Below are 56,378 nucleotides of genomic sequence, written 5' to 3'. Positions count from 1 at the left end.
GTGCTGCAGGGGGACGACGACATCTCCGGGTGAGCCCGGCCGTGTCTCTTCGCGTCGTCATATCCCTTCCTGCCGGTTTTCTACCGGTTTATCGCGCTGAGGTTTGCCTTCATGTCCGACATTTACGTCGTCTGCTCCCACGTGTCCTTTTCCTGGCTGGACGACACCCCCGTCTTCCACGACCTCTCGTTCAGCGTGCCCTCCGGCCGTACGGGATTGGTCGCCGCCAACGGCAGCGGGAAAAGCACCCTGCTCAAGCTCATCGCCGGCGCGGTGAAGCCGCTCGACGGCTCGATCACGGTGACCGGCACGCTCGGTTATCTGCCGCAGGACCTGCCGCTGTCGTCGTCGCTGAGCGTGGCCGAGGTGCTCGGCGTCGACGCACAGCTGCGCGCGCTGCACGCGATCGAGGCCGGCGAGACCGGCGAGGACCACTTCACGATCATCGGCAACGACTGGGACGTCGAGGAGCGCAGCCGCGCCCAGCTCGACCGGCTCGGCCTCGCCGACGTGACCCTCGACCGCCCGCTCGGCACGCTCAGCGGCGGCCAGATCGTCTCGCTCGGGCTCGCCGCCCAGTTGCTCAAGCGCCCCGACGTGCTGCTGCTCGACGAGCCCACCAACAACCTTGACGGGGACGCGCGCGCCCGGCTCTACGACGTGCTCGACGACTTCGCCGGCTGCCTGCTCGTGGTCAGCCACGACCGCACGCTGCTCGACCGGATGGACCGGATCGCGTCGCTCGACCGCGGTTCACTTTCGCTGTTCGGTGGCAACTTTTCCGCGTACGAGGAGTCGGTCGCGGCCGCGCAGGAGGTGGCCGAGAAGAACGTCCGCAGCGCCGAGCAGGAGGTCAAGCGCGAGAAGCGCGAGCTCCAGCAGGCCCGCGAGCGGGCGGCCCGGCGCGCGTCGACGGCGAGCCGCAACCTCAAGAACGCCGGCCTCCCGAAAATTTTCGCCGGCACCATGAAGCGCGGCGCCGAGGTGGCGGCCGGCAAGGCTGCCGACACGCACGCCTCGCGGGTGGCGGATGCGCGGGCCCGGCTGGAAGAGGCCGAGCGGGCGCTCCGCGAGGACGACCGCATCGTGATCGACCTGCCCGGCACGGCCGTTCCCGCCGGCCGGACCCTGTTCGAGGGCTCGGAGCTCGGGGTTCGTGATCTCTTCACGGGCCTGGACCTTACGATCCGCGGGCCCGAGCGGATCGCGCTGAGCGGGCCGAACGGCTCCGGCAAGTCCACGCTGCTGCGTCTGATCGCCGGCGACCTTTCCCCCGATGCGGGCGCGGTCCGGCACGCGGACGGCCGGGTCGCGTACCTCTCGCAGCGCCTGGATCTCCTCGACCCGGACCGCACGGTCGCCGAGAACATGGCGGCGTTCGCCCCGACGCTGCCGGACGCCGAGCGGATGAACCGGCTGGCCCGCTTCCTCTTCCGGGGCGGGCGGGCCCACCTGCCGGTCCGGGTCCTCTCCGGGGGCGAGCGGCTGCGTGCCACGCTCGCCTGCGTGCTGTGCGCCGAGCCGGCGCCGCAGCTGTTGCTGCTGGACGAGCCGACCAACAACCTGGACCTGGTCAGCGTGGGCCAGCTGGAGAGCGCGCTGAACTCGTACCGGGGAGCGTTCGTCGTGGTGTCGCACGACGGGCGCTTCCTCGACGAGATCGGCATCGACCGGCGCATGCGCCTGGCCGACGGGCGGCTGCTCCCGGTGTGAGTGGGCGCTTGCCCACTTTAAGTGGGCGCTTGCCCACTTTAAGTGGGCGCTTGCCCACTTTAAGTGGGCGCTTGCCCACTTCGAGTGGGCGCTTGCCCACTCGAGCGTTCGGGGCAGGATGGGACGAGTCGCTTCTCGGGGAGGTCTTTCACCATGGTTGAGTACCGGCCGTTCGGGCGCACCGGCGTGCAGATCAGCAACCTCACGCTCGGCGCCATGAACTTCGGCAAATCCGGGAACCCCGATCACGAGGACGGGATCCGGATCATCCACCGCGCCTTGGACGAGGGGATCACCGCGATCGACACCGCGGACGTCTACTCGCAGGGGGAGAGCGAGGAGGTCGTCGGGAAGGCCCTCGAAGGGCGGCGCGACGACGTCTTCCTCGCCAGCAAGTTCCACGGGCAGATGGGGGACGGCCTCAACACCAAGGGAAACTCGCGGCGGTGGATCGTCGCCGAGGTGGAGAACAGCCTGCGGCGGCTCCGTACCGACTGGATCGACCTGTACCAGGTGCACCGGCCCGAGCCGGAGACGGACTTCGACGAGACGCTGGGGGCGCTGTCCGACCTCGTACGCCAAGGAAAGATCCGTTATATCGGGACGTCCACCTTCGAGCCGTCCGCGATCGTCGAGGGACAGTGGATCGCGGAACGGCGCGGGCGGGAACGGGTGGTGAGCGAGCAGCCGCCGTACTCGATCCTGGTGCGCGGCATCGAACGTGAGATGCTCCCGGTGGCCTCCCGCTACGGCCTCGCCGTTCTTCCGTGGAGCCCGCTCGGCGGCGGGTACCTCTCCGGCCGCTATCACTCGGGAATGACGTCGCCGCTCTCGCTGCGCGTGTCGCGGCTTCCCGAGCGGTACGACCCGACGCGGCCGTCCAATGCGGCGAAACTTCAAGCCGTCGACGAGCTCACGAAGCTGGCGGCCGGGGTGGGGATGTCGCTGATCCACCTCGCGCTGGGGTTCGTGCTCGCGCACCCGGCGATCACCTCGGCGATCATCGGGCCGCGGACGATGGAGCACCTCGAGTCGCAGCTGGGCGCGCCCTCGCTCACGGCGGACCTGCTCGACCGGATCGACGAGATCGTGCCGCCGGGGACGAACCTCAACCCGGTCGACGCGGGGTACACGCCGCCGTCGCTGACCGACCGGAGCCTGCGTCGCCGAACCTCGTAGGGTGGCGGGGTGCCGCCACGCCGTACCCGTCAGGGACCACCGCGCCCGCCTTCCGTGCCCATCGAGATCCAGCCGGCCTCCGGGGTTCAGCTGGATCTCGAGTACGAGCAGACCGTGACGTCGGCGCTTTACCGCGACGCCGATCTCTCGGGCACGGTGGCGGGGGCGGTGGAGTTTCTGCAGTGCCGTTTCGAGAAGGCTTCGCTCGCCGGTTCGCATTTGGCTCAGGTTCGATTCATCGATTGTGTGGCTGATGTCGCGGACTTCTCGAATTTGCGCGGTGAGCGGGGCGTGCTCGAGCGGGTCGGGGTGACCGGGTCGCGGATGACGGGGCTGGCCTGGAACGACGGGCTGCTCAGCGACGTCACCTTCGCCGACTGCAAGGTGGATCTGACGAACTGGCGGTTCGCCCGGTTCGACGTGGTGACCTTCACCGATTGCAACCTGGCGGGCGCCGACTTCACTCACGCCGACTTGCGCGGGGCCAGCTTCACGCGGTGCGATCTGTCCCGGGCGCAGTTCCACAACGCGACCATGGAAGGGGCGCGGTTCCGCAGCTGCGAGCTGCAAGGGATCGGCGGCCTGACCAGCTGGGCGGGCGCGATCGTGCATCCCGACGACCTGCTGGCGCTCTCGTACGCCCTCGCCGGCGCGCTCGGCATCACGGTTTCCGACAAGGATCGCTGAGCCGTCTCGCCTCAGGTCTTCTGCCGTGCCGGGTCGCTCGGTAGGGGCGGTGCGTTTCGCACGGCGGGACTCGCGGTGGCGGCGACAGCGGTCGCGAGCATCACGGCGGCCAGCACCCCGATGGCGCCCTTCGCGGTGAGCGTGGTCAGCAGATAGCCGGCGAGCAGCGAAGCCAGCGGCATGACGCCCCAGGTGACGGTCATCGCGGCGCTCATCACCCGGCCGAGGAGCTCGTTCGGCACCAGGACGGCGGCGTACGTCATCAGCACGACGTTCCACAGTGGGCCGACGAAGGCGCAGGCGGCGCCGACCAGGCCGAGCTGCAGCGGGGTGGCGGCCACCGTGAAAAGAGGAAGCAGCGCCGCCCACACCCTGTTGACGCCGACGATGACGCGGGGCGCGGTGAGGTGGCGGTGCAGCCGTGTCGCGGCGAGGGCGCCGGCCAGGCCGCCCGCGCTGTAGACGCCGAGCATCAGGCCGACCTCGGTGGCGCCGCGATCGTGGGCCAGCACGATGAGGATCAGGACGAGGGCCTGGAAGACCAGGTTGCTGACGGCGAGCAGGGCGATCGCCGTACGGATCAGTGGTTGTCGCCAGACCCAGCGCAAGCCTTCGACGGCCGCTCGCCACAACGGCTCGGTGGGGGTTTCGTCGCTCCCGCGCAGATCTTTGCGGACGAGCAGCAGGGCCAGCGCGGAGAGCAGGTAGGAGACGGCGTCCACCAGGAACGGCACCGCCCGGCCGGCGGCGAAGAGCAGCCCGCCCAACGGCGGCCCGATCAGGCCGGCGCCGCGGGCACGGGCCTCGTTCCGGGCCATCGCGGCGGGCAGGTGCACGGCCGGGACGATCAGCGGGAGAGCCGCCCGCTCGGCGAGCCCGAAGAAGACCGCGCACAGGCCCTGGACGAAGGCGACCGCGGCCAGGAACGCGACCGTGGGCGTTCCCCGCCACAGGACGACCGGCACGCTCGCCACCGCGGCGGCCGCCACGAGCTCGCTGACCAGCAGGATCGAACGCCGGTTCCAGCGGTCGACGAGCGGGCCGGCGGGCAGGTTGGCGACCAGGTACGGCAGCGTGCCGGCCGCGGCGACCAGGCCCGCGTCGGCCGGGGAGCCGCGGGTCGCGAGCACGAGCAGCGGCATCGCGGTGCCGCCGATCTGCGCGCCCAGCGCCGAGACGACCTGTCCGCTCCAGAGCGCGGCGAAATCCCGGTTCCGCCGCAGCGGGGTGGTCGTCTCGGCGCTGGGGATCGCGGCGCGGCTGGTCTTGGCGCGTCCGGCGCTGCTGGTCACGGCGCGTCCGGGGCTGCTGGTCACCGCGCGTCCGCCGTCGGGAACGCGTGGAAGATGACGGCGATGTGCCGGGCGCCGGGGGTGGCGTGTCCGGGCTCGCGGTGCCATCGGGAGAGCAGGGCGATGTACTCCTCGCCGAACTGGGCCAGTTCCCCGGCGGTCAGGCTGGTGCTGCCGTAGGAGTGCTGGGCGGCGTCGGTGAACTCGCCGTAGGAGTCACGGTCGAGGAGGTAGGTGCGCAGCTCGCGGCCCGACTGCTCGAACCATTGCCGGCCCACCTCGTCGGCCGCCGCCGCGACCTCGGGATCGTCGGAGGAGCGCGGCAGCCGGATGTCCTGCGGGATGGCCCGCCAGTAGCGCCGCCGCCCCTTCGAGCGGGCGGTGTCCTCCTCGATGAAGCCGAACCGCTCCAGCTGCCGTAGGTGATAGCTGGTCGCGCCGCGGTCGACGGCGAACTCGGCGGCCAGGTCGGCCGAGGTGGCCGGCCCGCGCCGCTGGAGCCGGGTGAGCAAATGCTGCCGCAGCGGGTGGGCGAGCGCCTTGAGCGCATCGACATCGGTGAGAACTCGCATGATGAGAAGATATCTATGCAAAGACTTCTTCTCAAGCCCATCGGCGATCTCGCGGAGGACGGGCTGGGCGGCAATGCGCCGCGGAACGTTGATGAGTTCCTGCGCGCGGCGCGCGGCAGATCATCGAGATCGCGCCCGGGTGGGGCTGGGCGGTGGCGCGCTGCTGGAGGTTGATGGGTTGCTGCGCGTGGTGCGCGGCAGATCATCGAGATCTTGGGTGGGGCGGCGGGGCCAGAAGCGGCGTCGGCGGGGGCGTGGGGGCCGGTGAGGGGCGTCGGGCAAGGCCGACTGGCTGCTGCGGCGGGCCGCTTCCACGGCGAAGATCCACGCTCCGAAGTCCATGACGTCTCCTCACGGGCGAGCCGTTAACGGTCACGTGACCGTTAACGGCATTGTCGCGAGGCGGCCCTGGATGGTCAACCCATTACGATGCGGTGATCGTGGAAGACAGACAGGACAAGCGGCCCACGCTGCGGGACGTGGCGCGGCTTGCGGGCGTCTCGCACCAGACCGTGTCGCGGGCGATCAACGACAAGGGCGAGATCGACCCGGAGACCCGCCGGCGGGTGCTCGACGCCGCGCGGCAGCTGCGGTACCGGCCGTCGCGGTTCGCGCGCGGGCTGGTGCGGCCGGGGGCGGTCACGCTGGGGCTGATCGTTCCGGACGTGGTCAACCCGTTCTTCCCGGAGCTGATCGCCGGGGTGATCGACGCGGCCGAGCAGGCCGGCTGGCAGGTGCTGATCAGCACGAGCCAGGACGATCCGGCGCGGGAGCCGGAGCTGCTGCGGGCGCTGGCCGGGCAGGTGGACGCCATGATCTGCTACCTCTTCCAGCCCGAGGACGTGATCGCCGACGCGGTCGAGGGCGTGCCGCTGGTCGTGATGAGCCGCAGCCCGCAAGACCCGGCGTTCGGGGCCGTCGACATCGACTCGGGGATCGGCGTACGGGCGCTCGTGCGCCACCTGGCCGAGCGCGGTCACCGGCGGATCGGCATGATCGACTGTCCGGCCGCCGCCGACGCGGGGCGGCGGGTGGCGTTCCTGGCCGGGGCGGCCGAGCTGGGCCTGGAGGTGCCGCCGGGCGCGATCGTCCCCGTCGAGCAGTCGATGGCCGGCGGGGAGGCGGGCTTCGTCCGGTTGCGCCGGGAGCGGCCCGATCTGACGGCGATCTTCGCCTTCAACGACCTGGTCGCCCTCGGCGCGCATCGCGAGGCCCGCCGCCGGGGCGTGCACATCCCGGGCGATGTGGCCCTGGCCGGCTTCGACGGCCTGACCGTGGGCGAGTTGATCGACCCGCCGCTGACCACTGTCTACCTGAACAAGCGCCGCATGGGCGAGCTGGCGGTGGCCCAGGCACAGCGCCTGCTCGCGGGCGACCGCCCCGCCCCGGCCGTCCTCGAGACCGAGCTGGTGATCCGCGGCTCGGCTTAGCGGCTCCCGAGGGTGTCCGAAACGCACGGGCCGGCCCGGCTCGAGGTACGCCGCGTGGGAAAGTCGGTGGCGGGTGACGCCTACCGTGAAGGCTGTGACGAAGTTCGATCAAGGCTGGCCCGAGCCGTCTCCGGTGCCCGATGATCCCGCGCCGGGCTTGCAGCAGCCGCTACCGGGCCGGCAGCGGCCGCGGTGGGGATGGTGGCTGATCGCGGCGATCGCCGTCGTGGTGGTGGCGGGGATCGGGGCCGGGCTGATGTCGAGGCCGGCGCCGGACCGGGCGGCCGACGGGCCGGAGGCCCGGCGCGAGGCGATCGGGGCCGCCCCCGCCCAGATCGTGACCACGACGGTCGTCTACGAGGTGTCGAGCGGCGGCGCCGGCGATGTCGGCAGCATCGAATACACCGATCCGGACGGCGACATCATCAGGCGGGGCGGCGTGCCGTTGCCGTGGCGCACGACGTTCACGGTGACCGGCGAGAAGCCGCCGCTGGTGCTGATCGCGCAGCGCAAGAAGGGCGGCGCCGGGGCGGTGACCTGCTCCATCACGTACGGCGAGAAGGTGCTGACCACCGTCACGCAGACGGGCCGCTACGCCGCGCCGCAGTGTTCCGCATGACGAAAGACGGCCGCCCGAGGGCGGCCGTCTCAAGAAGCTGACTACTTCGCGAACTTCGCGTACTTGGCGCGGAACTTCTCGATCCGGCCCGCGGTGTCGAGCACGCGGCTGCGGCCGGTCCAGAACGGGTGGCTCGCGGCCGAGATCTGCACGTCCACCACCGGGTACGTCTTCCCGTCCGTCCACTCGACGGTCTTCTCGCTCTTCTCCGTCGAGCGGGTGAGGAACGCGTAGTCGGCGTTCCGGTCGCGGTACACGACGGGGTGGTAGTCGGGGTGGATTCCGTTCTTCATGTCTCAGCCCTCCAGGGAGATGCATCCATGTAACGGACCTGCCCACCCCGGTATTTCGGCCGGGTATGTGTCGTGCGAGACACCGGATCAGAGCTTCACATCGGCCGCCAGGGGAGTGGTCGGCGTCTTCGATCCGCCGGGTGGCTCGACGGAAACGCCCACGTCGGAGGCCTCGGACATGCCGTTGACGACTTGGACCGAAGTGGTCTGGCCGGGCGCCAGGGCGCCCTCGTTCACCGGCTGCTGGGAGCGGATCGTCCAGAGCTGGTAGACCTTGCCGTCCGCGGGGGCGGCGTCGGCGGCCAGCATGATGACGCCGGCGTCGTGCAGCTTGGACGTCGCGACCGTCACCCGGCCGCCGCCGGCCACGGGCTCCTCGCGTACGACGAGATCCGGAGCGGCGAGCAGGGCGCGAACCCGGGCCTCGGCCGCCTGAGCCGCCTCGGCGCGATCGTGCTCACGGCGTACGCGATCGTTTTGAATCACGGACGCTACGGTCGCCGCGCCGGCGACCGCGACCACGACGGCGGCCGCGGCGGTGATCATCCGGAGGCGGCGGCGCGGCGCGGTGATGTGTACCGGCGCCGGGGAGACGGGCGCGATCTGGCGGACCGAGGTGATCGCGGAGAGGACGTTGTCGCGCAGCGCGGGCGGGGGAACCGACCAGGCGCCGTCGGCCAGGCGAGCCGACGTCTCGTTGAGCTCGTCGACCTCGGCGCGGCAGGCGTCGCACTCGCGCAGGTGGCGATCGAAGGCGGCGCGCTCCAGGTCGTCGACCGCATCCAGGACGTACGGGCCGATCAGGCTGTGGATCTCAGCGGTGTTCATGCCATCGCCCCCGCTCCGAGGCAGTCGCGCAGGCGGATGAGGCCGTCGCGCATGCGGGTCTTGACCGTCGGCAGCGGCGCTCCCAGAAGCTCGGCCACCTGCGGATAGGTATGACCCTGGTAGTAGGCGAGGGTCACGGCCTGGCGTTGCAGCTCGGTGAGGTCGCTGAGGCAGCGGCGGACCTGCTGGCGCTCGAGGCGGCCGGAGACCTCGTCGGCGACGCTGTCGTAGGGGATGTCGACCTGGGCGCGGCCGACAAAGGCCAGGCGCTCGGCCGCGGACTGCTCGGAGCGCACCCGGTCGACGGCCCGGCGGTGCGCGATCGTGCAGATCCACGACGTCGCCGAGCCGCGGGCCGGGTCGAAGCGGGCGGCCGTGCGCCACACCTCGACCAGCACCTCCTGGGCCACCTCCTCGGACTGCGCCGGATCGCGTAGCACCCGCCGGATCAGGCCGTAGACACGCGGGGCGACCAGGTCGTAGAGGCGGGCGAACGCCTTCTCGTCGCCACGGGCCACGGCGCGTAGAAGATCGCCGGGCTCCGAGGCGGGCCCGGAACCGGGGTCGGGCACCGCCGACAGGTGGTCGGGCCGGCGGCTGGTGCCGCGCTCCGCCATGGGTGTCCGCCCTTCGCCGTGAACTGAGTCTCGCGACCGACATTCGTCGGCGAAGGGCGAACGGATGGGTCGGATCTGAAGAAAATCAGATCGCCCGGGCCAGCGACACCGCGAACAGCCCGTCGCGGTCGGTCCACCAGTGGTCGAGCGCGAAGCCGGCCTCGCCCAGCTCGCCCTCGACGCCCTCGCGGCGGAACTTCGCGGACACCTCGGTGCGGACCTCCTCGCCGGCCGCGAAGTCGACCTGCAGGCCCACGCCCGGGATGGTCACCCGCATCGGCCAGCGGGCGCGCAGGCGCATCTCGATCCACTCCTGGGCGGGATTCCACAGAGCGACGTGGGCGAAGCCGTCCAGGTCGAAATCGGCGCCGAGGCTGCCGTTGAGCACCCGCAACACGTTGCGGTTGAACTCGGCGGTCACGCCCTGCGCGTCGTCGTAGGCGGGCACCACCACGCTCGGGCTCTTGACCAGGTCGGTGCCGAGCAGCAGGTGCTCGCCCGGCTCGAGCACCGAGCGCACGTCGGTGAAGAACGCGGCGCGCTCGGCGGGGATCAGGTTGCCGATCGTGCCGCCGAGGAACGCGACCAGCCGGTTGCCCTCGGCGGGCAGGTGCTTGAGGTGGCGGGTGAGGTCGCCGACGATGTTGTGCACGCGCAGTCCGGGATAGTCCGCGCTGATCCGCGACCCGGCCGCCGACAGCGCCGAGGGCGAGACATCCATCGGCACGTACGACGACAGGGTGCCCGAAGCGGTGAGCGCGTCGAGCAGCAGCCGGGTCTTGGTCGAATAGCCCGAGCCCAGCTCGAGCAGCGCCGTGGCCCGGGTGTGCCGGGCGATATCGGGCGCCCGGTCGGTGAGGATCTGGCGCTCGGCGCGGGTCGGGTAGTACTCGGGCAGTTCGGTGATGAGCTCGAACAGCTCACTGCCCCGGGCGTCGTAGAACCACTTGGGCGGCAGCCACTTCGGGTCGTCGGTCAGGCCGGCGGTCACATCGGCCTTGAGGGCGCGGGCGAGATCGTCGGCGTCGAGATGAACCTCGAGCTCGTTCATGCTTCTCCCAAAGGAGTGAGAGTCAGGTCGGTGGCGGTGGCGGCGAGCAGCGTCCGGTCGGGGACGGGCCGCCAGGCGGGACGGTCGTCGAGCGGCTCCGAGGCCACGACGACCGCTTCCGGCAGGTCGAGAACGGACAGGGAATGACCGACGGCGGTCGCCACCAGCGACTCGCCGTCGGTGAGCAGCAGGTTGAGCCGGGATCCGGGCGCGGCCCGCCGGACGTCGGCCACGACCTCGGCGACCGCCTGAGCGGGCGGCGCGCCGGACCGCAGCCGATCGCGGACCAGGACCCAGAGCAGCGCCGCATCGGTCGGCGCGTCCAGCGTCAACAAATCGGCCGGCGGCAGTGTTCCGGCGAGCTTGGTCACCGCGTCGGGCCACCCGGCGACGACCCCGTTGTGGCTGAACAGCCAGGGCCCGTCCCCGAACGGCGCGGCCGCGGCCTCGGTCACCGGCATGCCGGCGGTCGCGCTGCGCACCGCCGCGAGCACCGCGGCCGACGCCACCGAGGCCGCGAGCCCCGGCAGCGTCGTGTCGCTCCAGATCGGGGTGTGCCGCCGGTACCGCACGACACCGGCCGGCGTGTGCCACCCGACGCCGAAGCCGTCCGCGTTGATCGTCCCGCCACCCCGCATGTCGCGTGGCGCCCAGGACTGATGAACCAGCGAATGCGGCGGATCGAGAAGCAGCTCGCTCAGCGGAACCGGCGGGCCGAGATAGGCCAGGTGCCGGCACATCAGGCGTCCCGTGCGCAGCGGAACCCGCTGAAGATCTGCCGCCGGATCGGATAGTCCCAATTCCGGAACGTCCCCCGGCAGGCCGATCTGTCGGTTCCGAACGATCCGCCGCGCAGCACCTTGTACTCCGTGCCGAAGAACACCTCGGAGTACTCCCGATAGGGAAACGCCACGAACCCCGGATAGCCCGTGAAGTCGGTCGACACCCATTCCCACACGTCACCGATGAGCTGGTGGACACCCAAGGGCGAGACACCCATCGGGTACGCCCCGACGGAGGCGGGACGCAAGTGACGTTGTCCCAGGTTCGCGTGTTCCGCCGTCGGCGTCTCGTCGCCCCACGGGAAGCGCCTCGACCGCCCGGTCGACGGGTCGAACCGGGCCGCCTTCTCCCACTCGGCCTCGGTGGGCAGCCTCTTTCCCGCCCAGGCGGCGTAGGCCTCGGCCTCGTAGAAGCACACGTGCACCACCGGCTCGTCGGGAACGATCCGCTGGGTGCGGCCGAACCGGGTGTACGACCAGCCGTCGCCGTCGCGGGCCCAGTGCAGCGGCGCGGCCAGCCCGGCCGACTGGCGGTGATCCCACCCGGCCGGACTCCACCAGCGCGGGTCGTCGTAGCCGCCGTCGTCGATGAACGCCGCGTATTCCGCGTTGGTGACCGGGGCGCGGTCGATGTGGAAGGCCGGCACGACGACCTGGTGCGCCGGGCGCTCGTTGTCGAGGGCCCAGGCCTCGGTGCTGGTTCCCATCGTGAAGGGCCCGCCCGGGACCAGCACCTCACCCTGAACCGGGCCGGCCGGGGCGGGCGGGGGCGGGGCGTCGAGCACCGCCGGGCCGCCGCGCAGCTGGTGGGTGGCGAGCATGGTCTCGTCGTGCTGTTGTTCGTGCTGCACGATCATGCCGAACGCGAAGCCCTGGTCGACCAGGCGGGTGCCGTCCAGCCGGCTGCCGGAGAGCACGTCGAGGGCCTTGTCGCGCACGGTCGCGACGTATCTGCGGGCCTCGGCCGGGGTGAGCAGCGGCAGCTGGGGGCGGTCGCGGCGCGGGTGCTTGAACGCGTCGTACAGCTCGTCGATGTCGCGGCGCACCGGCTCGCGGCCGCCGACGTCGCGGACCAGCCAGAGCTCCTCCTGGTTGCCGACGTGGGCGAGGTCCCACACCAGGGGAGACATCAGCGGCGAGTGCTGCCGGATCAGGTCGCCCTCGTCGACGGCCTCGGTCAGCACGGTGGTGCGGTCGCGGGCGCGGCCGAGCTCGGCGGCGACCAGGTCGCGCAGGCGATCGGTCCCGGCTGCGGCGGCCGGGTCGAGCGGGGCAGTGGGGCCGGCCGGAGCGGCCGGGTCAGCGGGGAAAAGCTCGGTCATGACGCCTCCTTGGCGGCGACGGCGGCGCGCAGGCGCCGGTCGACGGTGTCGATGACGTGGGTGCGGACGGAGGCGGGCAGGCCGGCGTCGAGCCGGTCGAAGGCCAGCTCGGCGAGGGCCGAGGCGGCGCGGCGCAGCGCCGGGTCGGCGAGGCCGCTCGTGTACGCCGTGTGCCAGCGCCCCGCGACCGGAAGCGCCAGCTCGAGCGCGGCCTCGGTGGACGCGCGGTCGCCGAGCAGCGCGGTGAGCACCGCGACCGGCGCGATCCATTCCTCGCCCGGCTGGCTGTCGAGGTAGCGCACCTCGAGGTAGCCCCGCGGCCGTACCGGCGGGAACAGCGTGGACAGGTGGTAGTCGACGTCGCTCACGGTCAGCGGGTCGGGCAGCGCCCCGGCCACCCAGTCGGCCAGGGTCACGCCGGGCGGCGGGTCCCAGCAGCCGTGGTCGCGGCGCACGCAGATCAGGGGAGCGGCGAGGGCGTACCGGACCCAGCCGGCCGCCGGGTCGCCGGGCGGGCCCACCGGCGGGTGGGTCAGCCGCGGGTCCATGCCCCACCAGGCCGCCATGCGGGCCGAGGCCAGCCCGGTGTCGCGCCCGGCGTGGCGCGCGGAGTTGGCGAACAGGGCGAGCAGCGGCGGGCCGAGCGCGAGCACGGCACGCCATCGGGTCGGCAGCTCGGCGTCCGTCCCGGCGTCGAGGCAGACCTGCAGGCCCGCGGTGCTGTTCATCATGATCCGCCCGTGCCGGCCGCGGGCGTCGAAGAACCGCTCCATCGCCGCGTAGCGCGGGGTGTCGAGCAGGCGGCGTGGCGCCCGGTGGGGGTCGATGCCGTGCTCGCCCAGGCGCAGGCCCGCGTCGTCGAGCAGGGTGGTGAGGTGGGCGAGATCGGCGGTGACGGCCGCATGCAGGGCGGCGGTCGAGCGGGCCGGCGCCGAGGAGATCTCGAGCTGGCCGCCGGGCTCGACGGTGAGAGAGCCGCCGGCGGGCAGGACGCCCGGTGAGTTGCCGGACAGGAGGGTGGCCGGCGTGTGCCGGCCGAGGGCTTGCCGCAGAGTCTCGCGGTCGAGTGGCGCGCGGGGCGCCGCGGTGTGGTGCACGGTCCATTCGAGCTCGGCGCCGATGAGCGCCGGCGGGCCGGTCTTGAAGCAGATGGCGCGTATGCGCGCCTCCACTTCCTCCTGATTACGCAGGCGGCGGCTGGTGGCCGCGGCCGCGTCATGGTCGAGCGTCGTCATCGGACGGCTCCCTCGTCACGAACCGTAGGGTTCCGGTTACCTCGACGGACATTACGATGGGGGTGCGACAAACTCCGGGGAACCGGAACGTCCGAGGAGGACTGCTCCACGCCCCTTCCTGCGGATTCGTCCCGATAGTGAGCTGCGTCACGCGGCGAACCGGCCCGCGGGCCGGGATCACGCTCGGTGGCGGGCTCATCGGCGGTTCATCTCGCCGACACCGGGAGGTCGCAGAGAGTTCCCCCGTTAGGGGGCGGTCATTGCTGCTCTTTTCGGGCACCCTCGGCAGGTCCCCGTTGCCGCTAGGATCTGGTGTCATGCTGCGTCGCGCGATTTGTACCCACTCGACCGGATTCAGTCAGAGACAGTGGTGACCCCGAGACTCAGCATCGTCGTCCCGTTCTACAACGTCGAGCGCTACATCGCCGACTGCCTCGATTCCCTCGCGCGGCAGACGTTCGGCGACTTCGAGGCGATCCTCGTCGACGACGGTTCGAAGGATGCCAGTGCGGAGGCCGCGCGCGAGTTCAGCGCGCGCGACGGGCGGTTCCGCGTCGTCACGCAGGAAAATCAGGGCCTGGGCCCGGCCCGCAACACCGGCGTCCAGCACGCCCAGGGCGATTACCTCACGTTCGTGGACAGCGATGATCTGGTGCCGCGCCACGCGTACGAATTGATGGTCCGCTCCCTCGACGACACCTCCTCGTCGCTGGCGGCGGGCAACGCCCGCCGTTTCAACAACACCTACGGCGTGCGCCAGTCATATGTGCATCGCATTCCGTTCGCGGCGAACAAGCCCGCGACCCACGTCTTCGATCACCCGTCCCTCGCCACCGACCGCATGGTGTGGAACAAGGTGTACCGGCGCACCTTCTGGGATCAATACAAATTCGAATTCCCCGCCATTCGGTACGAGGATTATCCGGTGACCCTCCGCGGTCACCTCGAGGCGATCACGGTCGACTGCCTCGCGGCCCCGGTCTACTACTGGCGTGAGCGCGAGTCCGGCGAGTCGATCACCCAGCTCAAGTTCCAGTACGGCAACCTCGCCGATCGGGTGAAGTCGGCCGAGATGGTGCTCGACCTGCTCGACCAGCGGGCGCACGAGCTGCGCGGCCTGGTGCACCGGCATTTCGCCGAGATGGACCTGGCCACCATCGTGCAGGCGTTCGCGACCGCGGACGACGACGATCTCGACCCGCTGGTCGCGCTCGGCCGCCGGCTCAGCTCCCGGCTGTTGCCCGACGTCCTCGCCGAGGCCGCGACGTTCCAGCGGCTGGAGTACGAGGCGCTCGAGGCCGGCGACACCGGCCTGCTGCGCCGGCTGGCCCGGTTCCGCGCCGAGAACCATCGCCGGGTCGAGGCGGTGCGCCACCCCACGGCGCCGTGGCGCTACGAGAGCCAGTACCCGGGCCTGCGCGACTCGCGGCTGCCGCCCTCGTACTACCGGCTGCCCCGCGCCGAGCTCGCGGTGCGCACCGCGGTGACCGCGCTCGACTGGACCGCCGACGCGATCGTCATCCAGGGCACCGCCGAGATCGCCCACCTGCCGGTCGACACCACCGACACCATGCTGCGCCTCGCGCTGGTCTGCGGCCGCCGCCAGCAGCGCCTGCCGGTCACGATCACCGACCCGCCGGGGCCGGAGGAGCCGCTGGCCTTCGAGACCCGCATCCCGCGCAGCATGATCGCCGGACTGCCCGGCTGGGCGAGCTCCGCCTGGATCGCGGTCGACATCCGCTCCCACTGGGTGCGCCGCCGCGACGCGCTCACCCCGGGCGGCGGTCTCCAGTACCCGCTCGGCGACTGGGTCGGCGGCACCTGGGTCCAGCCCGTGCGCACCCCCGACGGCCGGCTGACCATCCAGCTGCGCTCCGGATCGGCCGAGCTCACCGCGGCCGGCGCCGACGGTGACGATCTGGTGCTGACCGGCCGCATCCCGTCCCGGCTGAACAGGCCGGAGCTGCGGCTGACCCGCTCGGCCGGCGACATCACCGTCCCGCTGCGCCGCGAGCGCGGCGCCGTCGAGCCCGGGCAGCGCGCTGTTCCGATGGATGACTTCACCGCCCGGGTCGCGCTCGACGACCTGATCGACTCGGTCAACCCGGACGACCCGTTCCTCGACCGTACGGTGCTGGTGCCGCGCATCCACGACGGCGACGACCGGACGCTGCTGCTGATCACCGGCCTGCGCGAGGGCATCACGGCGCTGCGCGGCGGCCGGGTGATCACCGTGTCCCGCTCGCCCGGGCAGTACCTCAACCTCATCGAGGGCCCGGCGCGGGTCACCGCCGACCGGATCGAGCGGTCGGACGACACCCTGCGCCTGACCGTCTCGGGGCCACGCTGGCCCGGCGTCTGCTACGACCGGATCACCTGGCGGCGGTTCCTGCCGAACTCGGACGACGCCGTGGACGCGCCCTGCGAGATCGCCCTCGACGACGAACGCTGGTCGGCCACGGTTGACGCCGGCGCCCTGACCAGCGACGACGACGCGCCCAACTGGACGCTGTTCGCCGACCCGGGCGACGCCACCCCGTACGCTGTCCGGACCGACACCTTCCTGCTGGCGCGCCTGCCGCTGCGGGCAGGGCCGTTCACGCTGCGACCGCGCTCCGGCATCCTGCACCTGGAAACGGACTGATCGGCCATGCATCACCACAACTTCTACTACGGCCAGCAGCACATCCTGGCCCGGTACTGCGGGCTGGACGACGAGTTCCCGCCCCGGATCCCGGGCTATCTCCAGCACGGCTGGAATGTCGGGTGCGGCTGGAATCCCGTACACGAGTTCTTCGACGGCGCCTGGCGCTTCGTCTGGAGTGACGCGCCCCGCCGGCGCGGCCACTCCCTCGGCCGGCGCAACTACGCCGTGACCGGCGCGCCGATGCTGTACCTGATGGACCTGGAACCCGATCTCGGCCGGGTGCCCGACGCCGAGCGCAAGGGCACGCTGTGGTTCCTCTTCCACGGGTGGGACGCGCCCGGCATGGGCGCCAAGATCCACGGTGACCACCAGCGGCTGATCGACGAGATCAAGGAGACCGAGTCCGAGCCGGTCACGATCAGCCTGTACTACACCGAGTACGAGCGGCCCGAGGTGCGGCGCGTCTACGAGGACGCGGGCTTCGACGTGATCTGCTTCGGCAAGCGCGGCTGGAACTACGAGGGCACCGACCGGCAGTTCCTGTACAAACAGCTCAAGGCGTTCCGCGGGTTCAAGCGGGTGGCCTCCAACCGGCTCGCCACGGCGATCTTCTACGGCGTGGCGGCGGGCTGCACGCCGGCCGTGTACGGCGACGCGATGGAGCTCGAGGGCGACAACCCGCTCTTCGGCGGCCAGACCCGCATCGCCCGGCTCTGGGGCGACCTGCTCGGCAAGGACATCGACCTGGCCACCGCCCGGGCCATCACCGACGACGAGCTCGGCCGCGCCTGGGTGATGCCGCCGGCCGAGTTGCGGATGCTCTTCGATTGGAACCAGCGTGACTGACAGCGTCCAGACCCCCGCCGTCGAGATCGTCCGCGGCGAGATCCAGCCGTGGACGGACTACACCGGCCACCGCGCCCCGGCCGGCGGCCCGGCGCTGCTGGCCCTGCTCGACGACCTTCTGCCCGCGGCCGTCGGCCGGGCATTGATCGCCGGCCCGCACACCACCGAGCTGATCTCGCTGGTCGCCTCGCGCGCGGCGGCGCTCACCGTGATCGTCCGCTCGGTCAGCGACGCCCAGGAGCTGCGGGCGGCGATCCCGTCCACGTCGGTCACCGTGATCACCGGCGCGCTCGACGGGCTCGCCGGCGTCCCGCCCTTCGACGTGGTCGTCGCCGCCGACGGGCTCGACCGGGTGCTCGGCGCCGACTCGCCGGCGCTCAACTGGCCGCAGCGGCTCGGCGAGCTGCGCCGTCTCGCATCGGCCGAGGCGCTGGCCGTGGTCGCGGTCGAGAACGAGTTCGCGCTGACCGGGCTCTACGACCGGCGTCCGCTCGACGCCCGGCACGGCGACGACGAGTGGCGGCCCCTGCACGACGATCCCGAGCGGCCCACGTCGCCGGCGCAGCTCTCCTCTTCTTTCGGCGACCGGCTCACCCGGCTCTACGCGGCCTTCGACGAGGCCGGCACGATCCACACCCTGCTCGACGCCTCCGTCGCGGCCTCGGCCCGGCCGGGCCGGCCCGGGGCCCGCCTGGCCGTCGCGGGGCTGGCCGCCGCGGCCGCGCACACGCCGCTGCTCGCCTCGGTCGACGACGGCGCCGAGGCCGCCGCCCGGGCGGGGCTGCTCGGGGCCGTCGCGCCCGGATGGCTCGCGGTGCTGGGCGACGGGGGAGCGACCCACGCGGCCTACGCGCCGTCGGGCGACGGCGTGCTGCTGGCCGACCTCGACGAGGCCGAGTGGACGCTGAGCCTGCGCGGCGCCGCGATTCCGACGGCCACCCGCCTGCCCGACACCGAGTCGGTGGAGACGCTGCTGTTCCGGCTGGCCGCGGCCGAGGACGTGCCCGGCTTCCGCGCCTACGCCGCCCGGCTCGGCGCCTGGGCCGGCGCGGCCGAGGGGCTGATCCTTCTCGACGACCTCTTTCCCGACGGCGACGGCTTCACCCGGGGCGTACGCGGACTTCGCGGCTCCGGCGGCGACGGAACGGCCGAGCTGCTGGCCGCGGCCTACCACCGCCTGCGCGACCGGCTGATCCGCGCCCACCGCCGCCACCCGTGGCCGCCGTGGACGGTCGAGAGCGACGATCTGGTGTCCACGTGGCTGGGCATGTCCGGCGTCGACTCGTCGGCCGTCGTCCTGAAGCGCGGCCGCGAGATCGCCGACCGGCTCGCCGAGCCCCCGGCCGACGAGCCCGACCTGCGCACCGTGCTCGCCGACGCCGAGACCGACCGGGTGCGGGCCGTCGAGCTGGCCGGCAAGGTCTTCGGCCTCGAGCGCACGATGCGCTTTCGCGACCAGAGCCTGCGCACCCGCGAACAGCAGATCCGCACGACCCGCGACGACCTGCGCACGCTGCGCAACTCGCCGGTCATGCGCCTGCACGAGGTCACCCGCAAGGTCGCGAAGGTCCGTCACCCCCGCCAGTTCGCCCGCGCCCTCAAGCGCAGGCTGCGCAAGGGCTAACGGGGCTCGAGGACGAAGACCGTCGTCGGCGTGGTGCGCAAGCCGGCGTACCCGTCGAGCTCCTTGTCGAAGTGGCGCCAGCGATCCCACAGCCGGGAGTGCTCGTCGCCCTCGGCCAGGCGGGCCCGCACCTGGTGCGGGCGGCCCGCCACCTCGGCGGTCGCCTCCGGCGCGGCACGCAGGTTGCGCGACCAGGCCGGCTCGCCCTCGCCCCAGCCGTTCATCGACAGCAGCACGAGGTTCGGGCCGTCCTCGAAGTACGCGAGGATCACGCTGCGCCGCTTGCCGCTGCGCCGGCCGACCGTGGTGAGGCGCAGCGCGCCCCATCGGGTTCCCTTCGGGCGCCACAGCCCGACCCGGCCGGCGGTGACGCGGTACAGGCCACGATGCACCACCCAGGCGGTGCGGACGATCCAGCGCGCCGGCACGCGCGGTGGTCGCTTGTCCGGCATGGATACCTCCCCGGCCCGGAATGTCCTCAGGATGAATGTGTCCGTCAAGCCAACCGGCGCCGGGAGCTGGCCAGGCGGCCGACCGTGTCGGAATGCGGACGCGATCGCGATGGCCCTGGGGTGCGACGATGAAGAAGTCTGCTGGGGGGCGACCATGAAGGTCAGGGTCTATCACAACGGCGATGACGTCTTCATCGCCTGGAAGCCGGACGGGCTCATCACCGACTGCCGCGGGTTCGGCCTGCTGCGGCGCCGCAACGGCGTCGAAGAGGTGGTCAGCACCTGGGTCGGGTTCGAAGGCGAGCAGGCCGCCGACGGCGAGCGCCGCGCCTCGACGAACTGGCCGATCCAGAAGTACCAGTGGACCGACTACATGGCCGAGCCGGGCGACGAGCTCGCGTACCGCGTGCTCCCGATGGTCGGCCCCGGCAAGGACAATCTGCGTCCCGACCCGGCGAACGCGAGCGACTGGACCGAGCCGATCGTGCTGTCGCACGCGGTCTCCCCGGGCGTCGAGGTGCTGTTCAACCGGGGCATCGTGGCGTCGCAGTGGGTGTCGCGGCGGCTCGGCGTCACCGGCCACGACCTGCAGAACGAGTACCTCGACCGGATGATCGCCACGCCCGGCGACAAGCTCCGCGACTATCTCGCGGGACCCCTGGGCGACCGGCTGTTCGCCTTGCTCGCCGAGGCCGCCGCGCAAGAGCGTGACGTGTACGGGGCGCTGTACGAGCTGGACGACCCACAGCTGACCGAGGCGCTGCTGAAGATCGGCGAGCGCGCCCACGTGGTCCTCGCGAACGGCAGCGTCGAGAAGAAGGGCCAGGACCAGAACGCCGAGGCGCGGGCCGCGCTCGTGGCCGGCCACGTCGACGTGCACGACCGGATGAGCGCGCCGCGTGCGCTGGGCCACAACAAGTTCCTGGTGATCGGCGACGACGACGGCACGCCGCGCTGGGTGTGGACCGGCAGTCAGAACTGGACGATGACCGGGCTGTGCACGCAGGCGAACAACTCGGTGCTGATCGACGACCCGCGCCTGGCCGCGGAGTACCGCGCCCAGTGGGACCTGTTGCGCGAGGCGGGCGCCGCCTCGCCGGCGTCGCTGAAGCAGGCCAACACGACGCCGCGCGACCAGCAGGTGGGCAAGGCCGGCCTACGCCTCTGGTTCACCCCCACCGTCGAGCACGCCGACCTCGTCGACGCCCGCAAGATCGTCGCCGGGGCGAAGCAGGCCGTGCTGTTCCTGATGTTCAACCCCGGCCCGCGCGAGTCGCTGCTCAACGCGATCCTCGACCTGGCGCGCTCGCAGCGCGACGGCAAACGGCTGTACTTCCGCGGCGTCCTCAACCAGGACCCGAGCACCAAGCCCAATCCGGTCGGCCTGTTCGACCAGCGCAACCGGGAGTTCGCCGACTACGACGTGGTGCTGCCGGCGGCTATCGACGAGGCGACCGAGTTCTTCCGGGCCGAGCTGAAGAAGCTCGACCGGGCGTTCGCGATGGTGCACAGCAAGGTGATCGTCGTCGACCCGTTCGGCGACCGGCCGGCCGTGATCACCGGCTCGCACAACCTCGGGCCGAAGGCGAGCGGCACGAACGACGAGAACCTGCTGGTGATCCGGGACGCGCCCGGGGTGTCCGGGGCGTACGCGACGAACATCATGAGCGTCTACAACCAGTACCGGTGGCGGTTCCGGCGGCAGATCCAGCCCGCGGCGAAGCGGTGGAAGGGTTTGGTCGACCGGGACAGCTGGCAGAAGTGGTACCTGAAGGAGGGCAGCCCGGCCCTCCGCGAGATCGACTTCTGGGTCGGCGACTAGCTCTTCGAAAGGCCGACCGCGCGGTCGGCCTTTTTCGCGCGTCCGATCGCCGACACCCCCGGCGGCGGCGGATTCGCGCAATGACCTACTTCTGGGCGATCTCCGCTCGTGGACGGCCCCACCATCGGACTCGACCCACGAGGAGGAACGATGGAGCAGCCGACCACCGAGACGCGGCGCCCACCGGCGTCGCCCGACCAGATCCCTCCGGACCAGCAGGCCGTGCTTGTCCTGGTGACCACGACCGCGCCCGGCGCGGACCGGCTCCGCCTCGCCTCGCTCCCGCCGGCCGAGGCGCGGCGCCTGCTCGACGCCCTGCTGAACGGGGGCGCCCGGGGGACGCGCCGGGCCCGGGCCCGGAGCAGCCCGGTCGACTGGGGACTGCTCACCGACCGCGAGCGGGAGATCGCCGAGCTGGCCGGGCAGGCTCTGACGAACCGGCAGATCGCCACCCGCGTCGGCCGGTCGCCGCACACCGTGAACTACCACCTGCGTCAGATCTTCCGGAAGCTCGGCCTCGCCTCCCGGGTCGAGCTCGCCGCCCTGCTACGCGACGAGGCGCGGTCTCAGCCCCGGCCGGGACGGCCGCCGCAGAGCCGGCCTCAGACCCGGACGGGGCTGCCGTAGAGCCAGTCGAGGGCCTCCGGCCGGGCGGCCGTCATCGCCCGGTCGCGGCGCCGCTGCTCGGTACCGTCGGGCAGGTGGTAGGCGCGCAGGCCGGCGTGCGAGGCCTCGGCCACGCGCCGTACCCGGGGAAGCCTCTCCGCCGCGAACCGCCCCGGACCGTCCGGGCGGTGCAGGCAGCCGGCGAGCGCCACCGCGTCCTCGATCGCCTGGGCCGCCCCCTGGGCGAGGAACGGCAGCATGGGGTGCGCGGCGTCGCCGATGAGCGCCACCCGGCCGCGCCACGGCGCCGGCGCGGGCGCGCGGTCGTACAACGGCCACCGGCCCAGCTGCCGGGCCAGGCCGATCAGGCCGCGGACCGCGGGGTGCCATCCCCGGTACTCGCCGAGGAGCGAGGCGGCGCTGACCACAGTGCTCGCCGCGGTGGGCTGATCGGCGGGCGTGGTCACCACCAGATTGAGATACCGGCCGCCGTCGATCGGATACGCGACGCAATGCCGGTCGGGGCCGAGCCACACCACCACCCGGTCCGGCTCGGCCAGTCCGCGCGCCGCCTCCATCGGCAGCACCGCCCGGCAGGCGACGTGCCCGCTGTACCGCGGCGGATCCGGGCGGAAGGCGCCGCCCACCGCCGAGCGCAGCCCATCGGCGCCGATCACCAGGTCGGCGGTGGTCACCGTGCCGTCCTCGAAGCCCACGAGCACGTGATCCCCCTCGTCCCGCACCCCGATGCAGCGGCGGCCGAACCGGACCGCGTCCGGCCCCTGCTCCCGGCGGACGGCGTCGAGCAGGGCCCGGACCAGGGCGGCCCGTCGCATCGTGAAGTAGGGGACCTCGTGCCGGGTCAGGTCGGTGCGGCCCAGGACCGTGTCGTCGCGCCACCGGCGGATCTCCCGGCCGGCCGGGCGGACGGCGGTGGCGAAGGCGGCCTCGAGACCCAGCCCGTACAGCCCGGCGGCGGCGTTGGGCGAGATCTGGATGCCCGTGCCGTCCTCCGGGATCCCGCGATGCCGTTCGAAGACCACGCAGCGGGCGCCGCGGCGCGCGAGCCCGACGGCCGCGGTCAGACCGCCGATCCCCGCGCCGACAACGGCAATTCTCCGGTACGTCATGAGCTCCGTTCCCTCAGTAGTAGCGCAGCGCGCGGTCCCAGTCCTCGTCCCCGGCGAACAGGCCGCGGGGCTTGAGGACGTCGGTCATCGCGGTGAGCAACTGCTCCGGCACCAGCGAGCCGGGCGGCAGCGCCTCGACCCGGGCCCGCACGCCGAACGCCTCCTCGACCCCGGCCGCGAGCCGGCGGACCGCCGACTCCTGGTGCGGCGCCGCCACCTCGATCTGGATCCGCACCCCGTACGAGGTGGTGCGGGCTCGCCAGAACAGCACGCCGAACTCCGCGGGCAACCGGAACACGACCTCCTCCAGACCGGCCTGGGTGAGCCCGTCATCGGTGCCGAACCGCCCGAGGACCCGGACGGTCGGCAACGCCCAGCCGCACGGGCAGTCCCGGTTGGACACCTCGACGAGGTCGCCGATGTGGTAGCGCAGCAGCGGCATCGCAGTCCGGAACAGCGGAGTGACCACGAGCTCGCCGGCGCCCTCGGCGCTGGTCCGGCCGGCTGCCGGGTCGTACACCTCGAAGATCGCGCGATCGGCCCACAGGTGCAGGCGGCCGTGCGGACACTCGCCCGCCAGCCCGCCGGTCTCGCTCGCGCCGTACTCCTCCACGACCGGCACTCCCCAGATCCGCGAGATCCGTTCGCGCCGGGCCGGGCTCAGCGGCTCGCCGGCGACCAGCAGCGCCCGCAGCGCGGGGAAATCGCGGTCGGGGCGCAGCCCGGCGAGGCGGGCGGCGGCCGCCCAGAGCAGGGTGTCGGTCGGCAGCGACCAGGTGAGCGTGACGTCCAGGTCGTGCAGGAGGCGGACCACCTTCGCGTACGGCGTGGCCAGCGACCGGTTGTCGGCCGGCACGACGGTCGCGCCACGGGAGAGGGCGGCCGCGTGCGCCACGTGCCCGGTGAGCATCAGGGCGTACGGCGTGCGGACCATGAACGTGTCGGAGGGCTGGATGCCGACGCGGACCCGGCAGTACCGGTCGATCAGATCGGCCCAGTCGTCCCGGCTGTAGTACGAGGCCGTCGGCGTCCCGCTGCTGCCGCTCGACTCGTGATATGTGGCCAGCTCGGACCGGTCGACGGCGAGCAGCCCGAAGGGGTACGCGTCGCGCAGGTCGGCCTTGGTCGTGAGGGGGTAGCGCGACAGCTCGGCCCGGGTGGCCGGGACGCCGTCGCGGCGGGTCCGGTAGAAGGGCGAGGTGGCCGCGGCCGCCAGGGCGCCCGGCAGCGCCTCGTCCTGCACCCGGGTCAGCCCGGCGAAGTCCGCCCAGTCGCCGATGCGCGGCAGCCTTCTCGGCGCGGTGATGGTGTCCATGTCGTCTCCTCGTTCAGCACTCGGCAGGCGTTGCCCCAGAACATGGCGTGCAGATCGGCGTCGGAGAGGCCGAGCGAGCGGGCCTTGAGCAGCTCGACGCCCGGCTCCTGAAGGGGGTACTCGGTGCCGAACAGCACCCGCTGCGGCCCGAGCAGGGCGACCGCCCGCCGGGCCGTCGCCGTCAGGCACCCCGAGGTCTCGGCGAGGATCCGGGGCTCGCCGGCGATCTGCCCGAGCCCCACGAGGTCGAGTCCGGTGTGGCCGCAGTGCCCCCAGACGAAGGTGGCCTCCGGCACGGCGCGGGCCAGCCGCACGAGATCCGCCGTGCGCGCGCCCGGCCGTGCCAGGCAGGCCACGTACACCGGGTGCCCGGCCGCGGCGCCGATCGCGACCAGCTCGGCCACGGCCGGGTCGTCCAGCCGGAACCCGTGCACCGCCGGGGAGATCTCCAGCCCGCGGAACTCCCCGGCCGCCGCCCGGTACGCGGCGACGTCGCGTACCGGGTCGGCGAAGTAGAACGGCACCAGCCGGCCACCGGAGCCGGCGCACCACGCGGCGAGCCGGTCGTTGTCGGCCCGCACCTCGGCGCGGCCGCCCTCGGCGATCTGCCGGGACAGCCGGACCGGCTCGAGCAGCCCTCCGCAGGACACCGCCGCCCGGTCGATGCCGCGATCGTCCATGATCCGCAGCAGGGCCTCGGCGGCGCCGGGACCGCCGCCGAGGCGGGCGTGGAAGTCGAAGACCGTCACAGCTCGTGGCAGAGCTCGTCGATGGGATAGCCGACATGCCGTTCGCGGCCGGGCAGGTAGCCGAGCACCTCGTCGCCCGGCTTCAGCTCGGTCGAGTTGAGCACGACGCCGCCCGGCCCGAGCACCCGCACGTGCCAGTCGTCCTGGAGGATGAGGTTGAGCTCCTCGCCGGACGGCGCCACGGCGTCCACCGCGAGCAGCGGACGCGTCTCGATCTTCACCCGGCCGACGGTGACCGGCCGGGTCCGGCCGTCCGCGCGCACGGCGAGCACGGTCGACCCGGCCTTCAGCTCGCACAGGTACCGGGTGCGCTCGGCGCTGCCCAGCGTGTACGACATGATCGCCCCGGCGTTGACCCGGAACGGCCGCATCGGCATGTACGGCAACGGATGCGTCTCGCTGACACAGAGCATCAGCCCACGGGACCGGGAGCCCACCAGGATCCCCTCGTCCGGGCCCAGGTGCGAGCAGGTGTCGACGCAGGCCCGCTCCCCGGAGCCGACGTGCCGCACCCCGGTCACGGTGAGCGTGACCAGGCTCAGGTCGGGGGAGTGGCGGCGCAGCACCTCGGTGAGCTTGGTGGCGTCGCCCGGCCCGCCCGGCCGCAGCAGCACCCCGTCCGGCCCGCGCTCCAGCACCGAGACGTGCACCGAAGCCTCCTGGACACCGTCCACCTCGGTCACCACGCGACCCGGCGCGCCGTCCGCGGCGGCGAGCACGATCTCCAGCGGGATGTGGGTGGGGTCGTGGAACCGGATCACCGTGTAGTCGTCGCGGCGGACGCGCTCGCACGCCAGCTCCAGGCTCTCGGCGTCGGTGACGTCCACCCGGCTGCCGAACCGCACCCCCGGCCGGCTCCCGGCGAGCGCCGCCGGGTCGCCGTGCCGCCGCGGGTCCACCAGCACCAGGTCGGCGCCGCTCAGGTCGTCCGGAAGGGTGTCTCCGGCGACGCTGAGCACCCGGGTCACGGTGGGCGGCAGGTCGGCGAGGTCGGCCGGGTCGTCCGCGACCAGCGCATCGAACCGCAGGTGCACCGCCTCCTCGCTGACCGCGCGCCGCCACGGGCCCGCCTGCCGCAGGTCCAGCCAGCACTGCCGGCCGGTCGTCGCGGCGCTCATCGGACGGTCACCGCGGCCCGGTCGTGCACGACGGCCGCAAGCCTGCGCACCATCGCGCCCGGGTCGTCGGCCGTGAACACGAGGCGTCCCACGGCCACACCGGCCGCGCCGGCCCGCATCGCGGCTGCCATCCGGCCGAGCACCTCCTCCGGCCCGGCGCCGGGCTCGCCCCCGGCCGCGAGTACCGGCACCGAGGCGCCGGCGATGATCCGGGCGGTCGCCTCGGCGTCCTCCGGCAGCGCGGTCTTGACCAGGTCGGCGCCCAGCTCGGCGGCGATCGCGACGGCGTGCGCGACCAGGCCGGGGTCCCGGTCGTCGCGGACCGAGGGACCACGGACGTACATCATCGCGAGCAGCGGGACGCTCCAGCGTTCGCACGCCTCGGACACCGCGGCCAGGTGGGCGATCTGCGCGCCCTCGGTGAACGAGGCGGCGTTGACGTGCACGCTGACCGCGTGCGCGCCGAGCCGCAGCGCCTCCTCGACAGTGGCCACCGGGTACTTCGCGTCCGGGTCGGCGGCCATCCGGGTGCTCGCGTTGAGCTGGACCACCAGGGACAGATCGCGGAACCGGGACGGGCGGATCCGGCGGACCGCGCCCTTGTGCAGCACCACCGCGTCGGCGCCGTGCTCGGCCAGCTGTGCGGCCAGGGCATCCAGGTCGCCGTCGCGGCGGAGCGGACCGGCGCCGACGGCGTGGTCGAGCGGCACCATGAGCAGACCGGAACCGCCGCGCCGGCCGATGTGACTCATGCGCAGCCGTCGCCCGAAGGACTCGTTCGGGTACATCGCAACACCTCCTTGTGGGTAGTTCCCAGCGACTCCGACGCTAGGGAGGCGCGCCGCCGCGGCCCACTACTCATGCGGGTAGCCCGGCCGTGACCGGCGCCGCCAGGCAGGACGACGACGCAGCTCATCGCCCGGCCGGGTGACGGACGGAGGTGATCGGACGGGTAGTGCGCGCCTGCGGCGCAGTGGCGCCGTGTGATACACATGCGCTCTACCGCACCGCGCCGCCACGGGGGACACCATTGACGTCCGACGCCGGCGATGGGGGCCGCATTGCACGATCACCCCGGAACGGAGGGGCGGGGCCGTCCCGAGCGACGGCCGCGACCGAACGGCCCGAGCAGGACCCTGCTCGGCCGCGAGGAGGAGCTCGCACGGCTGACCCGCGTCCTGGACGACACGATGGACGGCGCCGGTAGCCGGCATGTGCTGGTCGGCGCCGCCGGTATCGGCAAGTCGCAGCTGCTGCGCGCCGTCGCCGGGCTCGCCGGCGCGCGGGGGCTCGCGGTGGCCGCCCGCGAGGCGTTCCGCCTCGACCAGGCGGCCCCGCTGGTGACGCTGGCGGTGGCGTTGCGCGACTGCCGGCCCGCGACCCCGGCGTTCGCCTGGCTCACCCGGCAGTCCGAGCGCGCCGACACGTTCGCCACCCTGCATCGGTTGCGCGCCTCCATGGAGCAGGCGGCGCTCGAGCGACCGCTGGTCGTCATCATCGACGATGCACAGTGGATGGACGAGTTGAGCGCGTTGGCCGTGCGCGAGCTGGTGCCCGCCCTGGCCTCCTCCCCGGTCTGCTGGCTGATCGCCGCCCGGCCGCCGTCGCCGGACGACCGGGACGGCCCGGGACAGCAGCTGGTCCGCTGGCTGCTGCGCGACGGCACCCCGCAGATCCGGGTGCCGGCGCTGGACGAGGAGGCGGTCACCCGGCTCTGCGCCGAGGTGGTAGGGGCCCGGGTGGACAGCACGGTGGTGGCGCTTGCCGCCTCCTGCGCGGGCAACCCGTTGCGAACCGAGCAGCTGCTCAAGGCGCTGGTGGCGACCGGGCAGCTGCTGGTGGCCGGCGGGGTGGGCTCGGTGGTCGGCGACGAGCTGCCGTCCACCTTCGTCGACTCGGTACGGGACCTGCTGGAGACGCTGAGCGACGCCGCCGGGCAGCTGCTGCGGGCGGTGTCGGTGTTCGGCCGCCCGTTCACCGTCGAGGGGGCGGCCCGCCTGGCCCGGCGCGAGCCGGTCGACCTGTTGCCGCTGGTGCAGGAGGCGATGACCGACTTCCTGACCGAGGACGCGGACGGCGGGCTGGTCTTCGCCCACGACCTGGTCCGCCAGGCGGTCTACGGCATGCTGCCCCGGGGGATGCGCGAGCACCTGCACCGGGAGGTGGCCGCGATCACCCGCGACGCCGGCCGTCCACCGCTCGAGGTCGCCGACCATCAGCTGCGCGGTGGCCGCGACGGCGCGGCCGACGCGGCCCGCCTGGTCCGTTCCATGCCGGCCGAGATGGCCCGGGTGGCGCCGTCGGCGGCGGCCGACATCATGCTCCGTGCCCTGTCCGGCTCCGCGCCGGACGCGCCGGACCGGGCCGCGCTGACCGCCGAGACGGTCGGCCTGCTGGCCAACGCCGCCCGGCTGGAAGAGGCCCGCAAGCTCGGCGAGGAAGCGCTCGCGGCGGGACTCGACCCGACCATCGCGGCCCGCCTGCTGCACGGCCTGGCCGAGGCGTACAAGCACGGTGGTCTCAACGAGATCTCGCTGCGCTACGCCGACCAGGCGCTCGCCCGGCCCGACGTGCCGCCGGAGATCCAGGCCCGGTTGTACGCGGTCCGCGCGCACGCCCTGCACTACCTGGGCGAGCTGGCCGCCGCCGACGAGTCGGGCGAACGGGCCGACGTGCTCGGGCGGCGCAGCGGCGAGCACGCCGCGGCGGTGTTCGGCCTGACCGCCCGCGGCCTGGTCGCCTTCACCGAGGGCCGGCTCGCCGACGCGCTGGCGCACACCCGGGAGGCGACCGCGCTGGCCGAGGTGTCCGGCGGGGAAGCCGTGCGGCGGCACCCGGGCATCTGGCTGGGTGGCATGCTCACCGTCCTCGACTCCTTCGGCGAGGCCGAGCGGGTCTTCCAGCGGGTGTTCCGGGACACCGACCGGGCGGGCACGGTGTGGGCCGAGCCGCTGCTGCACTACTTCCGCACGACGATGCTGTACGCCCGGGGCCTTCTCGAGGAGGCCACGGCGGAGGCCGAGACCGGGGTGGCGGTCGCCGAGCAGCACGCCGCCAATGCCCTGACCATGCCGTTGCTGGGCATGCTGGTGCGGATCTCGGTGCTGCGCGGCGACCTGGACCGCGCCGGCCGCCACCAGGCTCAGCTGCGGCGGCTGGCCGACGGCGGGATCACCGCGCCGCCCGAGGACGTGCTCTGGGCCGAGGCCGTGCTGCTGGCCGCGACCGGCTCGCCGCGGGACGCGTTCGTCCTGCTTCGCGACTTCAGCGCGACGTTGCCGGAGCGCCCCGCCCTGCTCGCCGCCGACCCGGTGGCGGCCGCCGATCTGGTGCGGATCGCCCGGGAGACCGGCAACCGGTGGCATGCCGGGATCGCCGCGGAGACCGCGCGGCGCCTCGCCGACGACAACCCGGGCGTGCACGCCACCGCCGGCGCTGCCGACTACGCCGAGGGACTGCTGCACGACGACCTCGAGCGGCTGTCGCGCGCCGCGGACGAGTTCGGCCTCGCCGATCGTCCGCTGGCGCGGGCCTCGGCCCTGGAGGACGCCGTGCGGCTGGGCCGGGGCACAGTGGACGATCGCCTCCTGCGCTCCTGGTACGAGGAGGCTCTGTCCATCGTGTCGGCGCGAGGGGCCGACGCCGCCCGGCACCGGATCCAGGAGGAGCTCGGCGAGTGGGCCGCCGAGCCCGCTTCACCGGCGCCGGTGAAGCCGCGCCTGCCGCAGCTCACCGACACCGAGCGCAAGGTGGCCGTCGAGGTCGCCCAGGGCAAGACGAACAGCGAGGTGGCCACCGTGCTGTTCATGTCGCGGCACACCGTCGACACCCACCTGCGGCACATCTTCCGCAAGCTCGGCCTGCGACGGCGTTCCGAGATCGCGCGGATCGTCGAGCGTGAGCGCGGGTGAATCCCGCGAACACGTGATGCCGCCGGCGGCCCCTTGTCGCGGAGCATGGCGGGAAGACCCCGTTCCCGCCCGAGCCGTCCGAGGTGGTCCGATGCCGGCCCGCGTCCTCCGAACCCCCGTGCTGATCGCCGGAGCAGGTGTCTCCGGCGCTCTCGCCGCTCTGGAACTGGCCCACCACGGTGTGCCGAGCCTCGTGGTGGAACGCGCCCGCAAGCGATCCCGGTACCCTGACCTGCTGTTGATCAGCGGCCGCAGCGTGGAGCTGCTGCGCCGGCTGGGACTGGCCGAGGTGGTGCGCGCCGGCGGGCTCGACCCGGACAGCCCGGCCGACATCGTGTGGAGCCCGGCGCTCGACCGGCCACCGGTTCTGGTGTGGCGACTCCCGTCCGCGAGCGAGCTACGGCAGACCTACGCGGCCACCCCGGACGGCAGCGCGCCGATCGAGCCGTACGTGCTCATCTCCGGCCCCGAGCTGACCTCCCGGCTGCGTCGCGCGCTGCACGAGAGCCCGCTGGCCGACCTGCGTACCGGGTGGACGCTGGCGGACGCCTGGGAGACCCAGGACGGCGTGGCCGCCACGGTCATCGACTCCGGGTCCGGCCGGCAGCACGTGGTCGAGGCCTCCTACCTGGCCGGATGCGACGGGGCGCAGAGCACGGTCCGCCGCTGCGCCGGCTTCGCGATGGAGCAGTTCGACCCGGCGGCCCCGAACTTCACCGTCTACTTCGCCAGCGCCGAGGTGGCCCGGCGCTGGGGCGGCCCGTCCGCCTGGATCACCGCCGGCGCCACCGTGATCTCCGGGCACGACGGCGACCGGTGCGTCGCCCAGCTGCCGTTCTCCCCGGACACCGGGGCCTTCACCGACCATGCCGAGCTGCTGCGCCGCCGGCTGGGACTGTCCGGCGAGCCGCCCGAGATCCTCGCCGTGGTGCAGCGGGACACCGTGCCGGCGGTGGCACGGGCGTACCGGAAGGGCCGGGTCTTTCTGGCGGGCCAGGCCGCGCACCAGACGGAATCGCCCGCGGACGACGTGGACTCCTGCATCGGCGACGGCATCGGCCTCGGATGGCGGCTCGCCGCCGCGTTCCACGGCTGGGCCGGCGACCACCTGCTCGGCGGCTACGCGGAGGAACGCCGCCGGCGGGCCGTGCTCGACCGTAAACGTGCGCGCCGCGCGCTGGCGACCAGGGACCATTTCCAGCGGCTCGTCGAGCAGGGCGCCGACCCGGAGCGGCTGGCCGAGGCGCTGCGCCAGGACGGGCCCCGGCTCGACCTGGCCGGCACCGGTCCCGCCGCGCCGGCCGGCACGCCGGGGCACCGCCCGCCCGCGTTCCTTCTCGACGGCGGTGACCAGCTCTTCGACCGGCTCGGCCCGCAGTTCACGCTGGTCGACCTGACCCGCGAGGAGGCGGGACGCCCGATGGTGCGGGCGGCGCGGGCGCGTGGCATCCCGGTCCGCCACCTGCCGGCCGGCGAGGCGGCCGCGCCCGCGGGGTGGTCGGGCCACCTCCTGCTGGTACGCCCGGACCAGCAGGTCGCCTGGTGCTCCTCCGGCGGCGCTCCCTCCGACGTCGACGGTGTGCTGGACGACGTGATCGGCCCGCGGAAGCGAATACACGAGAACACGTGATGCCGGGACGGCCCGTCCACCCGCGACCCTCGAGATCTCCACCCCGATCCCGAACGGACAGAGGGACATGCTCAGCACGAAGACAGAGAGCGGACCGGACACCGTCATCGAGGACTGGTACCTGGGCCTGGCCGGCAACCGGTCCGCGCGGCGCAACCATTGGAACACCAAGGTCATCTACTACCGCGCGGTGACCGAGCTGCTCGACGTCCGCCCCGGCCACCCGCTCACCTGGAAGAGCGTCGTGGGCGCGGCCCGACCGCGCGGGTGCCGGAGCACCTTCTACGAGGTGGCCGGCTCGCAGGCCCGGCGCGGCATGGTCGACCACCTGATCGCGCACGGGAGCATCACCTCGTACACGATCGCCCTGCACTACCGCACCGGCGACCCGGTCGTGCAGCTCATCGACGAGACGAAGGTCTGGTCGTTCTGGCCGTACCGGCAGCGCTTCCGGCCGGCCGCCGGCGACGGCGACCCCGAGCAGGTCCCCGAGTCGCTGCGCGCGCTGCTGACCGAGTGGGCAGGCGCGCACCCGGGCCTGGCGGCAGCCAATTGCTGCCGTCCGCCGGCCTGCACGGTCGAGGACCTGACCCTGCTGAGCGCGGGACGCCTCGCCCCGACGCGGGCGGAGGCCCGGGTCGCCGAGGTGTTGCGGCAGGCGATCGGCCGCTGAGCCCGAGCGTGTTCACCGGACGGCCTAACCCCATGCGGTTAGGCCGTCCGGCCATTCCTCATCGGCCGGTCAGGCCGACCACGCCGGTCGTGGCCAGCAGCGCGAGGGCGGTCATCAGCGCCTACAGCGAGATGCTGACCGCCCGATACTTGTGGACGGCGACGCCGGCGTTCGCGTGCACCTGGCCGGCGAGCGCGGACAGCATGGCGGCCCGATCGTCGACCAGGGTGCACCGCGATCGCGGTGGCCGCCGCGAGCACGGCGAACGGCAGGCCGCCCGATCTCGTCTGCGAGACCAGCGTGTAGAGCAGGCCGCCGAGCACGCCGGCCGACGCCAGCGCCGCCCCGGCCTTGGTCTCGGCGTGCCGCACCAGGTCGATCTGAAGGGTCAGGGCGCGCCAGGCGTCGTCGGTGGACATCGTTCTCCTTTGCCGGGACGAGCTCGTAGGACGGTCAGCCTCCCGCGGGCATGATGGTCCTGGGCGGACCGGGAGGGTGTCGATGGCCGGCGGCAGCGCGGCACGGACGGGCGAAGGGACGCCCGGTAGCTGGGCGCCGGGCACGTTCCTGGGCAGCCTCGGGCCGGCGGTCGCCGAGGAGCTGATCGGGCTCGGCGTCCGGAGGCGCTTCGCGAGCGGCCGTACCATCCTGCGCGAGGGCGCGGCGGCCTCGCAGGTCGTACTGATCGCCGGCGGCTTCGTCAAGGTCACCACGGCGGTGGAGGGCTTCGGCACGCTGCTCGGCATCCGGGTGCCCGGCGAGGTGATCGGAGAGATCGGCGCGCTCACCGCCAGTCCCCGCAACGCGACCGCGATAGCGTGCGGCACGGTCTCCACCGTGATCGTTCCGCGGGCCGGGTTCGAGGCGTTCCTGCGCCGGCACCCGGCCGTGGCGCAGCTGATCATGGCCATGATCGCGCGGCAGCTGAGCTGGGCCAACCGGCGGCGCAGCGACTTCGCCGCGTTCCCCGCGCACATCCGGCTCGCCCGGTTGCTGACCGAGGTGACCGAGGTGTGCGGCCGGCCGCGGCCGGACGGCTCGGTCGAGATCGTCGTGCCGCTGAGCCAGCCCGAGCTGGCCGCGATGATCGCGATCGCCAAGGCAACCGTGCAGAAGGCCGTTCACGAGCTGCGTGGCCGAGGGCTGATCAGCACCGCCTACCGCCGGGTCACGGTGCTGGATCCGGCGGGCCTGCGCCGGCTGGCGGACGGCTGACCGGGTTCTCGGCGCCGGTCCACAGCCATGCCTGGCCCCGGTATTCCTTCACGGCGACCGGCACCCGCTCGAACTGGCCGAGCGCCAGCCCCGGGTAGCCCTCCTCGACGACATCGGCGTGCAGCCGGTCGGACACCAGGGCGACGACGTCCGCGTCCGGCCGGGCGGCGACCGCGGCGCGCAGCTCGGCGCAGTCGAGCAGCCGGCCGACCTCGATGATGGACCGGCCGGCGAAGCCGAGCTCGGCCACGGTGTACGACCCCGACCCGGCCGAGATCCGCAGCCGGATCCGGTCGCCCGGGTGGGTGGCGTTGTCGGCGGCCAGCAGGCCACGCCAGCCGTGCAGCAGACCGGGCAGCACGAGATGCGCCTCGGCGCCCGGCGGCAGCACCACGGTCACGCCGTCGCCGGCCGGCTGCCGGTCGGTCTCGCGCACCTCGAGGCCGATGGCGCGCAGCACCTGCTCGAGCAGGGCCGCGACCCGGCGCTGAACCTCCCGCTGACCGGGCGTCGACCGTCCGCTGTAGCCGACCACGTCCACCCCGAAGCAGATCCGGTGCTCGACCGAGCGCGGCGCCGGCGCCGGTCGTACGGCGGCGACCAGATCCCGGGTACGCTGCGCCCGCTTGCGCACGGACTCCAGGAACGCGATGTCGTCGCCGATCCGCAGCAGCAGATTCCCGGCCAGCTCGGCGTCCGGCAGCGCGCGCTCGGGCAGCGCCCGGGTCATGTTGTCCCGCGCGATCTCGACGCCGCGGCTCATCCGCTCGAGCGACTCGAGCACGGCGTGCAGCGCGGCCTCGTCCGCGGCCAGCCCGTCGCGCACGGTGGCCGCCTCGTCGGCCTGCGCCGGATCGGCCAGCAGCGCGGTGAGGCGATCCAGCCGTCCGCCGAGCCGGTCCCGGATCCGCGCCGGTTCCTGGCCGCCGTCGTGGACCCGGGCGTGGTAGCGCACCTTCGAGGCATGCAGCAGATGGCGGCCCAGCCGGGGGAGTGTGGCATCGCCGGCGCTCCACACCAGCCGGCCGAGCCTCTCGTCCTCGTCGGGGCGGGCGAGCAGCACCATCCGCCGGGACCGGCCCGGCCCGCGCGGGGTGACCTCCCAGTACGCGAAGCCGTCCAGCATCACCGCGCGCGTCCACCACTGCTCGCCGTCGTCGTGCCGGGAGGGGAGCGCGTCGTGGACGTCGTTGCCGAGCGGGCTGCCGGCCTTGGCCAGGTAGACGAGCGTCTCGCCGAGCAGCGCCGTGTTCCCGCTCACGGTGATGTGGTCCCACCAGCGGGTGAACTCGTACCAGCCGGGCGCCACGGCGTTCACGATGCCGGCGCGGCGCGGCGCGAGCAGGGCGGCCGAGAGGTTGAGCACGTCGTGCTCGCGCCGCACCACCACCTGGAAGCCGGTCGACGGATCTTCCAGGCCCGCCGCCGGGCCCTCCGGCAGATCCGTCCAGTCCGCCGGCAGTTCGTCGGCGAGGCCGGCGCCGGGGATCGGCCGGGTCATGCCGAGCTGGGCACGGCAGCCCTGCCACACTGCGAGGATCTGGGCACTGGCCGCGCCGGCCAGGGGACCGTCGAGCGGCGCGAAGAGGTGAGCGACGAACTCCTGCTCAGCGAGGTTCCGCGGCACCGGCGGGCTTCTCCTTCCCGGGCTTCGTCCCGGATCGCGGCTGTTGCAAGGAGTGCACGAGCGGGGCGATCCGGTCGAGGACCTCGTCGGGGGCGCCGCTCTTGCCCTTGATCGGGTCGATCCTCTTCGGGGCGCAGAGCCGCAGGTCGGCGACGGCCTCGCGCACCTCGACCGGATCGCCCCCGTCGAGCCCAACGGCGATCCGGTCCAGGTGCAGCCGCACCTGCTCCCACCGCGGCGCCGGGAGCCGCCACTCCGGCAGCGCACGCAGGACGCCGAGGGCATCGGCGACGGTGTCGGTGTCCATACGACGACGGTAGTGAAGAGCGGTCCCGGCGTACGTCCTCCGATGGTGCGACCCGTTCCGGCTCCCGGGCCCTACATACCGTGGTGGGCGAACGCGGCCCACACCGCGGGCTCGGCGAGCACGCCGGGCCGGGCCGGGTAGAGCTCGCCGAGGGCCTCCGGCGGCTCGCGGTCCGGGTCGAGCATCCACGCCTGGGCCTCGCGCAGCGCCTCGCGGTCCGGCAGAGCGCGGGTGGTCCGCAGGTGGTGGACCATCGCCATCAGGCACGCCGTGGCCTCGTCGTCCACCGGCCAGCGCGAGGCGATCACGCTGACCGGCCCGGCCGTGAGGAAGGCCGACGCCAGGGTGAGCGCCTCGTCGTAGTCGGAGACGGTCAGATCGGTGACGCACGCCGACAGCACGACGAGACCGCCGGCCGCGTCCGCCGGCCGCCGCCGGGTGGCCGCCAGGATCTCCGCGACCGCCAGCTCCGACGGCCCGGCGACGACCAGGTGAGACCGATCCGGGCTCGCCCCGGTCACCGCGTGGCAGGCCAGGTGCAGGACGGCCGGGGCGGGATCGCCGGTCAGCGCCCGCACGATCTCCTCGCCGCCGGCGGCCTCGAGAACCACGCCGTCGCCGTACGCGTGTGCCTTGAGCCAGTCCACTTCGGCGCGCGCCCCGTCGAGGTCCCGGATCGGATCGGCGACCAGCACGGCGGGTCCGGTGGCGGGCCGGCGGCGCAGCACCGCCCGGAGCTGACGGGCGGAGGCCGCGTACGAGAAGGTGAGCTCGCTCAGGGCGTGCCGGGCGCCGTTGCGGGCCGCGTGCCAGGGCACCGCGCCGAGCTCGCCGACCGGCACCAGCACCACCCGGCCCGGTCCGGTCACGATCTCGCGCAGCGGCTCGACGAACGCGGGCCAGGCCCATTCGCACACGGCGCTCAGCCGCTGCCGCCAGCGCGGGTCGCCGGAGTCGGTGAGCAGGGCGTCGTGGGCCGCGCGGTAGGCGGTCAGCTCCGGCGCGTCGAGTCGCAGCAGCAACGCCGGCCGCACGGTCACCTCGCCGGTCGCGGTGACGGCGAGCAGGCGCCCGTCCAGCAGGTAGACGAGGGCGTCGGCGCCGGCGGCCCGGACCGCCGCGGCGATCTCCTCTCGCCCCGGCGCGGCGGAGAGCGGCTCGAATCCGGCCTCGTGCAGCGCAGCCAGCGCCCGCGGCCGCAGGTCCGACGGGACGGCCACGAGCGTGCCGACCATCCGCTCCACGTCGGCGACGCCGTAGGGCGACGGCTCGGCCTCCCACTCGGCGGCCAGGTCGTCGCGCCCGGCGGCGCGCAGCAGATCCGGGACGGTGCTGCCGATCATCGCGCTGTGCAGCACGATGCCCCGCCCCAGCTCCGTCGCCGCCAGCGCCGATCCGTCCTGCCCGTCCTCGAGCGCCCACTCGACGACCTCCCGGGCCAGGCCGGACGCGTGCCGGGCGGCGTCCAGCGCGTGCCGGACGCCGGTCTGGAGCAGCGCGTCGTCGCCGTGCGCGCGCAGGGCGTCCAGGCCCACGGCCACCGCCTCCGCCCGCCGCCCGGCCCCGCGCAGGGCGCGGGCCAGGCCGCCGTGCAGGAATGCCGCGAGTGGATGTCCCGGTCGCGCGGTGATCGGTCCGGACCGCGCCCGCTCGAACCGCGCGATCGCGTCCCGCAGGTGCTCGTCCTTTCCGGACTGTTCATGACGGAGCAGCGCCACCTGCGCGCCGACCAGCACGAGCGCGGCCCGGTCCGGCTCCGGCGCCCGCGGGTCGGCGGCCGCCTCGTCGATGCGGGCGAGCGCCCGATCGCCCGCGTCCGGGTCGCTCATGTCCGGGTCGCCCATGCCCGGGTCGCCCACGTTCGGGTCGCCCATGTCCGGGTCGCCCAGGGCGCCGTCGAGCAGGTCGGCCAGCGCGCCGGCCGCCCGCAGCGCCGGCCGGCCCGAGACCTCGACCGCGAGCTCGGCGTCCGCCCGGCGCATCTGGTCGATGCCCCGGCGCAGATCGCCCGGCCCGCCCCGGATCAGGTACGCCAGCCCGAGCCCCGCGTCCAGCCGGGACCGCCACGGGTGGGTCCGGTCGATGCCGCTCTCGAGCTCGCCGATGACCTCGTTCAGCTCCTCCCGGTCGCCGTGCCGGATGGCCAGCACGGTCCGCGACATCAAGCCGGCCATCGCGACCACGGCGCCGTCCGCCCGCGACGGATCGAGGACCTCCTGCGCCTCGGCGAGCAGGGCGAGCCCCGCCTCGGCGTCCGCCCGCAGGCCCTGGAGGAGCGCGCGGTCCCCGAGCAGGGTGCCGAGCATGGCGGTGGCCACCGGGCGCAGCTCGTCGCCGGGCGGCAGCGTCCGCAGGGCCCGGTTGAGCTCGACGACCGCGGCGCGCAGGTCGTCGGCCGAGCCCCCGGTGCGCCCGCGCAGGGTCAGCGCCAGGGCCCGCAGGAACCGGTCGCGCCCGTCCTCGCTCCCGGCGGCCAGCCGATCGGCCAGCTCCACCGCCCGCTCCACGCCGGACCGGTCACCGGTCTGCGCGCTCGCCGAGACGAGCAGCCCGGCGAGCTTGCGGACCGTGTCGCGGCGCAGCGGATCGTCGCCGGTCATCGGGTCGAGCGTGTCGGTCAGCACCGGCATCAGCCCGGTCAGCGTCTCGGGGAGCCCGGCGGGGGAGCGCTGGGCGAGCAGCGCGCCGGCCTCGGCCAGGATCACCGGCCGCAGGCGGTGCCCGGCGGGCAGTTGCCGGAGCACCGCGATCAGGGCGGAGCCGAGCTGCTCGCCGGGCGCGTCCTCCGCCGTTGCCTGGACGAGATCGAGCAGCGAGGCCGGGAGCGGCCCGAGGGCGGTGAGGGAGCCGAGCCCGGCGAGCGACAGGCCGGCGGGGGAGCCGCTGAACAGGTCGAGGCCGACGATCATCGCGTCGGCGGCCTGGCGTACCGGGGCGCCGGGCGGCTCGTGCTCGGTGACCCAGCGCATGTGCGCGCGGGCGCGGTCGCGGTCCGCGCGCCGCCCCGGCTCGTCCATCTGCCCGCCGAACAGCGCCATGACGATCGCCATCGCCTGGTCTCCCTGCTGATCGCCGGTGGCGTCCGGCCGGATCGGCACCGCGCGGAAGAACAGCAGAGTGCCCCGCACGATGTGCGTCCGGGTGACGTCCTCGTGCGGCACGGTCAGCGCCTCGTCGAGCAGGTCGACGGCCTCGTCCCGGTCGTCCTCCGCGGCGCCCTCCCGCAGGTAGCGCGCCGCCAGCCGCAGACCCAGCGCCAGGGCCGCGCGGGCGGCCGTGGGACCGCCCGGCGGCGCCTGGGCGTACCGCTCCCGCAGTGTGTCGATGTCGGCGTCCATGCCCTCTCCCGCCCGGGTCGCGTGGGTACGGCAGTGAGCACATACCGGGGCCGCCCGGACGTCATCGGCCGAGCGGGTATTTCCCTCGGGAGCAGCGCGGATTCAGCCGGAACGGGTCGGCGCATCGACGGATCGATTCCGCCCGTTCGCGGATGTCGCTCCGGGTGGCGAGCGGACACAGTCGTCGCCATGAACCGGGTGTCGCCATGAGCCAGACAGAGCGGGTGCTCCGCACGGGGCCGCCGGCCTTCGCCGACCCGGCTGTCCTGATCAGACAGCCGACTCTGTCGTCCGCGCCGGGACCGCTGCCGGCGGTGCGCGGCGCGGTGCCGGACACCGTCCTCGACGGCGGCGAGATCGGCCGGTTCGCGGTGCGGGCCGCGTCGGTGCGCGGCGACGGGCACCGCTTCGTCGGCCGGACCCGTCAGGACGCGATGGCATTCGGCCCGGCCGACGCCTGCGGCACGCCCGTGCTGGTCGCGTGCGTGGCGGACGGGCTGAGCAGCCGGCCGCTGTCGCACCTCGGAGCCGGGCTGGCGAGCCGCCTGCTGCGGGAGGCGATCGGATCCGAGCTGGCCGCGCTGATCGGCGACGCCCCGGGGACCGGGCCGGCGGCGGGCGCGGTGTCCGCCCGGGTGGCCGACGCGCTGCGCGAGCGGGCCCGTGCCGACGGGGCCGAGCCCGGCGCGTACGCGACCATGCTGACCGCCGCGGTGCTGGCGCCCGATGCGGACGGCGCCCGCGTGGTGCTGATGCGCGTCGGTGACGGCGCCGCGCTGATCCTCGGCCCTGACGGCTGGCGGCCCTGCTTTCCCGAACCGGACACGACCCCGGCCGGCGAGGCGGCGTCCGGCGAGGCGGCGGCCGGCGCAAACCCGGCCGGCGAGGCGTCGGCGCCCCCGGTGCGCGAGCTGCCGCGGGACACCGCCCCGGAAACGATCGTGGTGCGCGCCGAGGCCGGCGAGATGCTGCTGCTCTGCACCGGCGGGCTCGCCGAGCCGATGCGGCAGCCCGAGGTGCGCGACGCTCTCGGCCGCTGGTGGAACGAACGCGGCGTGCCCGAACTGGCGGCCTTTCTCTGGCAGGTCAGCTTCCGGGCCAAGGCTTTCTCGGACGACCGCACGGCGCTCTGCGTGTGGGTCCGATGACCCCGATCACGACGTACCCCTGGAAAGGACAACCATGAACAGGAGCACCCGCGCCGCGGCGTTCGTCCTCGTCAGCCTTCTCGCCGCGCTGATCGGCGGGTTCGTTCTCTACCTGCTGTACTCCGGGCCGCGTGAGTCCGCGGTGGCCCTGCTCGCCGGGTGCGCGCTGGTGGCGTTCGCCTTCGCGGTGCTGGCCATCCGGGTCGCGCTCAGCTACCGGCGCAGCCGCCGCCTCGAGCTGGAGCACAACGTGCCGCCGAGCCGGGCCCTGCGCGCGCTCGAGCTGAGGCAGTGGATGATCCTGACGCTCGGCATCGCGTTTCTCGCGGTCGCCACCGGCGCCGGCACCGCGCTGCGGGTCGTCAATGACTCGGCGGACGCCGCCCTCCAGCCGCAGCCGGTCGCCACCACGCCGACGCTCGCCCTGCCGGAGACCACGGAGCCGACCGACGAGCCGGCCACCCAGCCGACCACCGGGCCGGCGTCCGCCGAGCCGGCCGGCACCGAGTCGGGCGAGCCGACGCCGTACCCGGACGAGACCACCGGACCCGGCCCGGAGGGCACGCCGGAGGACACGCCCGCCACGAAGTACCTGGACGTCGAGGATGCGCTCGAGGGCGGCTACGACGCCGACTCGGCGACCTTCGCCGCGACGCGATACTCGCGCGGGGTCTCCTTCTACTGCGGTTCGCACGACTACAGCAAGCTGAGCTGGAACGTCGCCGGCTACCGGAAGTTCACGGCCGTGGCCGGCATCGACGACCGGACCCAGAACGCGATCGGCGCCACGATCGAATATCTCTTCTACGACCAGGACGGCCGCAAACTCCTGCCGAAGCCGGTCGAGGTGTCGCTGGGCCGGGCACAGAAGATCTCGATCGACCTGAGGAACGTGGTCAGCCTGCGGGTGACCTGCGCGGGCCGGGACGCCAAGACCGGCGAGCGGCGGCCGACCCGGACGGCGTTCGGCGACCCCGTCGTCGTCCAGTGATCACTTAAGGCCCTCTTCAGGCGCGGCGCGATCGGCAGGTTCGCATTGAACGATCGCTCCGTCGGCTCCGTACTCGTGGTCGGCAACGCAGCCGGAGGACCGGAGAAGGAGTATCGATGGCCGGGAGCGGAATCGACACCTCGATCCTGCACAAGGGAGCCCACAGTGCGTCTTATTTCGATCTCGCTCGAAGCGCGGGCGAGGGTGTCGAGATCGTGGACTTCTGCATCCCCTGCAACCCGTACTTCCCGACTCCGGAGATGTTCGACGAGCTGTCCCGCGACCTGAAGAACATCCTCAAGTACTACCCGTCGGACTCGATGGGCATCACGAAGAAGCTGGCCAGCGTGCTCGGCCTGCACCCGCAGACCGTCGCGATGGCCAACGGCTCGACCGAGCTGATCACCTGGATCGACCACCTGTTGATCAAGGAGAGCGTGGCGATCCCGATCCCCACCTTCGGGCGCTGGACCGATCAGCCGTTCGAGACCGGCAAGCGGGTCGACATGTTCCCGTTGCAGGAGCGGGACGGCTTCCGGCTCAACCTGGACGACTACGTGCGCTTCATCCGCGAGCGCAAATCCCGGGTCGCGGTGATCTGCAACGTCAACAACCCGGACGGCAACTACATCCCGCGCCGCGACGTCATCCGCTTCATGGACATGCTGGGCGACCTCGACCTCGTGGTGATCGACGAGTCGTTCATCGACTTCTCCGACGCCGAGCAGTACCCGTCGGTGGGCCCCGACGCGGTGATCCGTCCGAACACGGTCGTGCTCAAGAGCCTCGGGAAGAACTTCGGCCTGCACGGCATCCGCTTCGGCTACATGCTGGCCAACCCGGCCATCGCCGCCACCATCGGCAAGGCGCTGCCCAAGTGGAACCTGAATTCGCTGGCCGAAAAGGTCGTGTTCATGATTCAAGAGCATGAGGAGGAGTACGAGGACAGCCTGCGCCTGCTGAGCCGGGACCGTCGCCTGATGGCGGGTGAGCTCGCGCGCGTACCCGGATTGACGCTCTTCCCGTCGCAGGGAAACTTCATCCTCGTGAAGCTCCCGACGGAATGGTCGGGCGTGGCGCTGCGCGACTTCCTGGTCGCCAACCACGGCGTCTACACCCGCGAGTGCGGCAACAAGTTGGGCATGACCAGCCAGTTCATGCGCCTGGTCGTGCGGCCGGCCCGCGACGTCGACCGCCTGCTCGACGGCATGATGGACTACGGTCGCCAATTCCTGGTGCGCCCGCAGTACGACGAGGAGCCGATGGACAACCGCCGCGGCGGCTGGGCGAACCAGATGGAAGAGGTCCCGAACAACCTCATCCAGTACCCGACCCGCCGTTCCGAATACACGGCGCGCCGGGCGTCCGGCCAGTGAACCTTTTCAACGTGGCCAGGGCTGCAGCTCCCGGCGCAGGACGACGGCGCGCGACGTCTGGCCCGATGCCAGGTTGAAAAAGGTTCATTAGGTCGTCGCTAGTTCCGATTCCGTGCATTTGCGTGTTCAGTTCGTCCCGCATGGTTACCGCATGCCGCACTACCTCGGGACCATCGCCGCTAGTCCGTGGGTGCTGGCATTGGTGTTCGTCGTTGCCGGGCTCGACGCGCTGCTGCCGTTCATGCCGAGCGAGTCGACGGTGGTGGCGTGCGGCGTCGCGGCGGCGAGCACCGGGCGGCCCAGCCTCGCGCTGCTGGTGGCGGCCGCGTCCGCCGGGGCGTACCTCGGTGACCAGGCCTCGTTCCGCGTCGGGCGGCGCAGCACCGGGTCGGTCGAGGCGCGCCTGAGCCACCGCCGCGCGAAGGCCCTGCACGCCTGGGTGCACCGGCTGCTGCACAGCCGCGGCGGGCTGGTCATCGTCTTCGCCCGTTACCTGCCGGGCGGTCGGTCGGCCACGGCGCTCGCGGCCGGCGTCGTGGGCTATCCGCCGGTGCGGTTCGGGTGGTACACGGCGATCGGCGTGGTGGTGTGGGCGGTCGAGGCGTCGCTCATCGGCTACCTCGGCGGCGAGATCTTCGAGGGACACCCGATCCTCGGGTTCCTGCTCGCCTTGGTGGTGGCGCTGGGCATCTCCGGGCTCGCCGCGCTGATCCAGCACCTGGCGTCGCCCGCGACCGCCGAGAACGGGAATCTGTGTCGGCCCGGTGACAGACATGCATGTGTCACCTCTGCTTCGCTCCATTGTCGACCGGGTGCCACTGCCTGCCAGGAGGGTCCGATCATGCCTACCAGACGTCAACTACTCGCCGGCGCCGCGGTCGCCGGCGCTGCCGCGGCACTGCCCAGCACGGCCGCATTCGCCACCACCTCCTCCGATCTCTTCCCGCTCGGCGTCGCCAGCGGCGACCCGCTGTCCGACGGCGTGATCCTCTGGACCCGCCTGTTCCCGCGATCGACCCGCAAGGTCGAGGTGGAATGGCAGGTCGCGTACGACGAGCGGTTCCGCCGCATCGCCCGGCACGGCCGCACCTGGGCCGGCCCGGCGCTGGCCCACTCCGTCCATGTCGACGTGCGCGGCCTCGCCCCGGCCCGGGAGTACTTCTACCGTTTCCGCGCCCTCGGCAAGATCAGCCCGGTCGGCCGCACCCGCACCGCGCCCTCGCAGCGCGACGACTGCTCGCGGCTGCGCTTCGGCATCGTGAACTGCCAGGACTTCCAGAACGGCTACTGGCCGGCGTACTGGGGCCTCGCCGCCGAGGACCTCGACGTGGTCGTGCATCTGGGCGACTACATCTACGAGTACGACCCGTCGAGCCGCTTCGCCGACCGCAACCACACCACCCCACAGACCCCGGGCCTCGACCAGCTGGTCACGCTCGACGACTACCGCGACCGGCACGCGCAGTACAAGACCGACCCGGCGCTGCAGGCCGCGCACGCCGCGTTCCCGTGGATCGTCACCTGGGACGACCACGAGACCGAGAACAACTACGCGTCGCTGGTCGACGAGGTCGACGACACCGGCGACAAGCACCAGACCGTCGCGCAGTTCGCCCGCCAGCGCGCCGCCGCCTATCAGGCCTACTACGAGCACATGCCGATCCGGGCCGACCTGCGCCCGGGCAGCGCCGACCTGCGCATCTTCCGCCGCTTCGACTTCGGCCGGCTGCTGCGGCTCAACGTGCTCGACACCCGGCAGTACCGCACCGACCAGCCGGGAAGTTTCCCCGACGACTTCGGCCTCGCCGAGGCCGGCCTGGCCAACGCCGCCGGCACGCTGACCGGCCAGGACCAGGAGCGGTGGCTGCTCGGCGGCCTCGACCACTCGCCGGCCCGGTGGAACGTCGTCGCTCAGCAGGTGATGATGAGCCGCATCAAGTTCCCCAACCCGACCGGCGGCGTGCCGCCGCTGGTCGCGAACCTCGACCAGTGGGACGGGTACGCGCCGCAGCGTGCCCGCCTGCTCACCCACCTCGCGGCCGCGCGGGTCGCCAACCCGGTGATCCTGGCCGGCGACATCCATTCGACCTGGTTCAGCGAGCTGCGCACCGACTTCGACCGGCCCGAGCTGCAGCCGGTCGCCGTCGAGTTCACCGCCACCTCGGTGAGCTCGGACTTCCCGATCGCGTTCGACGCGCCGCTCAAGGCGGTCAATCCGACGCTCAACCCGCACGTGCGCTACTTCGACGGCTCGCGCCGCGGCTACCTGCGCTGCTCGGTCAACCGCGCGGCCTGGCACACCGACGTGCGGACGGTCGAGACGATCGACGTCCGGGAAACGCCGGTGACGACCTCGGCCTCGTACGCGGTGGAAGCCGGGACGTCACGGCTCGTGACTGCCTGATCTTTTTGTGACCCACTTCATCCATTCGGCCCGATAGCGCGTACTTCCTGTCAAGCAACTGTGAAGGAGGTCCGCGTGTCAGTGTGGAAGCGCCTGTGGGGGCCGGCGATCGCGTCGGTCGCCCTGATCCTCCTCGACCCGAAGTCGGCCTGGGCGGAACCGGCGGTGCCGGTTCCGCCCAACGGGCTGCTCTCCGACAAGGCCCAGGGCACGCTCTCCGCGGCTGACCGCGACTTCGTCACGAAGGTGCGCCTCGCCGGGCTGTGGGAGATCCCGGCCGGCGAGATGGCGCAGGAGAAGTCGGACGACCCGCGCATCAAGCAGATCGGGAAGACGATCTCGGGCCAGCACGTGGCGCTCGACGAGCTCACCCGTACCGCGGCCAAGAAACTGAAGATCGATCTGCCCGACAAGCCCAACGCCGACCAGCAGAAGTGGCTCGGGGAGATGCGCGACGCCGAGGGCGAGGAGTTCGACCAGATCTACATCGACCGGCTCCGCGCCGCGCACGGCAAGATCTTCCCGGCGATCGCGTCGATCCGGGCCGGCACCCGCAACGACACCGTGCGCCGGCTCGCCCAGCAGGCCAACCAGTTCGTGATGACCCACATGACCCTGCTGGAGTCCAGCACCATCGTCGACTTCCAGGCGCTGCCGACCGTGCCGGCGCCCAACGCCACCAGCGCGACCCCGGTCGCGGCGGCGGCGCGGCCCGCACAGCCGGCCCCGGTCTCGAACATGCCGCTCGTGCTCGCGACGCTCGGCGGCGGGATCGCCGCGGGCGCGCTCCTCACCCGTCAGCTGCTCAAGGGAAGCCGCCGCCGCGGCTACCGACCGCGGTATTACCACGAATGACTCCCTTCGATACGGTGGGTCCATGCCCACCGATGTCGTTGTCGTCGGGGCCGGTCCCGCCGGTCTCACCCTCGCCAATCTGTTGCAGCGCAACGGAATCAGTTGCGTCGTGCTCGAGGCGCGTGACCGTTCCTATGTAGAGGAGCGGCAGCGTGCGGGCGTGCTCGACCACTACGGCGGGCGCATCTTCGAGCAGGCCGGTCTCGCCGATCAGGTTCTCGCCGGCGCGCCCCTGCAGACATACCTCGAGTTCCGGTACGAGGGAGAGCCGCGCCTGCTCGACGTGGCCGGCCTCTCCGGCGGGCGTGGCGGGTCGATCGTCCCGCAGCAGTTGCTGGTGCGCCGCCTGCTGACCACGTTCCTAGACGGGGGCGGCGATCTGCGCTTCAACGCCCGTGACGTCGAGCTGCACGCGCTGGAGACCTCGCCGCGGGTGACCTACGGCGACGTGTCCCTCGACTGCTCCTACGTGGCCGGGTGCGACGGCTTCCACGGCGTGAGCCGTCGCAGCATCCCCGAGGACGAGCTGACCACGTACACCTTCGACCACGGCATCGGCTGGTACACGATGCTCGCCGACGCGCCGCCGCCGAAGTACCCGCTGATGGCGATGGGGCGGCACGGCTTTGCCGCCCAGTTCCCCCGCGGGCCGTTCGCCAGCCGGTTCTACCTGCAGTACAAGCCGGGCGAGGAAGACCCGCGCACGTGGCCCGACGAAGAGGCGTGGGACAAGCTGCGGCTGCGCCTCGGCGACCCGGCCCTGAAGGGCGGCGCCATCACCGACCGGGAAATCGTCGAGATGCGCAGTTTCGTCGTCGAGCCCATGGCGTACGGAAAATTGTTCCTGGCCGGCGACGCCGCGCACATCATCACGCCGATGGGCGCGAAGGGCATGAATCTGGCGATCGCCGACGCGCACGTGCTGGCCGGGGCGCTGACCTCGGCGGTGCGGGGTGACGACGCCGCGCTGCGCGCCTACTCCGACGTGTGCCTGCGGCGCACCTGGGACTACCAGGACTTCTCCCGCTGGTTCACCGAGATGGTGCACGACATCGACGGCGACCCGTTCCGCCGCAAGCTCGCCCGCGCCCGCTTCGAACGGCTCTTCACCAACCACCCGGCCGCCGTGGCCTTCGCCGACATGATGGCGGGAATCGAGCTGGTTCGCTGACCGCCGGCGCGTACGCCGCGAGGCTTCTCGGTCGTGGTTCTCGCACCTTCGCACGGACGCGCCATTAGGGTCACTCGGCATGAAGGTACGCGAGGACGACGTGACCGTCGCGGGCGAAATCCGCACGAAGGTGATCCGGCCGGTCGAGGACGGGTCGTGGCCCGGGCTCCTGCTCTACACGGACATCTTCCAGCTGACCGAGTCGACGCTGAGGACGGCGCGACGCTTCGCCGCGGAGGGCTTCGTCGTCGGCGTGCCGGAGATCTATCCGCACGGCGAGCTGGCGGGCCTCGCGCTCGAGTTCGACGACGCCGGCAAGCAGGCCGGCCTCGCCGGGGCCGCCGCGACACCGACCGCGACGTTCGACGCGGACCGCACGGCCGTGCTCGACCACCTGGCGGCGCGCGACGACGTCACCTCCCTGTTCGTGACCGGCTTCTGCATCGGCGGGCACCTGGCGTTCCGCGCCGCCTTCGACCCGCGCGTGGCGGCGACGGTCTGCTTCTACCCGACCGGGCTGCAGAACGGCGGGCTCGGCGCGGACGTGGCCGACTCGCTGTCCCGCTCCGCCGACATCGCCGGCCGGCTGATGGTCGTGTTCGGCTCGCAGGACCCGCACGTGCCGGCCGACGCCCGACTGCAGATCGTGTCGGCGCTCTACGCGGCCGGGCTGGACGACGTGGAGCTGCACATCTACCGGGGCGGGGAGCACGCCTTCATGCGGGACATCGGCGCCCGCCACGACCCGGCGCTGACCGACCTGGCCATCACCGAGGCGGTGTCGTTCTTCGCGGGCCGGTCATGACAACGGTCGTTCCCGCGCCGGTTCTCGCGGGCCGGTCATGACGCCGGACGATCCGGTGGCGGCCGCCATCGAGGGTGGCCGAGGAGGGGATGGCGGGCGGCGAGCTGCCGATCGGAGCGGTCGCACGTGGGCGATGGGGCTGGCGACATCATGACGGGGGCGGTCAACGGTGCAGCAGGTGAGTGGCGCCGGCGGCCATCAGCCGCCCGCCATCGCGCCCACCACCAGGAACGGCTCCTCGCCGGACGCCACCGGCTCGGGGAGCGGGGCGTCCGGCGATTCGTTGGACAGGTCTTCCGAGCAGGCGAAGAAGCGGACCAGCGCCCTCCGCTGCCCGGTCGAGCGGTCGCGCATCGTGCCGCGCAGCATCGGGTACCGCTCCTCCACCGCGTCGAGGACCTGGCGCTGCGTCACCTCGCCCGCGACGGCGACCGACACCTCGCCGGTCACCTTGGCCAGGCTGCGCAGGTGCGGCGGGAGGACGACCCGGATCACGCCAGCACCTGGGCTTCCACCGAGAGAACGGCCGGCAGGTCGCGGACGATCGGCTGCCAGGAGTCGCCGCCGTCGGGAGAGCCGTAGACCTGGCCCCCGGTCGTGCCGAAGTAGATGCCGCAGTCGTCGAGGGTGTCCACCGCCATCGCGTCGCGCAGGACGTTCACGTAGCAGTTCTCCTGCGGGAGGCCGTTCGTCAGCGGCTCCCATTCCTCGCCGCCGGTGCGGCTGCGGTAGACGCGCAGGCGGGCGTCGGGGACGTAGTGCTCGGAGTCGCTGGTGATCGGGACGACGTAGACTGTCTCGGGCTCGTGCGCGTGCACGGCGATCGGGAAGCCGAAGTCGGTGGGCAGGTCGCCGCTGATCTCGCGCCAGGAGCCGCCCGCGTCGTCGGTGCGCATCACGTCCCAGTGCTTCTGCATGAACAGCACGTCGGGGCGCGACGGATGCATCGCCAGGCGGTGCACGCAGTGGCCGACCTCGGCGTCCTCGTCGGGGATCCCGCCGGACCGCAGCCCGCGGTTGATCGGCTGCCAGGACTTGCCGCCGTCGTCGGTGCGGAAGGCGCCGGCCGCCGAGATGGCGACGAAGATCCGGTCGGGGTTCACCGGGTCGAGGATGATCGTGTGCAGGCACATGCCGCCGGCGCCGGGCTGCCAGCGAGGACCCGTTTCATGCGTACGCAGCGCGGTCAGCTCGGTCCAGCCGGCGCCGCCGTCGGTCGAGCGGTACAGAGCCGCGTCCTCGGCGCCGGCGTAGACGACGTCGGGATCCGTCCGGGAGGGTTCGATGTGCCAGATCCGCTTGAACTCCCAGGGGCGGGGCGTGCCGTCGTACCAGAGGTGATCGCCGACCTCACCCTCGTACGCGAAGTCGTTGCCCACCGGGTTCCAGGTCTTGCCGCCGTCGTCGGATCGTTGGATGACCTGCCCGAACCAGCCCGACGACTGGGACGCCCACAGCCGGTCGGGGTCGGCCGGGGAGCCGTTGACGTGGTAGATCTCCCACCCGCCGAAATGCGGCCCGCTCACCGTCCAGTCCTTGCGCGTGCCGTCCGCGGTCAGCGTGAACGCGCCCTTGCGTGTGCCTACCAGCAGCCGTACAGAAGTCATGCCTGCCATCGTGCCCCAAACGAGCCGTGTTTGTGACCCCGGTCACCCCAACCTGTTCGGGTGGGATCTGGTTTGCGCGGGTTGCTGCCGTAGCCCCGGGGGTGGTGACTGTGGGTGCGGCCCGGTTGCGGTGACGCGCCGGCTGGGCTGGGGCGCGCCATGGTCCGGGGGTGCGTGGTCACTGTGGGTGGCGCCCGTTGCGGTGGGGTGGCGGCTGGGCTGGGGCGCGCCATGGCAGGGGTCGTGCGTGGTCACCGGGAGTGCGGCCCGTCGCGGTCATCGTTAGTGCCGTCGTCGACGCCGGCTTCGAGTTCGGCTTGCCCCGGCTGCCGCGGCCGGTGCGGAGACGCTTGATAAGTGGCGGTTCGCCGCGAACGGGAACTCATCATCACCGCAAGAATTTCGGATCACCCGGGCGGCCCACAGACACCCCCGCCCCGCACCTCTGGGTGGGGACGAGTAGAACAGCCGGGTACGACAAAATCGCGGCCGCCGTCCACAGGCCGACGACCCCGACCCCAGATGTCTCTACGCGACCGGCAGCGAGATCCTTGCGTGGGTGCCGCGGCCGGGTCCGGGCGAGGTCACGGCGAGGTTGCCGCCGTGCGCGGTCACGATGCGCCAGGCGATCGCGAGGCCCAGCCCCATGCCGGGCACCGCCTGCGTCTGTGCGTAGCGGCCCCGGAAGAAACGCTCGAAGACGTAGGGCATCTCGTCGTCGGGGATGCCGGCGCCCTCGTCGGCGATCTCGACGCCGGCGTCGCCGACGCGCACGCGGACGGTCGCGCCGCCGGGCGAGAACAAGATCGCGTTGCGTACGAGGTGCTCGACCGCGTGCCCGAGCGTGGACGCCTCGCCGACGACGTACACGTGCTCCTGCTCGCCGGAGAGCGTGAGCGTGACGCCGCGCTGGGACGCGAGGGTCTGCGAGGTCTGCAGCGCCGAGCGCACGGCGGCGGCGAGATCGGCCACGCCCGCCTCCGCGGGGAAGTCGTCGGGGCGGGTGCCGGCGAGCAGGTGGTCGACCATGCGGACCAGGCGGTCGCCGTTGCGCCGGATCGGCTCGAGCATGCGGCGGTACGGCGCGAGACCCTGCTCCTCGGCGAGCATCTCCAGGTAGCCCTGCATAGTGGCGACGGGGGTGCGCAGCTCGTGCGAGACGGTGGCGATGAGGTCCTGCTCGCGGCGGCTGAGGCGGGCGAGCTCGCGGTCGAGCTTGGCGAGGCGCAGCTGCTCGCGTATCGCCTCGAGGTGGCCGTTCGCCTGCGCGGCCAGGTCGCCGAGCATCTCGATCTGGCGGTCGCCGATCGTGCGCGTCTCGCGGTCGAGCACGCAGACGCTGCCCAGCACGAAGCCGTCGTCGTTGATCAGCGGCACGCCCGCGTAGAACCGGATATAGGGGTCACCGGTGACGTTCGAGTAGTTCTGGAACCGGGCGTCGAGGCGGGCGTCGTCGACGATCAGTGGGCGCGGGTTGTCGATCATCCAGGAGCAGAGGGAGATGCTGCGCGGCGCCTCGTTGCCGTCCATGCCGGTGTTGCCGGCGAACCATTGGCGGTCGTGGTCGACGAGCGTCACGGTCGACATGGGGGTGTCGAAGATCCGCGTCGCGAGGCGGGTCAGGTCGTCGAGCACGACCGGCCGGACCGAGTCCAGCAGGCCATAGCTGTCCAGCGCGGCCAACCTGCTCTGCTCGCTCACGTCATGTCCCGTCCGTCGGAGGATGTCTGCATACGTCGGCATCCCTGCGGTGAACCTGAGGAAACCCCGCGCGCGAACCGCAATCGACATTTGATATTTGATATGTATGGATGTTGTGGCGTACGAGCCCCACGCGCGGTTCCTGCTCGCCGAGGGCGACGATCTCTTTCTCGATGTGAACGTGCACCTGCCGCTGGTCGACACGTCGATCATGGTGCGGCTCGAGGCGGGCGAGCGGCAGCGGTACGAAGCGGAGGGGCGGGCGTTCGCCGACGCGCTGGCGACGGCGATCGCGCAGTCGCCGGACAGCTATCGCGAGCGGGCGCTCCCCGGCTGGGCGCCATGACACCTGCGCGTCATCGGCGGGCCGTATCGTCGCCGGCATGACGCGCATTCTGCTGATCTCGGGGAACACCCGGGCCGACTCCCTGCACACGGCGGCGCTGCGGACGGCCTCCCGGTTCGCGCCGGCCGAGATCAGCGCGTCGCTCTTCGACGGGCTGCGCGACCTGCCGGCTTTCGTGCCCGGCGAGTACACGCCGCCCGGCCCGGTCTCGTTCCTGCGGCTGCAGGTGGCGGCGGCGGACGCGGTGCTGTTCAGCACGCCCGAGTTCGCCGGGTCGATGCCCGGAAGCCTGAAGAACCTGCTCGACTGGCTGGTCGACGGCGGCGACCTCACCGGCAAGCCCGCGGCGTGGCTGTCGGTCGCGGCGCCCGGGCAGGACGAGGGCGCGTGCACGGCGCTGGAGACGGTGCTCGCGCACTCCGGGGCCAAGCTCATGCGCGCGGCGTGCGTGCGGATCCCGCTGACCCAGTCCGCCATGGACGCCCACGGGACGGTCGGCGATCCGCAGCTGCATCAGGCGCTGACGGACACGGTGCAGACGCTCGCGCGGGCGCTCGCCGCGCCGAAACCTTCGCCGCAGCCCTCGTGGCAGGCGGTGTCGAGCCTCTACCCTGTGGTGCAACGGAACGACGCGACCCCATTCCGCAGCTGGCGGGCGGAGATCTGGCGACCTGGCGAGTAGGTGCTTCTCTCGGGGAGGTTTCGATGTCGACGATGCTTTCGACCGATCGCACGGAAAAGATGCTCTGGTGGCTCGCCTTGGCCGGCGCCGCCGTCTCGCTGATCCTCGGCATCATGATGCTGATCTGGCCCGAGGCGACGCTCTACGTCGGCGCCATCATCTTCGGCCTGTGGCTGCTGTTCCACGGCGCGATCCACCTGGTCAACGCGATCACGGCGCACGCCGCCGACGGCACCAGCCGTGCGCTGAGCGCCGTGGCCGGCGTCCTGTTCGTCATCGCCGGCGTGATCTGCCTGCGCCACCTCGTGCTGTCGCTGCTGGTCATCGCCACGCTCATCGGGATCTCCTGGCTGGTGGGCGGGATCGTGGGACTGGTCGCGGCGTTCGCCGGGCATCGCAGCGGACCGGCCCGGGTGCTGATGGGGGTGCTCGGCGGCGTCACGGTCCTGGGCGGGCTGGTCGTGCTGATCTGGCCGGGGCCGTCGCTGAAGACGCTGGTGGTGCTGACCGGGATCTGGCTGCTCCTGCTGGGGGCGCTGCAGCTGTTCCTGGTGCTGCGGTCGCGGCCGGCGGTGGCTGCCGCCGTTTGAAATGCCGGGCCGCGGTGCCGCGTCGGTGTCTCGCCGAGAGAGGTGCGGCACGAGCACGAGCGTGAGGTGGGAGCCGTCTGCTGGAATGGAGCGCGATGATTCAGCGGGCGGGGGCGGCACTGGCTGCGGTGGTGGTGGGGATCGGTCTCACGCTGGCCATGCCGGGGGTGGCGCTTGCCGGGCCGCAGCGGGTGTGCCAGGTCGGGGATCGGCGGATGACCGAGTTGTCCGGACTCGTGGCCACTGAATCCGGATATATCGTGGTTGATGATGGGTCGGATGACCCGGCCGCCCGGAAGATCTTCTATCTGGATCAGAAGTGCCAGGTGACGCGTACGGTGGGGTATCCGTCGCGGCCCCGCGACACCGAAGACATGGGGCTCGCCTCGGACGGGACGCTCTGGGTGGCGGACATCGGGGACAACGACGCCAATCGGGACACGATCGGGCTCTGGCGGCTGCCGGCCGGCGCCAAGAAGCCGCAGCTGTTCCGCATGTCCTACCCGGACGGGGCGCACGACGCGGAGGCGCTGCTGATCACGCCCACGGGCACCCCGATCGTGGTGACCAAGACGGTGGGCGAGGCCGGGGTCTACGAGCCGGCCGGAGCGCTCCGGGCCGGCCGCACCACGGCGCTGAAGCGGGCCGGGTCGGTCACCTTGCCGATCACCACGACCAGCAATCCCTTCTCGTTCGCGGGGCGGCTCGTCATCACCGGGGGCGCGGTGAGCCCGGATGGCCGGTATGCGGTGCTGAGGACGTACGCGGACGCCTTTGAATTCGATGTCGAGGGTGACGATGTGGTGGGCGCCATCACGAAGGGTGACCCGCGGCAGATCCCGCTCCCGAACGAGCCGCAGGGGGAGTCGGTCGCCTACGCCACGGACGGGACCGCGATCCTGACCATCTCGGAGGTGTCCCGGCAGCCGGCCGGAACCAAGGCCGGCCTGATGCGTTACGCGCTTCCCGACCGGCCGGCGCCGCCGAGCGAGACACCGGCGGCCACGTCGAAGGCGGCGGGCAAGCCACCGAGCCGGGCCGCGACGACACAGGCGAAGCAGGAGACGGAAGAGGAGCGCTTCCCGGCCGGCGCCCTGATCACGGGCGGTGTCCTCGTTCTTGCCGCGGCCGCCCTGGCCGGATTCCTGATAACCCGGCGCGCCCGGCGGTAACGCCCGTCAGGCGACGCCCATCCGCTCGCAGAGCCCCCGCAACTGCATCCCGCCCGAGCGCTCGAGCAGCGCCCGCGTGGTCTCCTGAGCCAGCCGCGACGCGTGCAGGTGCTGCGGCGCGATCCGCTCCGCCGTGAGCAGGTAGCGGACCGCTTCCCGCTCCTTGCCCTTGATCTGCGACAGCGCCCGCGCCGCGTCGGCGTAGTAGAACACCTGCCGGCATCCCGCATCGATCACCGCCGGATTGGTCTCGCCCGCGATCTCGAGGGCCCGCCCGGGCTCCCCGCCGTCCACCTCGATGGCGACCCGCCAGATGTTCACGTTGGTGGGCCCGAAGAACAGCCCCATCTCGTCCGACTCGCCGGTCCGGCCGGCCAGCGCCGCCGCCTCGGTGCTCCAGCCGCGGCTGTCGTCGAGGCGTTTGAGCCCGCGTCCCGCGTCCGCGCACACCAGGTGCAGGATCCCGAGCGTCTCGAGGGCGCCGCGCCCCGCGAGGTGGGGCCGCAGGTCGTCGATCGCCGCCGACGCGAGGGTGAGGCAGCGCTGGTAGGAGCCGCATGCCGACGCCGCGCAGGCCCGGGCGTAGGCGGCGAACCCCAGCAGGATCGGGTCGTCCGCGGCCTCGGCCGCCTCCCGGGATCGTTCGGCGCCGAGCCACGCCTCGGCCGGGTGCCCGAGATTTCGCACGACGCCCGACGCGTGGAACGCCGCCTCGCAGAGGACCCGGAGCGCCGCCGGCCTTTCCGGCCCGGCCGCGGCCGCGTGCGCGGCACGCAGAAAATCGGGGAGGATGCGTCCGGCCCCGGCGTAATCGCAGGCCCGGCGAAGGGCATCGATCAATTCGAGCGTACGGGTGAGCTCGGCAACCGGGGGCGCCGGGCGATCGGCCCGTTCCCGCAGGTCGATGTCGACGAGAGCCTGCCGGATCCCGTGCACGGCCACCAGCGCCGCGACCGCCTCCCGATCGGCGGCCGGCACGGAGACCCCGACCAGCTCGGACGACGAGCACTCCAGCGCCGCGGCGATGTCCGCCAGCACGAACCGGTTGTCGGCGGCCTGCTGACCTCGCTCGATCCTGCTCCACGTGGCGTGCGAGATGCCGGCCCGGCTGGCCGCGTACCGGACGCTCCAGCCGCGCAACAGGCGCCGCGCTTTGATCCGCTCACCGACTGTCATGCCACCGACGGTAGGCACGTCCCCGGGGCGAGTGGAACAGACCTGTACCGCGGGACGGCGGAGAACGGGCCGGCCGGGCGATCATTGACGGGTGAGCAGTCGATTGCGGGCCATCGCCCGGGACACGATGGACATTGTGGAGCGTGGTGGCTACGGGGATGTGGCCATCGGTCAGCAGGTGGCGGACGCGGTCGCGGGCACCCGGCTGTATCTCCCCGGGGACAGCGTCGCGGCGGGGACGACCCGCACGGCGACGGTCGAGGTGACCGGCGAGTCGACGCTGGAGGCGAGCCGGCGGCTGGGTGGGGACGTGGCGGCGCTGGTGTTCGCGTCGGCGCGCAGCCCGGGCGGCGGGTTCCTCAACGGGGCGCAGGCGCAGGAGGAGAGCGTCGCCCGCGCGTCGGCGCTCTATCACAGCCTGCGGGCGGCCGAGGAGTTCTACACCTACCACCGCGCGCACGCCGATCTCACCTACTCCGACCGGGTCATCTACTCGCCTCGGGTGCCGGTGTTCCGGGACGACCGGGGGAAGCTGCTCGCGGCGCCGTACGTGGTCTCGTTCCTCACGGCGGCGGCGCCCAACCGGGCGGCGATGGTGACCAGCCAGCCGCAGCATCTGCACAGCGTGCCGGGGATCCTGCGGCGGCGGGCGGCCCGGGTGCTGGCGGTCGCGGCGGCGCACGGGCATCGGCGGCTGGTGCTGGGGGCCTGGGGGTGCGGGGTCTTCGGGAACGACGCGGACGAGGTGGCCGAGGCGTTCGCGGGCGCGATCGGGGAGTGCCCGTGGTTCGAGCACATCACGTTCGCGGTGCTCGACAAGCAGGACGCGTTCAGGCGGCTCGCGACGACCTGAGGTTCTGTCCCGTGAAGGTCACGCCGTTGACGAAGCGGGTGATGCCAGGGAGGCCGACACTGATACCGCGAACGCACCCGCCCCGACGCCATGATGGCCGTGTGGCACGTGACTCGTCTTCTGCGGTGCAACCCGTATTGACCGATCTGGCCGAGATCGTGCACGTGACCTATCTGGATGACCCGCCCTGGCTCGTGTCGGTTCAGTTCCGGTTCGACGAGGGATACCTCCAGGTAGAGGTCGATCCCGACGATGACACGGTCGAGGTTCCCTTCGATCCGCGACATCGGCCGCCGCTTCACCACTGGGCGTCAAGGTCGGTGCCAAGGCAGATGAATCAACGCTATGCCGACCTCCTCGGCAGAACCTCTGCCTGGCGATGGCTGCTTCGCAACCAGCAGCAGTACGAGGACGGTTTCCAGATCGAACTCAGCACACCGTCGTCAACCACGGCGCTGCAGTACCTTGCGATGGCGTCGCGCCTGGATCTCCGCCACGTCAACCACGCACCAATGCCGTAGTCCAGCCTTTCGGGAGCCAGCCGGATATCACCATTGTCGACAGCGACGCCCCGGGGCGAGAATGGCATGATCGACAACGGTTCTGGGCTTACCGCCGAATTCCTTGAGGTGGGATAATTCTGGGGTGCGGCAGATGGAGTTCTTCACCAGGTCCCAGGTAGCAGAAATGCGCGATCCCACCCGGTCTCGCCGTTATTCTCCGGCGGGTGAAGAGTTCCGTCGCGTGCATGCCCGGCAGCGCGCGTGGGGGCTTGTCCAATGCCGCGTAGCCTAGTTTGATCTTGGTGGATGTCGGCGTGGTGTGGTGACTTGCGGGGTGGCGCGGACTTGGCTTGTGTGTCATGTCCTCT

50 protein-coding genes are annotated in these 56,378 nt (G+C 72.6%); 27 read left to right on the top strand and 23 right to left on the bottom strand.

From position 1 onward, the window contains the following. The first annotated feature begins 111 nt into the window (after positions 1–111). The 3 genes from ACIA5D_RS44200 to ACIA5D_RS44190 all read left to right on the top strand — a co-directional run bounded on the left by ACIA5D_RS44200 (position 112) and on the right by ACIA5D_RS44190 (position 3,579). Positions 112–1,713, top strand: coding sequence for an ABC-F family ATP-binding cassette domain-containing protein (locus ACIA5D_RS44200; protein ID WP_396036655.1), 1,602 nt, complete (start codon positions 112–114; stop codon positions 1,711–1,713). A 153-nt stretch (positions 1,714–1,866) separates the two neighbouring features. Then, positions 1,867–2,892 carry an aldo/keto reductase gene (locus ACIA5D_RS44195; protein WP_396036654.1) on the top strand — a complete coding sequence of 342 codons (1,026 nt, stop codon included), beginning with the start codon at positions 1,867–1,869 and terminating at the stop codon, positions 2,890–2,892. Between the two features lie 54 nt (positions 2,893–2,946). Continuing rightward, the gene (locus ACIA5D_RS44190; protein WP_396036653.1) at positions 2,947–3,579 is read left to right on the top strand and encodes a pentapeptide repeat-containing protein; all 633 of its coding nucleotides are present in this window, start codon (positions 2,947–2,949) and stop codon (positions 3,577–3,579) included. Positions 3,580–3,590: 11 nt separating this feature from the next. Here ACIA5D_RS44190 and ACIA5D_RS44185 read toward each other — a convergent pair whose 3' ends face one another. Both ACIA5D_RS44185 and ACIA5D_RS44180 read right to left on the bottom strand, forming a co-directional pair. Further along, positions 3,591–4,895, bottom strand: coding sequence for an MFS transporter (locus tag ACIA5D_RS44185; RefSeq protein WP_396036652.1), 1,305 nt, complete (start codon positions 4,893–4,895; stop codon positions 3,591–3,593). Beyond that, positions 4,892–5,443, bottom strand: a complete 552-nt coding sequence (locus ACIA5D_RS44180) for an ArsR/SmtB family transcription factor (protein WP_396036651.1) — start codon at positions 5,441–5,443, stop codon at positions 4,892–4,894. Before ACIA5D_RS44180 ends, ACIA5D_RS44185 begins: the two co-directional genes overlap by 4 nt. Positions 5,444–5,883: 440 nt before the next feature. On the opposite strand from ACIA5D_RS44180, the gene ACIA5D_RS44175 reads away from it, so the two are divergent. Then, positions 5,884–6,873 (top strand): LacI family DNA-binding transcriptional regulator, encoded by a 990-nt coding sequence (locus ACIA5D_RS44175; protein ID WP_396036650.1) that lies wholly within the window; start codon positions 5,884–5,886, stop codon positions 6,871–6,873. Between the two features lie 94 nt (positions 6,874–6,967). Continuing rightward, positions 6,968–7,492, top strand: a complete 525-nt coding sequence (locus tag ACIA5D_RS44170; protein ID WP_396036649.1) for an MmpS family transport accessory protein — start codon at positions 6,968–6,970, stop codon at positions 7,490–7,492. A 41-nt stretch (positions 7,493–7,533) separates the two neighbouring features. On the opposite strand, the gene ACIA5D_RS44165 is transcribed toward ACIA5D_RS44170, so the two are convergent. The 7 genes from ACIA5D_RS44165 to egtA all read right to left on the bottom strand — a co-directional run bounded on the left by ACIA5D_RS44165 (position 7,534) and on the right by egtA (position 13,620). Next, the gene (locus tag ACIA5D_RS44165) at positions 7,534–7,785 is read right to left on the bottom strand and encodes a type B 50S ribosomal protein L31 (protein ID WP_396036648.1); all 252 of its coding nucleotides are present in this window, start codon (positions 7,783–7,785) and stop codon (positions 7,534–7,536) included. Positions 7,786–7,872: 87 nt separating this feature from the next. Further along, positions 7,873–8,613 carry an anti-sigma factor domain-containing protein gene (locus ACIA5D_RS44160; protein ID WP_396036647.1) on the bottom strand — a complete coding sequence of 247 codons (741 nt, stop codon included), beginning with the start codon at positions 8,611–8,613 and terminating at the stop codon, positions 7,873–7,875. Next, positions 8,610–9,230, bottom strand: coding sequence for a sigma-70 family RNA polymerase sigma factor (locus ACIA5D_RS44155; protein ID WP_396036646.1), 621 nt, complete (start codon positions 9,228–9,230; stop codon positions 8,610–8,612). The genes ACIA5D_RS44160 and ACIA5D_RS44155 overlap by 4 nt, the downstream gene beginning before the upstream one ends. An 85-nt stretch (positions 9,231–9,315) precedes the next feature. Continuing rightward, positions 9,316–10,281 (bottom strand): L-histidine N(alpha)-methyltransferase, encoded by a 966-nt coding sequence (egtD, locus tag ACIA5D_RS44150; RefSeq protein ID WP_396036645.1) that lies wholly within the window; start codon positions 10,279–10,281, stop codon positions 9,316–9,318. Then, positions 10,278–11,021: an ergothioneine biosynthesis protein EgtC gene (egtC, locus tag ACIA5D_RS44145; RefSeq protein ID WP_396036644.1), complete on the bottom strand. Its 744-nt coding sequence runs from the start codon at positions 11,019–11,021 to the stop codon at positions 10,278–10,280. Before egtC ends, egtD begins: the two co-directional genes overlap by 4 nt. Beyond that, positions 11,021–12,385 carry an ergothioneine biosynthesis protein EgtB gene (gene egtB, locus ACIA5D_RS44140; protein WP_396036643.1) on the bottom strand — a complete coding sequence of 455 codons (1,365 nt, stop codon included), beginning with the start codon at positions 12,383–12,385 and terminating at the stop codon, positions 11,021–11,023. The genes egtC and egtB overlap by 1 nt, the downstream gene beginning before the upstream one ends. Beyond that, positions 12,382–13,620 (bottom strand): ergothioneine biosynthesis glutamate--cysteine ligase EgtA, encoded by a 1,239-nt coding sequence (egtA, locus tag ACIA5D_RS44135; protein WP_396036642.1) that lies wholly within the window; start codon positions 13,618–13,620, stop codon positions 12,382–12,384. The genes egtB and egtA overlap by 4 nt, the downstream gene beginning before the upstream one ends. A 367-nt stretch (positions 13,621–13,987) precedes the next feature. Between egtA and ACIA5D_RS44130 the strand changes: the two genes are divergently transcribed. Genes ACIA5D_RS44130 through ACIA5D_RS44120 form a run of 3 tightly spaced genes read left to right on the top strand, consistent with a single transcriptional unit; the run spans position 13,988 to position 18,737 of the window. Then, on the top strand, positions 13,988–16,264 hold the full coding sequence (locus ACIA5D_RS44130; RefSeq protein ID WP_396036641.1) for a glycosyltransferase: 2,277 nt from the start codon (positions 13,988–13,990) through the stop codon (positions 16,262–16,264). Between the two features lie 6 nt (positions 16,265–16,270). Next, a complete protein-coding gene (locus ACIA5D_RS44125; protein ID WP_396036640.1) occupies positions 16,271–17,113 on the top strand; it encodes a hypothetical protein in 843 nt (280 codons plus the stop codon). Beyond that, positions 17,106–18,737: a hypothetical protein gene (locus tag ACIA5D_RS44120; RefSeq protein ID WP_396036639.1), complete on the top strand. Its 1,632-nt coding sequence runs from the start codon at positions 17,106–17,108 to the stop codon at positions 18,735–18,737. Before ACIA5D_RS44125 ends, ACIA5D_RS44120 begins: the two co-directional genes overlap by 8 nt. Here ACIA5D_RS44120 and ACIA5D_RS44115 read toward each other — a convergent pair. Beyond that, positions 18,734–19,189, bottom strand: coding sequence for a nitroreductase family deazaflavin-dependent oxidoreductase (locus tag ACIA5D_RS44115; RefSeq protein ID WP_396036638.1), 456 nt, complete (start codon positions 19,187–19,189; stop codon positions 18,734–18,736). The two genes, ACIA5D_RS44120 and ACIA5D_RS44115, sit on opposite strands and share 4 nt — an antisense overlap. Before the next feature lie 154 nt (positions 19,190–19,343). On the opposite strand from ACIA5D_RS44115, the gene ACIA5D_RS44110 reads away from it, so the two are divergent. Further along, positions 19,344–21,011, top strand: a complete 1,668-nt coding sequence (locus ACIA5D_RS44110) for a phospholipase D-like domain-containing protein (protein WP_396036637.1) — start codon at positions 19,344–19,346, stop codon at positions 21,009–21,011. Between the two features lie 150 nt (positions 21,012–21,161). After that, positions 21,162–21,638, top strand: a complete 477-nt coding sequence (locus ACIA5D_RS44105; protein WP_396036636.1) for a helix-turn-helix transcriptional regulator — start codon at positions 21,162–21,164, stop codon at positions 21,636–21,638. Here ACIA5D_RS44105 and ACIA5D_RS44100 read toward each other — a convergent pair. Genes ACIA5D_RS44100 through ACIA5D_RS44080 form a run of 5 tightly spaced genes read right to left on the bottom strand, consistent with a single transcriptional unit; the run spans position 21,614 to position 26,717 of the window. Then, the gene (locus ACIA5D_RS44100) at positions 21,614–22,747 is read right to left on the bottom strand and encodes an FAD-dependent monooxygenase (protein ID WP_396036635.1); all 1,134 of its coding nucleotides are present in this window, start codon (positions 22,745–22,747) and stop codon (positions 21,614–21,616) included. The genes ACIA5D_RS44105 and ACIA5D_RS44100 overlap by 25 nt on opposite strands. A gap of 13 nt (positions 22,748–22,760) precedes the next feature. After that, complete coding sequence (locus ACIA5D_RS44095; RefSeq protein WP_396036634.1) at positions 22,761–24,062, bottom strand: AMP-binding protein; 1,302 nt, start codon at positions 24,060–24,062, stop codon at positions 22,761–22,763. After that, entirely contained in the window at positions 23,996–24,811 is an 816-nt protein-coding gene (locus tag ACIA5D_RS44090; RefSeq protein WP_396036633.1) for an amidohydrolase family protein, read from the bottom strand. Before ACIA5D_RS44090 ends, ACIA5D_RS44095 begins: the two co-directional genes overlap by 67 nt. After that, positions 24,808–25,929, bottom strand: a complete 1,122-nt coding sequence (locus tag ACIA5D_RS44085; RefSeq protein WP_396036632.1) for a 3-dehydroquinate synthase II family protein — start codon at positions 25,927–25,929, stop codon at positions 24,808–24,810. Before ACIA5D_RS44085 ends, ACIA5D_RS44090 begins: the two co-directional genes overlap by 4 nt. Continuing rightward, positions 25,926–26,717 (bottom strand): 2-amino-3,7-dideoxy-D-threo-hept-6-ulosonate synthase, encoded by a 792-nt coding sequence (locus ACIA5D_RS44080; protein WP_396036631.1) that lies wholly within the window; start codon positions 26,715–26,717, stop codon positions 25,926–25,928. The genes ACIA5D_RS44085 and ACIA5D_RS44080 overlap by 4 nt, the downstream gene beginning before the upstream one ends. Before the next feature lie 261 nt (positions 26,718–26,978). Here ACIA5D_RS44080 and ACIA5D_RS44075 point away from each other — a divergent pair, with 261 nt between their 5' ends. The 3 genes from ACIA5D_RS44075 to ACIA5D_RS44065 all read left to right on the top strand — a co-directional run bounded on the left by ACIA5D_RS44075 (position 26,979) and on the right by ACIA5D_RS44065 (position 32,143). Continuing rightward, positions 26,979–29,840 carry an ATP-binding protein gene (locus ACIA5D_RS44075; protein WP_396036630.1) on the top strand — a complete coding sequence of 954 codons (2,862 nt, stop codon included), beginning with the start codon at positions 26,979–26,981 and terminating at the stop codon, positions 29,838–29,840. Positions 29,841–29,931: 91 nt separating this feature from the next. Further along, positions 29,932–31,470 (top strand): FAD-dependent monooxygenase, encoded by a 1,539-nt coding sequence (locus ACIA5D_RS44070; protein WP_396036629.1) that lies wholly within the window; start codon positions 29,932–29,934, stop codon positions 31,468–31,470. Positions 31,471–31,537: 67 nt separating this feature from the next. After that, positions 31,538–32,143, top strand: a complete 606-nt coding sequence (locus ACIA5D_RS44065; protein WP_396036628.1) for a hypothetical protein — start codon at positions 31,538–31,540, stop codon at positions 32,141–32,143. 38 nt (positions 32,144–32,181) lie between these two features. Here the strand turns inward: ACIA5D_RS44065 and ACIA5D_RS44060 are convergent, their stop codons facing one another. Beyond that, the gene (locus ACIA5D_RS44060) at positions 32,182–32,562 is read right to left on the bottom strand and encodes a hypothetical protein (protein WP_396036627.1); all 381 of its coding nucleotides are present in this window, start codon (positions 32,560–32,562) and stop codon (positions 32,182–32,184) included. A gap of 82 nt (positions 32,563–32,644) precedes the next feature. Here ACIA5D_RS44060 and ACIA5D_RS44055 point away from each other — a divergent pair, with 82 nt between their 5' ends. Beyond that, on the top strand, positions 32,645–33,358 hold the full coding sequence (locus tag ACIA5D_RS44055; protein WP_396036626.1) for a Crp/Fnr family transcriptional regulator: 714 nt from the start codon (positions 32,645–32,647) through the stop codon (positions 33,356–33,358). On the opposite strand, the gene ACIA5D_RS44050 is transcribed toward ACIA5D_RS44055, so the two are convergent. The 3 genes from ACIA5D_RS44050 to ACIA5D_RS44040 all read right to left on the bottom strand — a co-directional run bounded on the left by ACIA5D_RS44050 (position 33,312) and on the right by ACIA5D_RS44040 (position 38,630). Continuing rightward, positions 33,312–34,985, bottom strand: a complete 1,674-nt coding sequence (locus ACIA5D_RS44050; protein ID WP_396036625.1) for a CATRA conflict system CASPASE/TPR repeat-associated protein — start codon at positions 34,983–34,985, stop codon at positions 33,312–33,314. The two genes, ACIA5D_RS44055 and ACIA5D_RS44050, sit on opposite strands and share 47 nt — an antisense overlap. Beyond that, the gene (locus ACIA5D_RS44045) at positions 34,966–35,292 is read right to left on the bottom strand and encodes a CATRA system-associated protein (RefSeq protein WP_396036623.1); all 327 of its coding nucleotides are present in this window, start codon (positions 35,290–35,292) and stop codon (positions 34,966–34,968) included. The genes ACIA5D_RS44050 and ACIA5D_RS44045 overlap by 20 nt, the downstream gene beginning before the upstream one ends. Before the next feature lie 71 nt (positions 35,293–35,363). Then, positions 35,364–38,630, bottom strand: a complete 3,267-nt coding sequence (locus ACIA5D_RS44040; RefSeq protein ID WP_396036622.1) for a CHAT domain-containing protein — start codon at positions 38,628–38,630, stop codon at positions 35,364–35,366. A gap of 206 nt (positions 38,631–38,836) precedes the next feature. Between ACIA5D_RS44040 and ACIA5D_RS44035 the strand changes: the two genes are divergently transcribed. The 7 genes from ACIA5D_RS44035 to ACIA5D_RS44005 all read left to right on the top strand — a co-directional run bounded on the left by ACIA5D_RS44035 (position 38,837) and on the right by ACIA5D_RS44005 (position 47,380). Further along, positions 38,837–39,778: a protein phosphatase 2C domain-containing protein gene (locus ACIA5D_RS44035; protein ID WP_396036621.1), complete on the top strand. Its 942-nt coding sequence runs from the start codon at positions 38,837–38,839 to the stop codon at positions 39,776–39,778. A gap of 34 nt (positions 39,779–39,812) precedes the next feature. Beyond that, positions 39,813–40,769, top strand: a complete 957-nt coding sequence (locus ACIA5D_RS44030) for an NPCBM/NEW2 domain-containing protein (RefSeq protein ID WP_396036620.1) — start codon at positions 39,813–39,815, stop codon at positions 40,767–40,769. Between the two features lie 116 nt (positions 40,770–40,885). Beyond that, positions 40,886–42,145 carry a pyridoxal phosphate-dependent aminotransferase gene (locus ACIA5D_RS44025; RefSeq protein WP_396036619.1) on the top strand — a complete coding sequence of 420 codons (1,260 nt, stop codon included), beginning with the start codon at positions 40,886–40,888 and terminating at the stop codon, positions 42,143–42,145. Between the two features lie 151 nt (positions 42,146–42,296). Beyond that, a complete protein-coding gene (locus tag ACIA5D_RS44020) occupies positions 42,297–44,549 on the top strand; it encodes an alkaline phosphatase D family protein (RefSeq protein WP_396036618.1) in 2,253 nt (750 codons plus the stop codon). A gap of 75 nt (positions 44,550–44,624) precedes the next feature. Beyond that, a complete protein-coding gene (locus ACIA5D_RS44015; protein ID WP_396036617.1) occupies positions 44,625–45,404 on the top strand; it encodes a DUF4142 domain-containing protein in 780 nt (259 codons plus the stop codon). Between the two features lie 22 nt (positions 45,405–45,426). Further along, the gene (locus ACIA5D_RS44010) at positions 45,427–46,575 is read left to right on the top strand and encodes a 4-hydroxybenzoate 3-monooxygenase (protein ID WP_396036616.1); all 1,149 of its coding nucleotides are present in this window, start codon (positions 45,427–45,429) and stop codon (positions 46,573–46,575) included. Positions 46,576–46,654: 79 nt separating this feature from the next. Further along, a complete protein-coding gene (locus ACIA5D_RS44005) occupies positions 46,655–47,380 on the top strand; it encodes a dienelactone hydrolase family protein (RefSeq protein WP_396036615.1) in 726 nt (241 codons plus the stop codon). Positions 47,381–47,578: 198 nt separating this feature from the next. Here ACIA5D_RS44005 and ACIA5D_RS44000 read toward each other — a convergent pair whose 3' ends face one another. The 3 genes from ACIA5D_RS44000 to ACIA5D_RS43990 all read right to left on the bottom strand — a co-directional run bounded on the left by ACIA5D_RS44000 (position 47,579) and on the right by ACIA5D_RS43990 (position 50,688). Then, entirely contained in the window at positions 47,579–47,875 is a 297-nt protein-coding gene (locus tag ACIA5D_RS44000) for a MoaD/ThiS family protein (protein ID WP_396036614.1), read from the bottom strand. Continuing rightward, complete coding sequence (locus ACIA5D_RS43995; protein ID WP_396036613.1) at positions 47,872–48,987, bottom strand: WD40/YVTN/BNR-like repeat-containing protein; 1,116 nt, start codon at positions 48,985–48,987, stop codon at positions 47,872–47,874. The genes ACIA5D_RS44000 and ACIA5D_RS43995 overlap by 4 nt, the downstream gene beginning before the upstream one ends. Before the next feature lie 528 nt (positions 48,988–49,515). Beyond that, the gene (locus ACIA5D_RS43990) at positions 49,516–50,688 is read right to left on the bottom strand and encodes a sensor histidine kinase (RefSeq protein WP_396036612.1); all 1,173 of its coding nucleotides are present in this window, start codon (positions 50,686–50,688) and stop codon (positions 49,516–49,518) included. Between the two features lie 106 nt (positions 50,689–50,794). Between ACIA5D_RS43990 and ACIA5D_RS43985 the strand changes: the two genes are divergently transcribed. From ACIA5D_RS43985 to ACIA5D_RS43970, 4 genes are all read left to right on the top strand, one after another. Then, positions 50,795–51,034 (top strand): hypothetical protein, encoded by a 240-nt coding sequence (locus ACIA5D_RS43985; protein ID WP_396036611.1) that lies wholly within the window; start codon positions 50,795–50,797, stop codon positions 51,032–51,034. Positions 51,035–51,071: 37 nt separating this feature from the next. After that, positions 51,072–51,716, top strand: coding sequence for an NADPH-dependent FMN reductase (locus ACIA5D_RS43980; protein WP_396036610.1), 645 nt, complete (start codon positions 51,072–51,074; stop codon positions 51,714–51,716). Between the two features lie 23 nt (positions 51,717–51,739). Beyond that, positions 51,740–52,306 (top strand): HdeD family acid-resistance protein, encoded by a 567-nt coding sequence (locus tag ACIA5D_RS43975; RefSeq protein ID WP_396036609.1) that lies wholly within the window; start codon positions 51,740–51,742, stop codon positions 52,304–52,306. A gap of 95 nt (positions 52,307–52,401) precedes the next feature. Continuing rightward, positions 52,402–53,478, top strand: a complete 1,077-nt coding sequence (locus tag ACIA5D_RS43970; protein ID WP_396036608.1) for a hypothetical protein — start codon at positions 52,402–52,404, stop codon at positions 53,476–53,478. 6 nt (positions 53,479–53,484) lie between these two features. Here ACIA5D_RS43970 and ACIA5D_RS43965 read toward each other — a convergent pair whose 3' ends face one another. Beyond that, positions 53,485–54,654 (bottom strand): helix-turn-helix domain-containing protein, encoded by a 1,170-nt coding sequence (locus tag ACIA5D_RS43965; protein WP_396036607.1) that lies wholly within the window; start codon positions 54,652–54,654, stop codon positions 53,485–53,487. Between the two features lie 91 nt (positions 54,655–54,745). Here ACIA5D_RS43965 and ACIA5D_RS43960 point away from each other — a divergent pair, with 91 nt between their 5' ends. After that, positions 54,746–55,507: a TIGR02452 family protein gene (locus tag ACIA5D_RS43960; protein ID WP_396036606.1), complete on the top strand. Its 762-nt coding sequence runs from the start codon at positions 54,746–54,748 to the stop codon at positions 55,505–55,507. Between the two features lie 101 nt (positions 55,508–55,608). Beyond that, positions 55,609–56,028, top strand: coding sequence for a DUF6334 family protein (locus ACIA5D_RS43955; protein ID WP_396036605.1), 420 nt, complete (start codon positions 55,609–55,611; stop codon positions 56,026–56,028). Positions 56,029–56,378: the final 350 nt, after the last annotated feature.

This window comes from Actinoplanes sp. NPDC051513 (assembly GCF_044454685.1).
Taxonomy (GTDB): Bacteria; Actinomycetota; Actinomycetes; order Mycobacteriales; family Micromonosporaceae; genus Actinoplanes.
The sequence above is the reverse complement of the archived record's forward strand: the minus strand, read 5'-3'. Positions and strand labels throughout refer to the sequence as shown.

Excerpts from the sequence above, each read along its gene's own strand:
- ACIA5D_RS43970 (WP_396036608.1), top strand. The coding sequence starts at position 52,402 with ATGATTCAGCGGGCGGGGGCGGCACTGGCTGCGGTGGTGGTGGGGATC.
- ACIA5D_RS44165 (WP_396036648.1), bottom strand. The coding sequence starts at position 7,785 with ATGAAGAACGGAATCCACCCCGACTACCACCCCGTCGTGTACCGCGAC.
- ACIA5D_RS44085 (WP_396036632.1), bottom strand. The coding sequence starts at position 25,929 with ATGAGCGCCGCGACGACCGGCCGGCAGTGCTGGCTGGACCTGCGGCAG.
- ACIA5D_RS44075 (WP_396036630.1), top strand. The coding sequence starts at position 26,979 with ATGGGGGCCGCATTGCACGATCACCCCGGAACGGAGGGGCGGGGCCGT.
- ACIA5D_RS44160 (WP_396036647.1), bottom strand. The coding sequence starts at position 8,613 with ATGAACACCGCTGAGATCCACAGCCTGATCGGCCCGTACGTCCTGGAT.
- ACIA5D_RS43995 (WP_396036613.1), bottom strand. The coding sequence starts at position 48,987 with ATGACTTCTGTACGGCTGCTGGTAGGCACACGCAAGGGCGCGTTCACG.
- ACIA5D_RS44065 (WP_396036628.1), top strand. The coding sequence starts at position 31,538 with ATGCTCAGCACGAAGACAGAGAGCGGACCGGACACCGTCATCGAGGAC.
- ACIA5D_RS44045 (WP_396036623.1), bottom strand. The coding sequence starts at position 35,292 with ATGGACACCGACACCGTCGCCGATGCCCTCGGCGTCCTGCGTGCGCTG.
- ACIA5D_RS44115 (WP_396036638.1), bottom strand. The coding sequence starts at position 19,189 with ATGCCGGACAAGCGACCACCGCGCGTGCCGGCGCGCTGGATCGTCCGC.
- ACIA5D_RS44080 (WP_396036631.1), bottom strand. The coding sequence starts at position 26,717 with ATGTACCCGAACGAGTCCTTCGGGCGACGGCTGCGCATGAGTCACATC.
- ACIA5D_RS43985 (WP_396036611.1), top strand. The coding sequence starts at position 50,795 with ATGGATGTTGTGGCGTACGAGCCCCACGCGCGGTTCCTGCTCGCCGAG.
- ACIA5D_RS44105 (WP_396036636.1), top strand. The coding sequence starts at position 21,162 with ATGGAGCAGCCGACCACCGAGACGCGGCGCCCACCGGCGTCGCCCGAC.
- ACIA5D_RS43980 (WP_396036610.1), top strand. The coding sequence starts at position 51,072 with ATGACGCGCATTCTGCTGATCTCGGGGAACACCCGGGCCGACTCCCTG.
- ACIA5D_RS44125 (WP_396036640.1), top strand. The coding sequence starts at position 16,271 with ATGCATCACCACAACTTCTACTACGGCCAGCAGCACATCCTGGCCCGG.
- ACIA5D_RS44030 (WP_396036620.1), top strand. The coding sequence starts at position 39,813 with ATGAACAGGAGCACCCGCGCCGCGGCGTTCGTCCTCGTCAGCCTTCTC.
- ACIA5D_RS44110 (WP_396036637.1), top strand. The coding sequence starts at position 19,344 with ATGAAGGTCAGGGTCTATCACAACGGCGATGACGTCTTCATCGCCTGG.
- ACIA5D_RS44100 (WP_396036635.1), bottom strand. The coding sequence starts at position 22,747 with ATGACGTACCGGAGAATTGCCGTTGTCGGCGCGGGGATCGGCGGTCTG.
- ACIA5D_RS43965 (WP_396036607.1), bottom strand. The coding sequence starts at position 54,654 with ATGACAGTCGGTGAGCGGATCAAAGCGCGGCGCCTGTTGCGCGGCTGG.
- egtD (WP_396036645.1), bottom strand. The coding sequence starts at position 10,281 with ATGAACGAGCTCGAGGTTCATCTCGACGCCGACGATCTCGCCCGCGCC.
- egtC (WP_396036644.1), bottom strand. The coding sequence starts at position 11,021 with ATGTGCCGGCACCTGGCCTATCTCGGCCCGCCGGTTCCGCTGAGCGAG.
- ACIA5D_RS44180 (WP_396036651.1), bottom strand. The coding sequence starts at position 5,443 with ATGCGAGTTCTCACCGATGTCGATGCGCTCAAGGCGCTCGCCCACCCG.
- ACIA5D_RS44155 (WP_396036646.1), bottom strand. The coding sequence starts at position 9,230 with ATGGCGGAGCGCGGCACCAGCCGCCGGCCCGACCACCTGTCGGCGGTG.
- ACIA5D_RS44070 (WP_396036629.1), top strand. The coding sequence starts at position 29,932 with ATGCCGGCCCGCGTCCTCCGAACCCCCGTGCTGATCGCCGGAGCAGGT.
- ACIA5D_RS44040 (WP_396036622.1), bottom strand. The coding sequence starts at position 38,630 with ATGGACGCCGACATCGACACACTGCGGGAGCGGTACGCCCAGGCGCCG.
- ACIA5D_RS44020 (WP_396036618.1), top strand. The coding sequence starts at position 42,297 with ATGCCGCACTACCTCGGGACCATCGCCGCTAGTCCGTGGGTGCTGGCA.
- ACIA5D_RS43975 (WP_396036609.1), top strand. The coding sequence starts at position 51,740 with ATGTCGACGATGCTTTCGACCGATCGCACGGAAAAGATGCTCTGGTGG.
- ACIA5D_RS44095 (WP_396036634.1), bottom strand. The coding sequence starts at position 24,062 with ATGGACACCATCACCGCGCCGAGAAGGCTGCCGCGCATCGGCGACTGG.
- ACIA5D_RS44055 (WP_396036626.1), top strand. The coding sequence starts at position 32,645 with ATGGCCGGCGGCAGCGCGGCACGGACGGGCGAAGGGACGCCCGGTAGC.
- ACIA5D_RS44035 (WP_396036621.1), top strand. The coding sequence starts at position 38,837 with ATGAGCCAGACAGAGCGGGTGCTCCGCACGGGGCCGCCGGCCTTCGCC.
- ACIA5D_RS44195 (WP_396036654.1), top strand. The coding sequence starts at position 1,867 with ATGGTTGAGTACCGGCCGTTCGGGCGCACCGGCGTGCAGATCAGCAAC.
- ACIA5D_RS44200 (WP_396036655.1), top strand. The coding sequence starts at position 112 with ATGTCCGACATTTACGTCGTCTGCTCCCACGTGTCCTTTTCCTGGCTG.
- egtA (WP_396036642.1), bottom strand. The coding sequence starts at position 13,620 with ATGACGACGCTCGACCATGACGCGGCCGCGGCCACCAGCCGCCGCCTG.
- ACIA5D_RS44005 (WP_396036615.1), top strand. The coding sequence starts at position 46,655 with ATGAAGGTACGCGAGGACGACGTGACCGTCGCGGGCGAAATCCGCACG.
- ACIA5D_RS44010 (WP_396036616.1), top strand. The coding sequence starts at position 45,427 with ATGCCCACCGATGTCGTTGTCGTCGGGGCCGGTCCCGCCGGTCTCACC.
- ACIA5D_RS44060 (WP_396036627.1), bottom strand. The coding sequence starts at position 32,562 with ATGTCCACCGACGACGCCTGGCGCGCCCTGACCCTTCAGATCGACCTG.
- egtB (WP_396036643.1), bottom strand. The coding sequence starts at position 12,385 with ATGACCGAGCTTTTCCCCGCTGACCCGGCCGCTCCGGCCGGCCCCACT.
- ACIA5D_RS44025 (WP_396036619.1), top strand. The coding sequence starts at position 40,886 with ATGGCCGGGAGCGGAATCGACACCTCGATCCTGCACAAGGGAGCCCAC.